Below are 55,359 nucleotides of genomic sequence, written 5' to 3'. Positions count from 1 at the left end.
CTGCGCCGGGTCCAGCCGGATGCGCTGGTGCTTGCCGCGCAGCTCGAAGTGCGCGCCGCGCATCAGCTCCTGCACCGCCACCCGGGCATGGTCGGGCAGGCCCCATTCCCACAGCGGCAGTTCGATATCGGCCTCGTGCGCGTGGCGCGGGTCCAGGTTGATTGCCACCAGCAGCACGTCGTCGCCGAACAGGTAGTCCGTGCCCGGCACGAAACGCGCGAACCACAGCACCGCATCACTGCCGGCGTGGTAGAAGCGCAGGCCGTTGTTCTGCAGCGCCGGGTGGCTGTTGCGGATCTCATTGAGGCGCGAGATCTCGGCGACGATATTGCCGGGCTGGTGCCAGTCGCGCGCGCGCAGCTGGTATTTCTCGGAATCGAGGTATTCCTCGCGCACCTTGCCGTCCAGCACGAAGGGTGCGCTCTCGCACAGCTCGAAGCCGCTGTACATGCCCCACAGCCCCGACAGCATGGTGGCCAGCGCCGCGCGGATCAGGAACGCGGGGCGGCCGCCGTGGTGCAGGAAGTAAGGGTTGATGTCGGGCGTGTTGACGAAGAAGTGCGGGTGGAAGAAGTCGCGCAGCGGGCCCTGGGTCAGTTCGTTCAGGTACTCGGTCAGCTCCCACTTGGTGTTGCGCCAGGTGAAGTAGGTGTACGACTGGCTGAAGCCGAGCTTGGCCAGGCGCGCCATCATCTTGGGCCGGGTGAAGGCCTCGGCCAGGAAGATGGTGTCGGGGTGGTGCGCGCGGATGTCGGCGATCATCCATTCCCAGAACGGCAGCGGCTTGGTGTGCGGGTTGTCCACGCGGAAGATGCGCACGCCATGGTCGGCCCAGAACATCACCACGTCGCGCAGCGCCTGCCACAGCGCGGCGCCGGCGGGCGGCGCGGCGTAGAAGTCGACATTGACGATGTCCTCGTACTTCTTGGGCGGGTTCTCGGCGTAGCGCAGCGAGCCGTCGGGGCGGTGCGCGAACCATTCCGGGTGGTCGCGCAGCCACGGATGGTCGGGCGAACACTGGATCGCGAAGTCCAGCGCCAGCTCCAGGCCATTGGCTGCCGCTGCATCGAGCAGGCGGCGGAAGTCGTCCAATGTGCCCAGCTCGGGATGCAGCGCGTCGTGGCCGCCTTCCTCGCCGCCGATGGCGTAGGGGCTGCCAGGATCCCCCGGTTGCGCACGCAGGCTGTTGTTGCGGCCCTTGCGGTGGGTGCGGCCGATCGGGTGGATCGGCGTGAAGTAGAGCACGTCGAAACCCATCGCGCGGATCGCGGGGAGTCGCCCGATCACGTCGTCGAAGGTGCCGTGGCGCTGCTCGTCGTTGCTTTGCGAGCGCGGGAACAGCTCATACCAGCTGGCGTAGCGTGCGGCAAGGCGGTCGGCCTCAACCGGCATGGCCACCGGGTGGCGCGAGACGAACTGGCGCCCGGCGGGCGTGGCCATCACCGCGTGCACGGCGGCGGCGGTGCGCCGCGACAGCAGTATCTCCAGGCGGCGTTCGTCATCGCCGGCGGCTTCGGTCAGTTCATCGACGATGGCGGATAGTTCGCTGTCCGCGGGGGACTTCCCGGCGTTCTTCCTGCCATTGCCTTTCTTGCCATTCTTGCCGGCGGGCCGCAGCAGCATATCGGCCACCAGCCGCGCGCCTTCTTCGATCTCCAGCGCCACGTTGAGGCCGGCCGCGCGCTTCTTGCTGATTTCGTCGAGCCAGCTGGCGTAGGCGTCGCGCCAGGCTTCGACGGTGAATTCATGCCGGCCCAGCGCCACCAGCGGGAAGCTGCCTTCCCAGCGGTCGTTGATCACGGGGTGCAGCGGCGCCTCGTGCCAATCGGACTCGCCGGGCGCACGCCACAGCACCGCCGCGGCGAGTTTGTCGTGGCCATCCATCCAGATATCGGCGCTGACCGTGACGCGCTCGCCGACGACGCGCCGCACCGCGAAGCGGCCGTCGTCGCAGGCGGGTTCGACGCGTTCGATGGCGATGCGCGGCGCTTCCATCGCCGCCACCACGCTGCCCAGGCCGGTGGCCGTCAGCGTTTCATGCCCGTGCGGCTCGCGCGCATCGCGGCGCGGCACGCCGGGGCGCGTCAGCGGCACCGGTGGCACTTCATAGAGGCGGATATCGGCTGGCGCGAGCGTGATGCTGGCGAGCGCATCGAGCCGGCTGGTGGCGTCGAGCGTGCCGCCCGGGCCGCCCGGCGAGGCTTCAAGGTGCGCGCTGGGATGCGGCAGCGCGCTCAGCACGCGGTCGGCGCCGAGCGTGCCGGGTGCCATCGGGTCCGGGTTGAGCACCACGGCCAGTGCCGCGGCGCCATTGGGCAAGCCCGGTGCGGTCTTGCCGTTGCCGGCACCCGGCATGCCGCAGGCGCCATTGGGTGCCGGCAGCCGGGCGAGTACCGTCAGCGGCGCGTCGGGGCCGCTCAGCAGCCGCACCGACAAGGCTGGCGCGGGGTTGCGGGCGGCCAGCCAGGAATTGGCTTCCAGCAGTTCGTGCGTGATGTCGTAGGGGGCGCCATCGTGCGCAGCCCCGTCGGGCGCCAGCGGATCGCGCGCGAGCGCACCGCCGGTTTCGAATCCCGCCGGCACCAGGATGCCGTCGCCGATGGCGGCGGCGGTCCATAGCGCACGCCGCGCGCTGAGCGCATCCTGGCGGGACGGCGTCAGCGCCGGCGCGGCCAGTACCCGGCCAAAGCGGCGCAGGCGCGCGATTTCCTCGGTCAACCACGTGCTGCGGAAATCCCACCACGGCAGCGAGCAGAAGGCGGCGTCGAAGCCGGCCGGTGCCAACTCATCCAGCTGGGCGGGGTTGAGCCCGGGCGTCCAGGCCAGGAAGCGCGGCGTACCGCGCGCCTGTTCCGGCTCGGCGTCGTCGCGCAGCGTCGCAGTCAGCGCGGCCCACCATCTGCCAGGCACGCGCGCCGGTGCGCGGCAGCAGAATCCCGCCGCACCCGCCGCCCACGCCATGCGCAGTTGCGCCGCCCACCACTGCACCAGCGCCTCGGCCACTTGCGGGTCGTGCCAGCGCAGACGCGCGCCGGGGATGTGGTTGTCGGTTTCGTGGGGGGCGAAGGCGGGCGCGCTGGTGTCGATCCAGCGCGGGTCGGCGGCACTGTCCGCGCCGTCGGAGGTGAAGCGATCCAGTGAGAGATCGAGCAACGGCGCCAGCCCATGCCGGGTGCACGCCGCGAGAGCGTCTTCGCCGGGTAGGCGCGGCCAGCCGCCGATCAGGACGTGGTCGAAGCCCAGCGCCGCCACGCGTTGCAGCGCGTGTTCATCGGCGTCGGGCGTTCCGGTCAGGTCGATCTGGCAGATCCGCACAAAGTCCTCCCGGGGTTTCGCTCCGCTGGAGCAACAATGCCCCGCCCGGCGCCTTGTGGCCAGCCGGCGGGATGGCACAGCCATGCGAAGTGCGTGCCAGCACGCCCGGGTTTGCCTCAGTCAGTGTCGACGCAAGACGGTTCAAGGGCAAGCCCTGGATCGAGTCATGTGCGCGATGCGCAACCGCTTGTAAAAAATGCCCGCGCCATTCTTGCCGATGGAAAGAACGCGCAAGCAGATTGACGCGCGGCGGCAGGGGGCGCACTGTCCGGTACGCTTCTTGCCCTTGTTCGTCGGAAGGTGCCAACGCAACCCACGGGCGCCGGCGTCAAGGCGGGTCGAAGCGAACCGATCAACACGGCATGGAGCGCATGCGCATGGACTGGTGGCTGGAGGCAACACAATGGCCGGCGATGGTGGTGACGGTGATCGCCACATGGCTGGTCGGATCGCGCTCGATCGCGCGGCGGCGCGCTGGTTTCTGGGTGTTCCTGGCGAGCAATGTGCTGTGGATTGCCTGGGGCTGGCATGGCAATGCGTACGCGCTGATCGTGCTGCAGCTGGCGCTGATCGCCATGAACCTGCGCGGCATGCGCGAGGCGCGCAAGGCGTGGGTGGCGGCCTCGCACCGCGCGTTTTCCGCAACTGGTGCCAGGCGGGACGGGCACCTATCCTAGTCTGACCCTGGCGTGCGGGGCGCGCGGCAAGGACCGGTAACAAGGGACAACCGCCGGCGGGCAGCCGGCCCTGATCGATGACTTCACGGGTCCGGCCACGGACCAGGGCAGGTGTGCCATGGCGAAGAAAAAGGTCCTGTTGCTCAATGCGCTGATCGCGGCCTCGCGCGAGGGCGAGCACGGTTGCCGCCGCGCGGCCATGGCCGCCGCCAATCCGCACCTGAAATCGCTCTTTACCAGCCGCGCCAATGCGTTTGCGCTGGCCGCGCAGGAGCTCCAGGCCTGCCTGCTGGACCTGGGGCAACAGCCGGAGGCTGTGGCCGTGCCGGCCGCTTCCGCAGCGTCGGCGGGGATCGGCAAGCGCAACTCGGATCGCGCCCTGCTGCAGGCCATCAGCAAGGGCGAGCACGCGGTGCAGCGCCGCTATGCGCGTGCGCTGCGCGCGCATGTGCTGGGCGCGCGCCTGCGCGCGGTGGTGCGGCGCCAGTACCGGGGCATGCAGGTCAGCCATGAGCTGTTCCGGGTGCTGCACGAACGATACCGCTCGCCGCGCACCACGCCTTGACGCGGGGCGCCCGCATTTCTTACAAAGATTCGAACGAATTGCACGCGCAGCGGGGTGGGATCCCAGCAGGGCATTGAACTTGCGGGATGGCCTCATCGCTTCCATGCCTTGCGCACCGACACCCGCGCGTGGGCGCGCGCCTGCGCCGGTGCCGCTACAGCAGCGCCCCGCCCCGCGCCGCGATGGCGTCCATCTTGCATGCCAACGGGCTACCAGCGTGTATGGAGACACAGTCATGCCCGAGCAGCCGCCCAAGCCGCAGCGCCACCCTGGCGACGCCACCGACGTCCGCAAGGGCCAGGTGACCATCCCGCTGCCGCGCGAGACCTTCCGCCAGCGCTTCCTCGCGCGCTTTACGGACCCGGCCTACCGGCAGGAGGATGCGACGCTGGACCGGCTCGAGCGCATCGGGGGACGCGTACGAGCAGGGCCGCAAGGCGCCGCGCAAGCACAGGGCCGGGCTATGCCGATCCCGCCTATGTATCGGCTATTACCAGCCTTACGCCCACCAGCCATGCCGAGCTGTACCGGGACAGCGGCGTACAGGGCGAAGTGGACAACGTGGCGCGGGCGCTGGCGTGCGCGGTGCGGCAGTTGCGCGCGGACGAACTGCGCAAGCCCGACCGCGGCCTGGTGCCGCCACGGTAGAAGTAATGCCAACTGCAGGGGAGACAGCAATGGACCGCAGGGACGAGCGACGAGACCACTGGCGCGACGAACCGTGGCATGAGAGTGCGGTGCCGGAAACCGACATGCGCAGCCACTACGTGGGGCCTTATGGGGTGTATGACTACGACAAGCCGGTGGATCCGGGCGAGTTCGACGCGGCCCGCGGCGCGCGGCGGCGGTGGCCGCGCGAGATGCCGCCGGAGCACCGCCGCGCGCCGCAGGGCGGGGCCGACCCATACCGGCAGTTCACCGGCTACAACGAGCGCATGGGCCTGTACCACGGCGGCCCGCAGCGCGCGCGGCCGGTCGGCCCGCGCAACTACCAGCGCCCGGACGAACGCATCCTGGAAGACCTGTGCGAGCAACTGACATGCAGCGCGCGGCTTGACCTGAACGACGTGGAGGTGAAGGTCGAGCAGGGCGTGGTGACGCTGCAGGGCAGCGTGCCGGATCGTCAGCAGAAGTACCGGATCGAGGATATCGCCGATGAAGTGTTCGGCGTGAAGGAAGTGGCCAACCACCTGCGCGTGCCACGGACCGGCACGCCGGTGTACTGAGCGAACGCACCCATGCAAGATCCATCGACCGGACCGGGCGACGCCGGCGGGGTGCAAGGCACGACGCAGGCCGATGCCGCGTTGCAGGCCACGTTGTGCGAGCGCTTGTGGGACGCAGGCCTGGACGTGAGCGAGGTATCTCTGCGCGTGGCGCAGGGCCGCGTGACGCTTGCAGGCGCCATCGGCACTGCGGCCGACCGCGCTGCGGTCGAAGCCTGCGTGCGCGGGTGCGCCGGGGTGGGCGAGATCGTCAACCACATCCACATCGCGCCGGACCGCACCGGCGGTTGATTGGCCAATGCGGGACGGCTGCAGGCGGCGCAGCGATATGACTATCCGGCTTCTGAGGGCAGGCGTTAGCCCGGTACGGCGGTTAGCCCGGTATGGCGCGCGGATCGCGCCCGAAGCTGTTGCGCGAACGGATCTGGCCGTCGCGGCCGTGGACCAGCAGTTCGACGTGTTCGCGCCGTGCTGCGGTCGTGCCGGCCGCGATCGCCTCTTCCTGGGTGGCATGGTGCGATTCCGCATAGCGGGCGCCTTCATGGATCACATCCCAGCCATCCTGGTGCGGCACGACGTGTAGGTTGGAGCCCATTTGCCGTCTCCTCGACTGTTAGTGCCTTTATTGTGGCCTATGTACCGGCGCTGTCTATCCGGCGGCGTCTGACAAGCTGGCAAGGGCAGCAAGCCCCACTTTATGACGGAAATTACTGGTTATTTGCCGGGCCTTTTGTAAGCTCCTCTTGTAAGCTGACTCGGACCGTAATAAGAGGAGCGGACCATGCGAGCGAGATTTGCCAGGGGACTGACCCAGTCGCCGGTGACCGTAGTGGCCCGGGCGTTCGACGGAGAAGCGGTGCAAGCCCCCCAGATTGGCGACCTGGTGACCGTTTATAGCCAGGACCAGGACACCGAATTCAATATCCGCCTGTGCGAGGCGGTCGAGCCTGGCCGCTGGCGCGGCGTGGTCTACGCCATCGGCCGCGGCCAGGATGTGCTGGTCACGGCCGAAGGGCTGGAGATCGACGATGTGGTCGAGGTGATGCGCGAGGAAATCGCCTCCGTCATCCCCTGCGGCCGTTCCCACTGAAAGTCGCGCCCCACGGGGGCGCGGACATCCCGCTTCTGAAGGCACCCGCGGCGCGGCTCAGGCCCGCGGCGCGGGGAGCCTTGGCACGCCCAGCCACATCGCCAGTCCGCTGGCCAGCAGCAGTGCGGCCAGCAGGTACAGCGCGTTGTCGAGACTGCCGGTCTGGGTCTTGATCTGGCCGATCACCCACGGACTGACGATGCCGCTGGTGATGCCGATGCTGCTGATAAAGGCGATGCCAGCAGCTGCGCCCGCGCCCGGCAGGTAGCTGGGCGGCAGCGACCAGAACACCGGCAGCGCGGCAAAGATCAGCACCGCGGCCACCGACAGGATCGCCAGCATCGCAGCCAGGCTGGACGGGTGCAGCGTCAGCGCGGCCAGCGCCAGCGCGCCGCCGGCCGTGCACAGCAGGAAGTGTCGATGGCGCTCGCCGGTGCGGTCCGAGTGGCGCGCGATCAGAATCAGGCCGACCGCGCCCACGGCATTGGGCACCACCGAATACAGGCTCACCGACATCACGTCGGTAATGCCGAAGTCCCGGATCATCAGCGGCATCCAGAAGCTCAGCGCGAGCGAGCCGCAGGTCAGCGAGAAATAGATAAAGGCGAACAGGTACACGCGCGGGTTGCGCAGCACCTGGCGCAACGCGTGCAGCGAATGGCCGCCGGCATGCGACTCGCTGGCGGTGGCGCGCGCCAGGTGCGCGCGTTCGCTGTCGCTGAGCCAGCTCGCTTGCTGCGGGCCATCTACCAGGCAGCGCGCCGCCACCAGCCCGAGCAGCACCGCGGGCGCGCCTTCGATCGCGAACATCCACTTCCAGCCCTGCAGGCCGAGCACGCCGGCCATGTCGCGCATGATCCAGCCCGACACCAGCCCGCCCAGCACGCCCGCCACCGCCACGCCGGCAAAGAAGATCGCCATCACCGCGGCACGGCGCCGCGCCGGGAACCAGTAGGTCAGGTAGAGCACGATGCCGGGGAAGAAGCCGGCCTCGAACACGCCCAGCAGGAAGCGCAGCGTGTAGAACTGCGTGGGCGTGGACACCGCCATCATCGCCACCGAGGCAATGCCCCACAGCACCATGATGCGGGTGAAGGTGCGCCGCGCGCCGAAGCGCGCCAGCAGCATGTTGCTGGGCACTTCGCACAGCACGTAGCCAACATAGAACACGGCGGCGCCCAGCCCGTACATGGCGTCGCTGAAGCCAAGATCCTGCTTCATCTGCAGCTGGGCGAAGCCGATGTTGATCCGGTCCAGGAACGACACTACGTAGCAGACGAACAGGAATGGGATGATGCGCAGCCAGACCTTGCGGTAGAGCGCGTCTTCATCGTGCGCGGCCAGTGTGGCGGGGGGCGATAGGGTGGATAGGGACGAAAGATCCCCTGAGACCGGATGGCTCATGAACGTTGTCTCCGTACGGTGATGGCTGCGGCGGCGGGCAGCCGTGGGGTTCCGCCAGCGGGCGGCGTCTGGCGCGCGTTGGCCCGGGTTGGTGCGAGGAAAAGAGCGGGGCGGGCGCGGCATGGCCGCGCCCGCGGCAGGTCAGGCGGGGGCGGTGGCCGGCATGTCGGCCACGCCTTCGCGCGCGGCCTGCAGCGCGGCCATCAGCACGTCGTGGTCGCCGATATGGTTGGCCAGCAGCAGGATCAATTGAGCGTTGGCGGCCTGGCTCTGTGCTTCGTCGAGGTCGCGGTGCATCTCGATCAGTGCTTCGTAGAAGTCGTCAGGACGCGCGAGGTTGGGCTGGGTGTTGAGGATGTTGGGCATGGTTGTCTCCGCTGTACTTCTGTCCGACGCGTCTCAGGCGGCCATCTGGCCCGGCGCCGCCCGCAGCCCGGCGCCGGTGGCGCGTGCCAGCGCGGCGCGGAGCGCGGCAGGGTCGGCGCGGCGCCAGCGTGCGCACACGTGCTGGTCCGGACGGACCAGGTAGCAGGTGCCCGGCGTGGCGCCGTAGCGGGCGGCGGCCAGGCCCTGGTCGTCGCGTAGCACGGTGGCGTTGGAGCAGGTCATCACTGGCTGCGCGGCATCGGTGATGTAGACCAGCCGCAGCGGCACGCCGGATTGCTTCAGCGCGGCCAGGTCGGCGAGGATGCCGGCATCGATCGCTTCGGGGTTGCCGAACAGCAGCACGGTAAAGTCCTCGCCCAGGTGCGACAACAGCCAGCCCTGGCCTTGCATACCGGACACCGGGGCATCACAACAGACAGCGCCGGGCACCATGTTGCCGCTGTAGCCTTCGGCATCGTCACCCGTATTCAGCGGCGAGCCACGCAGTACTGCGGGCACCGACAGCCGGCCGCTGTTGACCAGCCCGCGCGCAAACGCATGGCGCTTGGACAGCGTCAGCACGGCATCGCGGAACACACGGCTCACTGCGCTCTTGGGCGTGATGAAATCCGTGGCGCGGGTGGAGTTGAGGATGTTCTCGTCGGCGGCGTATTCGCGCTCGTTGGCATAGGTGTCCAGCAAGGTGTCGGCGGCATGGCCCTGCAGCACATAGGCCAGCTTCCACGCCAGGTTTTCGGCATCCTGCACGCCGCTGTTGGCGCCGCGCGCGCCGAACGGCGACACGCCATGCGCCGAATCGCCGGCGAAGAGGATATTGCCGTGGCGGAAGCTGTCCATGCGCAGGCACGAGAAGGTGTACACGCTGACCCACTCCAGTTCGAACTTCACGTCCTTGCCCAGCAGCGCCTGCACGCGCGGGATCACGCGTTCCGGTGTCTTCTCCAGCACGGGGTCGGCATCCCAGCCAAGCTGGAAGTCGATGCGCCAGACGTTGTCGGGCTGGCGGTGCAGCAGCACCGACTGGTTGGGGTGGAAGGGCGGGTCGAACCAGAACCAGCGCTCGGTGGGGAAGTCCGCTTCCATCTTCACGTCGGCGATCAGGAAGCGGTCGCGGAAGGTGCGACCCTTGCTGTCCAGTCCGAGGAGCTTGCGCATCGGGCTGCGCGAGCCGTCGGCGGCGACCACGTAGCGCGCGGCCAGCGGATAGCAGCCTTCGGGCGTTTCGATGGTCAGTACCACATTGGCGTCCGGCGTGCCTGGCTGGCGTTGTTCCAGCCCCACCACCTTGTTGTGCCAGCGGATCTCGATATTGGGCAGCGCCTGCGCGCGCTCCAGCAGGAAGCCTTCGACGTAGTACTGCTGCAGGTTGATAAACGCCGGGCGGCGGTGGCCGCTCTCGGGCAGCAGGTCGAAGCTGTACACCTGCTGGTCGCGCAGGAACACCTTGCCGACGTTCCAGCTCACGCCCTTGTCGACCATGCGATCGCCGCAGCCCAGCCGGTCGAAGATATCCAGCGTGCGCTTGGCAAAGCAGATCGCGCGCGAGCCGGTGGACAGCGTGCAGTCGTCATCGACCAGCACCACGCGCACGCCGCGCTGCGCCAGGTCGATGGCGGTGGCCAGGCCGATCGGCCCGGCGCCCACCACCACCACCGGGTGGATGGCCGGGTCGGCCCCTGCCGATTGTTCCGCGCAGGGCTGGTACTCGAACGACAGCCGCTGGTAGTCGATGCTGCTCATGCTTGTGTCTCCATCCACGTCTTTGTTTCTTTGTGTCCTGCTGTGGCTCAGTCCTGCAGCGCGGCCCACATTTCCTTGTCGCGCTGGGCGGTCCAGATGCGCGGGTGGCGAATGCCGCTGGCCTCGTCGTAGGCGCGCGAGACGTCAAAGGGCAGGCAGTGCTCGTAGATAAAGACGTGGCCGAACTTGGGATCCATCGCGCGGCGGGTGTGCGCCATCGCGGCCTTCAGGTCGAGCTTCTCGACCACGGCCTCCTTGCCGGACTGGAACAGCGTGGTGACGAAGTCCTTGGTATAGGCGATGCCCTTCTTCACTTCCTCCGGCGAGGTCAGCGCGGGGCCGCGGCCGGGCACCAGCTTTTCCGGGTTGAGCGCCTGCAGTGCGTCCAGCGTGGCCGGCCAGTCTTCCAACTGAGCGTCGCCGCAATAGCAGGCGGCGTCGTACTCGACCAGGTCGCCGGAGAACAGCACCTTCTGCTGCGGCAGCCAGACCACGGTGTCGCCCTTGGTGTGGCCCGAGCCCAGGTGGGCGATGCGCACTTCCAGCTTGCCCAGGAACAGCGTGATTTCCTTCTCGAATACCAGCGTCGGCCAGGTCAGGCCGGGTACGGTCTCGACGCCGGCGAACAGGCGCGGGAAGCGTTCGATCTCGGACTTCATGTCGGCTTCGCCGCGCTCGACGATCATTTCCCAGGTGCCGCGGCTGGCGATGATCTGCTGCGCGCCTTCGGCGAAGTAGGCCGACGCGCCCAGCACGCGCACCGCGTGGTAGTGCGACAGCACCACGTACTTGATCGGCTTGTCGGTGATGGTGCGGATGCGGGCGATCAGATCCTGCGCCATCGCCGGGGTGGCGGTGGTGTCGACGATCAGCACGCCGTCGTCGCCGATGATCACGCCCGAGTTGGGATCGCCTTCGGCGGTGTAGGCCCAGGCGTTCTCGGACAGCTGGGTAAAGGTGATCTGCTTTTCTTCCAGGTCGGCCTGGGATGCGAATGCCTTGGACATGGCGTCTTTCCTCTGTGTGGGGCGGCGAGACGGCGCACGGGCATGCGGTGATGCGCAGCGGGGCCGCGCGGGCTGTCTCGCCCCGTTTCTATGGATGTGTCACGACTGGTGCGACGGGGTAGTGCAATCTTAGGAAACCTTCGAAAATTAATCAATAGCGAAATGATTAGCCTATGGCAAATATTTGGCATGTGCAGAAACCGGCATGGAAGGGCACGTGACCGGCGCGGGTAAACCCCCCGGGCAAGCGCTCGCCAGAGGCGTTCGATTAATATCCGGGTTTTCCTATCACACAGGATGGCAATGGCCAGGCGCAAGGCGGGGGACGAAGGTACGCAGGCAGCCGACAAGGCGCAGCGAGGCATCCAGAGCGTGGAGGTGGGCGGGCGCCTGCTGGCCGCGCTGGCCGCCGCGCGCACGCCGATGCCGCTGGCCGCGCTGGCCGACGCCGCGCAGCTGGCGCCGGCGCAGGCGCATGCCTACCTGGTCAGCCTGACGCGGCTGGGCCTGATCAAGCGCGACCACCTGTCAGGCCGCTACGAGCCCGGGCCGCTGTCGCTGCAGCTGGGCCTGCTGCACCTGGAGCAGGACCCGGCCTACCGCGCGGCGCTGCCGCGGGTGGATGCGCTGGCGCAGGCGTCCGGCTTCAGCGTGGCGATCAGCATTGCCGGCCCGCAGGGGCCGACCATCGTGCGCTATGTGCCGGCCAGCGCGCCGCTGCATGTGAACCTGCACGTGGGCACGGTGATGGCGCTGGCTGCCACCGCCACCGGGCGCGTGTTCTGCGCCTTCCAGCCGCCGCCGCAATGGCAGCCGCTGTGGCGCGTGCAGCGGCCGGGCGCGACGGAGGCCGAGCTGGCCAGCTTCAGCGCAGTGCTGCAGGCCATCCGCGAGCGCGGCATCGAGCGCAGCATCGATACCCCCAGCCCCGCCGTCAGCAGCCTCAGCGTGCCGGTGCTGGACGCTGCCGGCGCGCTGCGACTGGTGCTGACCCTGGTCGGCTCGACCGGCGCCATCGACGTGGGCTGGCGCGGCGCGGCCGCGCAGGCGCTGCAGGCGGCGGCCGCGGACATCGGCGCCGCGCTGCGGCAGGAACAGGGACGTCCGGCATGACGCGTGCGAAAGATCCGATTGCAGTAGCCCCGCAAACATCCGACGCGGAGACCGAAGGCGGCAAGCCCCAACGCGGCATCCAGTCGCTCGACAGCACCGGGCAACTGCTGTCCGCGCTGGTCGCGGCGGGCCGTCCGCTGGCACTGCGCGACCTGGCGCTGGCGGCAGGCATGCCCGCGGCCAAGGCCTTCCCACACCTGGTGAGCCTGCAGAAGACCGGCCTGCTGGCGCGCGACAGTGCGGGCAACTACCTGTGCGGCCCGCTAGGTCTGGAACTGGGCCTGATCGCGCTGCAGCGGCTGTCGCCCACGCGCGAGGCCGAGCCGGAAGTGATCGAGCTGGCCGGCGCCACCGGCCTGAGCGTGGCGATGGCGGTGCTGGGGCCTCTGGGGCCGACCGTGGTCCGGCTGGAGGAGTCGGCACGCCCGCAGCATGTGAGCCTGCGCGTGGGCACGGTGCTGTCGCTGGTCCATACCGCGATCGGCCGCACGGTGGCGGCCTGCCTGCCGGAGAACGTGCTGGCGGGCCTGCTGGAATCCGACCACCTGCGCATGGCTGGCGCGGCGGCCACGGAAGGGCTCGCAGCCGGCGGCAAGCTGGCCCGGGACTATGTCGAACGGCTGGCGCGCGTGCGTGCCGCGCAGGTCGACAATGCGCTCAGCCACCCGGTGCCCGGCATCGACACGCTGGCTGCGCCGGTGTTCGACCATACCGGCAGCCTGGCGCTGGTGATCGCCGTGATGGGCTCGAGCGGCAGCTTCGACAGCAGCACCGAAGGCGCCACCGCCGCGCTGGTGCGGCAGGCGGCGCGGCGGCTGTCGTGGCGTTTCGGGGCGCTGAAGGCCCAGTGAAGCCGGCTTAGTTATCGAGCCGGATATTGGCGCCCTTGACGATGGCGTCCCATTTCTCGTACTGCGCGCGGATATAGCTGCCGAACTGCGCCGGCGTGGCCGGGAACGGTACCGTGCCCTGGCTTGCCAGCTTTGCCACCATTTCCGGCTGCTTCAGCGCGGCCACGATCTCGCCATTGAGGCGGTCGATCACCGCCTTGGGGGTGCCGGCCGGCGCGGCTACGCCGAACCAGGCGGTCAGCTCGTAGTTGGGCACGCCGGCCGCGGCCAGTGTGGGCACGCCGGGAAGCTGGTCGGAAGGCTTCTGCGTGGTGACCGCCAGCGCGCGCACGCGGTTGTCGCGGATATACGGCAGCGCGGTCGAGACGCTGTCGAACATCATGGTGATGCGCCCGCCGATCAGGTCGGTCATCGACGCTGCGCTGCCCTTGTAGGGGATGTGCGTGATGTTGACCCCAACCAGGTGCGTGAACAGCTCACCGGCCAGGTGTGACGACGAGCCGTTGCCAAACGAGCCATAGGTCAGCTTGCCCGGCTCCTTGCGCGCCAGCGCCAGCAGCTCCTGTACATTGCGCGCAGGCACGCTCGGGTGCACCACCAGCACGTTCGGCAGGTAGGCGACCGAGGCCACCGGGGCGAAGTCTTTCAGCGGGTCGTAGCCGGGCTTGTCATACAGGCTCTTGTTGACCGCCAGCGAACCGAAGGTGCCGAACAGCAGCGTGTAGCCGTCAGCCGGCGCGCGCGCCACGGCGATGGCCGCCAGGTTGCCGCCGGCGCCAGGCCGATTGTCGATCACGACCGGCTGGTGCAGGCGCACCGACAGCGCATTGCCAATCTCGCGCGCGAGCAGGTCGGTGGCGCCGCCCGGCGGGAACGGCACCACCAGCCGCACCGGCTTGTCCGGATAGTCCGCCAGCGCGGTCCCCGCCGCGGTGGCGGCGAACGCCAACAGCAGCCCCGTGGCTGCGCGCCTGATCCCAACCTTCCAACCCTGCATCGCTGTCTCCTTTCTGTGTCTTGTGCGATGGAACGGCTGTCAGTGTGTCGCAGCGCGAGCGGCCGCGGGTTTGGCATTGGCGAAGGTGGGGTTTGGCGCGTGGGACGCGTCACTCCGGATGCTGCAGCCGGGCAATGGTGCCGAACAGCGTTTCCAGCTCCACCGGCTTGACCAGGTGCGCGTCAAAGCCTGCCTTTTCGGTTTGCTTCCGGTCGGCCGGCTGGCCAAAGCCGGTCAGCGCCACGAAGCGGGTATGCTCGGTCCCGGCCGCGCCGCGCATGGCGCGCACCACCTCGAAGCCGTCCATGCCCGGCATGGCCAGGTCGATCAGCGCGATTTGCGGGCGGCAGCGCCTCGCCACGTGCAGCGCCTCGGCGCCGTCGTAGGCGATGGTCACTTCGTGGCCGCACATCTCCAGCAGCATGGCCAGGCTGTCGGCGGCGTCGCGGTTGTCGTCGACCAGCAGGATGCGTTGCGCCTGCAGCGCCTGCGCGGCGGGTTGGGACGGCTGCGGCGCAGAGCTGTCATGTTGGGCCGGCAGCGGCAGGCGCAGCGTGAAGGTGCTGCCCAGCCCCGGGCCGGCACTGCTGGCGGCAATGGTGCCACCGTGCAGCTCGACCAGCGAGCGGCACAGCGACAGGCCGATGCCCAGCCCGCCCTGCGTGTCTGTGCCCGGCCGGCTTTCCTGTACGAACAGGTTGAAGATGTCTTCGAGCGCCTCCGGTGCGATACCGCGGCCCTGGTCGATCACCTGCACCAGCAGCGTCCGCTTTTGCATGGTGGTGACGATCGCAATCGACGATCCCGGCGGCGAGAACTTCGATGCGTTGAGCACCAGGTTCTGCATCACCTGCACCAGCCGGGTCGTGTCGGCGTTCATCGGGATGGCGCTGGCATGAGTCTGCACGTCCACTCGCTGCGACTTGGCTTCCAGCGCCGGCAGCGCGGCCTCGATGCCGAGCGCGACGATCTCGTTGAATTCGACCGGCTCGGTGCGCAGCTCGATCCGCCCGGAGGTGATGCGGCCGATATCGAGCAGGTCGTCGACCAGTCGGCTCAGGTGGCCCACCTGCCGTTCGATCAGGCGCAGGCTCTTGTCGGCGACCGAGTCGTCGTCGGGGGCCAGGCGCATTGCGCCCAGCGCGCTACGCACCGGCGCCAGCGGGTTGCGCAACTCGTGCGAGAGCGTGGCGAGGAACTCGTTCATGCGCTGGCTGGAGCGCTCCAGCTCCTCGCGGCGACGGCGCTCGCTCATGTCGCGCGTGACCTTGGCAAAGCCGCGCAGCGAGCGCGATTCGTCGTAGACGGCGGTCAGCGTGACATTGGCCCAGAACAGCGAACCGTCCTTGCGCACGCGCCAGCCCTCGTCTTCCATGCGCCCGCCGCGCCGGGCCCGTTCCAGGTGCCGGGCCGGCTTGCCGGCGGCGACGTCCTCGGGCGGGTAGAACAATGAGAAATGGCGGCCGATGATCTCGTCGCGGCGGTAGCCCTTGATGTACGACGCGCCGGCGTTCCAGCTGATGACATGGCCGCCGGGGTCGAGCATGAAGATCGCGTAGTCCTTCACGCCTTCGACCAGCAGGCGCAGCGTCTCTTCGCTCTGGCGCAGCGCCTCGGCATTGCGGCGCTGCTCGGTCATGTCGCGCGTGACCTTGCCGAAGCCGATCAGGCGGCCGTCGGCGTCCCTCAACGCGGTGATCACCACGTTGGCCCAGAAGCGGGTGCCGTCCTTGCGCACGCGCCAGCCTTCGTCCTCGAAGCGGCCCATTTCCGCGGCGGCCTTCAGTTCGGCCTGGGGCCAGCGCCGCGCGATCGCGTCCGGCGTGTAGAACTGCGAGAAGTGCTTGCCCAGGATCTCTTTGCGGGTGTAGCCCTTGATGCGTGCCGCGCCCTTGTTCCAGCTGGACACGTGGCCGTCGACGTCGAGCGTGAAGATGGCGTAGTCCTGGATGGATTCCACCAGGGTCCGATAGGACGCATCGGCGGACAGATCCGGTTGCGCATTGTGCGGCGCGTCGGCCGGGATCTCCGCCGACACCGAGCCGGTGGCTTGACCCCGGGCGGTTCCGGCAAGGTCCTGCGGGTCGGCGGGGGCTTTTTTCATGGCATGTCCTGAACGGCGTTTTCCCGACATGTGTTCGCGGGAGGGCGCCCGGTGCGCGATCCTCGTCGTGCTGCAAGCATACGCCAGCCGAAACCCGGCAGGGCTAGCGCTGCGCCCTGGTGACTGCAGTGACGCAGCATGATTCGCGCCAGGTGTCCCCGGCGTTTGCCGCGCGGGGCGGGATTCGCGGCCTCCGCGCAAAGTCGGACGATTCCGAATGGAGATTGGGAATGTACAGATTGTTCCGAATTCCTCCGTCCGCAAGAATGCGTCACAGGTTTTTTACGCTGTCAATATTTGTCACGGAATGATGCATCCGATCCCGCACCCTGTCAGAAACATGTCATTTATCCGCCCTCCGGGCGCTTGCAAGAGGCGCCAATGACCCAGCTCCGCGAACGCCCCCTGCTGCGCAAGCGCCAGTCGCTGTACCTGCTCGGCGACCCCGTTAGCGCGCTGTACGCGATCCGTGTCGGTACGGTGAAGACGCATGTCACGACCGAGGACGGGCGCACCCAGGTGGTCGGCTTCCACTTCCCCGGCGATATGGTGGGCATGGATAGCCTGGCCCGTCCGCAATACGCGTCTTATGCAACAGCGCTGGAAGACACCAAGTTGTGCCGGATCCCGGTGGCGGTGCTGCGCGCCGCTACCGCGCACACGCCCGCCCTGGGCAACCAGCTGTTCCTGGTGCTCGACCGCCAGGCGCAGCGTGCGCGGGCGCTGCAGACCATGCTGGCACTGATGACGGCCGAGGAGCGGCTGGTGACCTTCCTGCTGTGGCTGGCCGACGGCTTCGCGGCGCGGGGCTTCTCGTCGACGGCGTTCCTGCTGCGCATGAGCCGGGAGGAGATCGGCAGTTATATCGGGCTGACGCTCGAGACCGTCAGCCGCCAGTTCTCTCGGCTGGCTGACGGCGGGCTGGTGCGGGTGCGCCACCGCAGCGTCGAGCTGCTCGACAAGCACGCGTTGCGGGCCATCGCCGAGCGCCCGACGATCTCGGCGCGTACGCTTGCGCCGGGGCACGGGGCCGCCGCCCTGCCATCGGGGCCCGTCGCGTGTGCCGGCAACGGATCGCGCCTCGAATGACGGCGCCGGTCAGCCAGAGCGGGGCGATGGGTATCGCCATGGAGCCCGGGCCAGGCGCCAGCGGGATCGTCAGCGAAATCAAGGCGCTGAACCTGTCCTACCTGATGCTGGTGCAGCGGCTGATGCGCGAGAACGAGGCCGAAGCCCTGTTCCGGCTCGGTCTCGGGCGGGAGATGGGCTGCGCGCTGGCGGCGCTGACGCCGGCGCAGATGGTGGCGCTGGCGCGCTCGAACCTGGTGCTGTGCCGCTTCCGGCTGGATGACAGCCGGCTGCTGGCGGGCCTGACCGGGACCGGATCGCCGCACGCCCTGCAGAACATGCATGCGGCGATCGTGACGACGTCGCAAGACAGCGGCGATCACGCATGACGCCGCTGCCGTCGGCAGGCGTGCTGGTCAACATCGGAACATCGCCCGGCAGGCCGGGCACAGGACTCGACTTCGGAGGGCTATATGACGGGCAATGCGATCACCCATGTCGGGATGAACCTGCATGCAGCCTTGGCGGGCCGGTGCGGGCGCGGAGGCGCCTTCATGCCCGCGGCGATCCGTACGGAAATCGTCGGCCCGCTGCAGGCCGAGGACATCGTGCAGGCGCTGTGCGGCGAGGGCGACGCCCACGCCCACGGCTGCGCCGACGCCGCGCTGGCAGTGCTGGCCACGGCCAGGCGCCTGCCCGCGCGTACCGTGGTGTCGAAGGGGCAGGGCCAGCCGGCGTTGCTGGAGTTCTACGTCGACGCGGACGTGCCCACCTGCTGCGAACTCGACGGTGCGCTGCAGCGGGCCATCGCCAGCCACTACAGCAGCGTGCTGCCGCCGGGGCTGGCGGCCTCGGTGCGGCCGCTGGCCGCTTATGCCGCTTCTGCGCAGGAAACCGTCAGCGGCGGCGAGCCGTATGCGGCCGAGCACTTTCGCGCGTGCGCGCAGCAGTTGCTGCGGCTCGGCGGAGAGATGAACCAGCGGTTGTCGGCCGTGTGCGCCTACCTGTCGGCACTGCATGACGCGCTGGAAACGGCCGAACGGCTTGGCTACCTCGACCAGAGCCTGCTGGGACCGGGCCAGGAGTCCTTGTCGTGGCGGCTGCGCCGGCACCGCAGCGTGGAAGGGCGCGCACTGGCGCAAGCGCTGGAAGCGCTGTCGCGCGGCGCCGATGACGCGCTGCACGGGTTCGGCACGCGCTACAGCTTCGAGCGGGCCAGCTACCAGTTCGAGCAGATGCAGCGCTTCCACGACCAGGTCGCGCGCTTACGCGGCGACAGCCGGCCCGGGCCGGTCGGCAGCGCTGCCGGTCCGCGCGCCGCGCGCTGAGGGCAGGCGCGGCGCGGCGGCGGCCTCAGATCCCCGCCATGCAGGTGTACTTGATGACCAGGTAGTCGTCGATGCCGTAGTGCGAGCCCTCGCGCCCCACGCCCGATTGCTTGACGCCGCCGAACGGCGCCACCTCGGTGGAGATCAGCCCGGTGTTCACGCCGACGATGCCGTATTCCAGCCGTTCGGACACGCGCCAGACACGGCCCAGGTCGCGCGCGTAGAAATAGCTGGCCAGGCCGAACTCGGTATCGTTGGCCATGGCCACGACCTCGTCCTCGGTGTCGAAGCGGAACAGCGGCGCCAGCGGACCGAAGGTTTCCTCGCGCGCCACCAGCATGCCGGGGGCCACGTCCGCCAGCACGGTGGGCTGGAAGAACGAATGGCCGAGCGCGTGGCGTTGCCCGCCCTGCAGCACGCGCGCGCCCTTGCCGATGGCATCGGCAATATGCTCCTCCACCTTGGCCACGGCCTTGTCGTCGATCAGCGGGCCGATGCGCACGCCGTCCTCCATGCCGTTGCCGACCTTGAGCGCCGCCACTGCGGCCACAAGCTTCTGCGCGAAGGCCTCGTACACGCCGGACTGCACGTAGATGCGGTTGGCGCAGACGCAGGTCTGGCCGGCGTTGCGGTACTTCGAAACGATCGCGCCTTCCACGGCGGCGTCGAGATCGGCATCGTCGAACACGATGAAGGGCGCGTTGCCGCCCAGCTCCATCGACACCTTCTTGATCGTCGAGGCGGTCTGCGTCATCAGCACGCGGCCGACCTCGGTCGAGCCGGTAAAGGTCAGCTTGCGCACCAGCGGGTTGCTGCTCATCTCGCCGCCGATGGCGCCGGCCGAACCGGTCACCACCGACAGCACGCCGGCCGGAATGCCGGCGCGCTCGGCCAGCGCCACCAGCGCCAGCGCGGACAGCGGCGTCTGCGAGGCGGGCTTGAGCACCATGGTGCAGCCCACCGCCAGCGCGGGGCCCGCCTTGCGCGTGATCATCGCCGCGGGGAAGTTCCAGGGCGTGATGGCCGCGCACACGCCCACCGGCTCCTTGGTAACGACGATGCGCTGGCTGTTGACCGGTGCGGGGATGGTGTCGCCGTAGACGCGCTTGCCTTCCTCGGCAAACCATTCGATGAACGAGGCCGCGTAGGCGATCTCGCCGCGCGCCTCGGCGATGGGCTTGCCCTGTTCCGCCGTCATGATGCGCGCCAGGTCTTCCTGGTTGGCCATGATCAGCTCGAACCATTTGCGCAGCAGCGCCGAGCGTTCCTTGGCGGTGCGCGCGCGCCAGGCCGGCTGCGCGCGGTTGGCGGCCTCGATGGCCTGGCGGGTTTCTTCCGCGCCCAGTTGCGGCACCTGGCCCACGCGCTCGCCGGTGGCGGGGTTGGTCACGTCGATGCGGCGCTCGCCATCGATCCAGCGGCCGTCGATATAGCACTGCTGCCGCAGCAGTGAAGCATCTGTGAGGTTCAGCATGGTCGTCTCGGTGGATCCCCGGTGCGTATGCCCGGTGTCTCGGTGAAAAGGTGTGAAGAGGATTGTAGTCCTCCTGTGCGTTGTAGTTCTTTCTGCGACCCGCGTGTAAAACCTCAGGGCCGGCCACGCGCCGGCACGCATGTGAGCTTGCCGCGCCTGCGGCGGCGCATTGGAACAGAGCTTGCGTCAGCCCGCATCATTGGCACGGCCACCGGCTGCGAGCCCGGACTACGCAAGGAATCCCAATGAAAGCACTCTGCTGGCATGGCAAGCACGACATCCGCTGCGACACGGTTCCCGACCCCGTCATCGAGCATCCGCGTGATGCCATCGTCAAGGTATCGAGCTGTGCCATCTGCGGCTCAGACCTGCACCTGTACAACGGCTTCGTGCCGGGCATGGAAAAGGGCGACATCCTGGGCCACGAGTTCATGGGCCAAGTGGTCGAGGTCGGGCCGGAGAACCGGCGCCTGCGCGTGGGTGACCGCGTGGTGGTGCCCTTCACGATCTGCTGCGGCGAATGCGACCAGTGCCGCCGCGGCAACTTCTCGGTGTGCGAGCGCACCAACCGCAACAAGGCGAGCGCGGAGAAGGTGTTTGGCCACAGCACCGCCGGCCTGTTCGGCTACACCCACCTGACCGGCGGCTATGCCGGCGGCCAGGCGGAATATGTTCGCGTGCCCTATGCCGACGTCGCGCCGGTGAAGATACCGGACGGGCTTTCGGACGAATCGGTGCTGTTCCTGGGCGATATCCTGCCCACCGGCTGGCAGGCTGCGGCGCAGTGCGATATCCAGCCCGAGGACATTGTCGCGGTGTGGGGCGCGGGCCCGGTGGGGCAGTTCTGCATCCTGAGCGCGTTGCTGCAGGGTGCGCGGCGCGTGATCGCGATCGACCGAGTGCCCGAGCGGCTGGCCATGGCCGAGGAGCTGGGCGCGACGCCGCTGAACTTTGAGCAGGTCAGCATCCCGGAAGCCCTCAACGAGCAGACCAAGGGCAAGGGCCCGGACAAGTGCATCGACGCGGTCGGGCTGGAGGCGCATGCCACCGGCTCGCTCGATTCGGCCTATGACCGGGTCAAGCAGGCCGTGATGATGGAGTACGACCGGCCCCATGTGCTGCGCGAGATGATCTACGTCTGCCGCCCCGCCGGCGTGTTATCGGTGCCGGGCGTCTATGGCGGGTTGATCGACAAGGTCCCGATGGGCGCGCTGATGAACAAGGGCCTGACCGTGCGCACCGGGCAGACCCACGTCAACCGCTGGACCGACGACCTGCTGCGGCGCATCCAGCGTGGCGAGTTCGATCCATCGTTTGTGATCAGCCATCGCGTGACGCTGGAGGAGGGCCCGGGCATGTACCAGATCTTCCGCGAAAAGCAGGACGGCTGCGTCAAGGTGGTGATGCGCGTCGGCTAGCAGCTAGCGGCACCAGGCCGGCGGCCGGGGCTCAGGCGCCGGTGCTGGTCTTGGCCGGGGCCTCGATGCCCCAGTCGCCGAATTCCAGCCAGTCCTCGCCGAGCAGTTCGATGGGATGCTGCGTGCGGCTGGAGCCGTTGCCGCATCCCATGGCGTCGGTGGGGCAGTACTTGTCGCAGCCCCAGCAGACGCGCTCGGGGTGGCTGGGATGCAGGGGGAATTTCTTGGCCATGGCGTGTGGTGGGCGGCCGGTGGATGGTCGCTGGGGCCATTATGTCCAAGCGCGCGCGACGGGGTCTTGCGCGCCGTCAAGGCGGCCCGCAAGGCCCACCCTCCTGGGCGCTCGTCAATTCCATCCATCCGCGTCCAGACGCGTCCAGCGGTCGGGTGCTACGCCATCTTCCGACGCCAGCAGCAAGGTCTGGCCGCAGTGATCGCACCGGTACACGAACGCGTTCTGGCCGCTGGCGGTGCTCAGCGTCGCGGATATTGCCAGGTTCGGATGGGGCGGCACATGGCCCGGCCGGTCCAGTTGCGACAGGCAAAGGTCGCACAAAGACATATTGGTTTCCTCCAGCGCGAATTCCACAGCAAGAAATGCTGTGGTGCAGCATTCACGATTCCAGTATAGGTGCGGCGAGCGCGGGGGACAGGCCGATAGGGGAGCGACTAAAGGGCAAGGGCTATTCGCCAAGGAACTCCGCCACCATTTCCAGCCCTTCGATGTGATCGGCAACCACCTTGACGATGGTGATCAGCGGGATCGCGAGCAGCATGCCCCACACACCCCATAGCCAGGTGAACAGAAGGAGTGCGACGAAGACCGCGACGGCGTTCATCTTGGCCATGCGCCCCGTCATCCACGTGGTGATGACCGAACCGATCAGCGTCGCAATCAGCAAGGAGCCGCCCGCCGCCGCGGCGGCCATGCCCAGCGTGCCGAACTGCATGAAGGTCACCACGCCCAGGCACACCGCGATCGCCATCGCCCCGAAGTAAGGCACCAGGTGCAGCGCCGCCGCCGCGATCGACCAGCTGCCGGCGTTGTCCACGCCCAGCCATTTGAGCAACAGCCAGGTGCAGAAGCCCAGGCCGACATTGGTCGCCAGCAGCATGCCCATGTAGCGGCGGATCGACAGGTTGACCTCATCCAGCATATGCACGCTGATTTTCTTCTCCGAGATGGTGCCGCCCACCATCTTGATGAACTTGCGCTTGAAGGTGTCGCCGGCCAGCAGCAGGAAGTACAGCAGAAACACCACCACCACCGCCTGTCCGGCCATGGTGAAGACGCTGACTGAGCCGGCCAGCAGCATGTTGTTGATCTGGTCCGGATGCTCCACCACCACACGCGCGCCGCGTGCCGGCGGCTGCCCGGTGCCGCTGAGCACGGTGGCGGCGCGCCTTATCTTCTGCCACATCGAGTCGTCGCCGCTGAGCAGCGCGCCGACCGAGCGCGAGATCTTGCTGGCCGCCTCCGGCAGGCTGTTGACGATGGACTCCACCTGCCCCTGCAGCAGGTAGGCGCCGCTGAGCAGCGCGCACAGCAAGGCCAGCACCACCACGGTGCCGGCCAGCACGCGCGGCAGGCCCAGCCGCTGCAGCGCGCATACCAGCGGATCGAGCAGGTAGGCCATTACGATGGCGATGACCACCGGCACCAGGAAGTCGCGCGCAATGTGCAGCGCATACAGCGAGAACAGGCAGGCCAGCACCACCAGCGCCGTGCTGGCGCGGTGCAGCGCCGCGCTGACCGCGTCGGAGGGGGCCACCACCACCGCCGGCGTTTCGACCGGAAGCCCGGCGGTGCCTTCCGCGTCATCTGCGGCCGCTTCCGCAACGGCGGCGGCCGCATCATCGCCGTTGCCGGCTACGCGCACGCGCAGGGCGTTATCGGCTGACATGGGTTCCGTTGGCGGGGCGGGCGGCAGCGGGGAGGGATTGGGATCGGGAATGCTCGACATAGCCAGGCGCCGGCAAAAGGCCTGGCGCTGTCTATGAAGCTTAGCTGGCCCGCAGCCGCCGGCTGTCGGACGCCGCCGCCAGCTGGTGTCAGACAAGTGCGGCAGGTGTCCGCCCATGGCCCGCCGGGTAATTCCGCAAACCGGTGCAGCCATTGCCTGGCATGCCATTTTCGCGTGAAGTATTTAATAAAAATCAACGCCAGGGAATATGGCAGGATTCTCCATTTCTGTTGTATTTCCGAAAACTATGAAAATGTTCCATTTAATGTCCCATTGAGGCCAACGGAAATCCTGCGATATCGTTCGGGCTACTTCGGACCTTGCCCCGTAGGCGCCGCCGTCCCAACGGACAATTCTTACAGATCAAGGCGTTGCAATCAGGTTTCATCCGGACGACCATGGCGAAATCCAGTTCTCCTGTGCCACGTTATCACCAGATCTACCTCATACTGCGCCAGCAAATTGCCAGCGGCATTTTCGACCAGACCGGTCTGCCCCCTGAATTAAAGCTGGTGGACCAATATAAAGTGGCGCGGGTAACCATGCGGCGCGCGCTTTCCGAACTGGTCAAGGAAGGGCTGGTATATCGGCGCGCCGACCACGGAACCTTCGTCAACAAGGACCATGGCAGCCGCGCGCCTGGCCTGGCGCGGACCTGGCGGCTGGCGGACAACATGGTGGAGGACAACGGCGAAACCGCGATCCGGCTGATCGAGTACGGCATGCTGCCTTGCCCGGCCGAAGTGGCGCCCCTGCTGGATGTGCCGCCACAGCAGGCGGTGTTGCGCATCGTGCGCGTGCGCAGCCGGGAAGGGCGCCCGGTTTCGTGCGTGACCATGTACACCCCGCCGGAACTGGCGTCCCTGCGAACGCCGCAGGCGATTACCCAGACCTCGGTGCTGGCCTTGCTCGAGCGCGGCGGCGTGCGCATCAGCCAGGCGGACCAGAGCATCTCCAGGGGGCCGACGCGCACGTGGCGCCGCTGCTGGAAGAGCCCATGGGCGCCGCACTGCTGTCGGTGATGCGGCTGGTGCGCGACGGCGACGGGCGTCCGGTGCAGTGGCTGCGCGGCGTGTACCCGCCGCACTACTACGACCACCACATGGTGCTGGCCCGTGCCGGCGAAGACAGTGCGCGCATCTGGATCCCGCGCGACATCACGACCTCCGTGCGCTGAGGCGTGACCATGCTGGCACTGCTTGCCGCCCATGGCGTTTCCCTGCGCTTCGGCGGCTTGCCGCGGTGCAGGACATCAGCCTGCAAGTGGTGCCCGCCAGCATCACCGCGCTGGTCGGATGACAGCCGGGGGCAACGAGAAATCGCCCGGCCGGCAGCAGGGTGCTGCCTGGCCGGGGGGCGGCTGCGACGACAGTGATTTCTGCCCGCCGGTCAGCCGGTCACCGTCTTGGTCTCAAGGAACTCGGCAATGCCTTCCGGGCCGAACTCGCGCCCGTTGCCGGAGGTCTTGTAGCCGCCGAACGGGGCGGTGATATCCAGCATCGCGCCATTGATGCGCACGCAGCCGGCGCGCAGTTGCGCGGCCAGCCTGCGCGTGCGCGCCGGGTCGGACGAGGCGATGTAGGCCGCCAGCCCGTACTCGGTGTCGTTGGCGATCGCCACGGCCTCTTCCTCGGTGTCGTACGGCAGCATGCACAGCACCGGCCCGAAGATTTCCTCGCGCGCGATGGTCATGTCGCTGCGTACGTCGGCAAAGATGGTGGGGCGGGCATAGAAGCCGCGCTCCAGCCCCTTGGGGCGGCCCGGGCCACCCGCCGCCACGCGCGCCCCTTCTTCGATGCCCACGCCGATCAGGCGCTGCACCTTGTCGTACTGGCCGCGGTTGGAGATCGGACCCATCTTGGTCTCCGGATCGGAGGGATCGCCGACCTTGACCGCATTGGCGACGGCGGCCGCGATCTGCACGGCCTGCTCGTACTGCGCGCGCGGCACCAGCATGCGCGTCGGCGCGATGCAGGTCTGTCCAGTGTTGGACATGACCTGCGCCACGCCGCTGGTCACCGCGGCCCGCAGGTCGGCATCGTCCAGGATGATCAGCGGCGACTTGCCGCCGAGTTCCTGCGCCACGCGCTTGACCGTGGGCGCGGCGCTGATCGCAACTTCCACGCCGGCGCGGGTCGAGCCGGTGATCGACACCATGTCGACGTCGCGGTGCGCCGACAGCGCGGCGCCGACCACGCGGCCCTCGCCGAAGACCATGTTGAACACGCCCGGCGGCGTGCCGGCCGCGTCCATGATCTCGGCAAAGATCTGCGCATCCAGCGGCGCGATCTCGGACGGCTTGAGCACTACGGTGCAGCCCGCCGCCAGCGCCGGCGCGACCTTGGCGGTGATCTGGTTCAGCGGCCAGTTCCAGGGCGTGATCAGCACCGCCACGCCGATGGCCTCGCGCAGGAGGTAGCTCTTGCCGCGCGCGGTCTCGAACTCGAACTCGCGCAGCGCCTGCAGCGTGCCCTGCAGCTGCGCCAGGCCGATTGCGGCCTGCACGTTGGTGGCCAGCGTGACCGGCGCGCCGATCTCCTCGCGCACCGCCACGGCCAGGTCGGGCAGGCGCGCCTGGTAGGCGGCGATGATGCGCTCGAGCAGCGCGATGCGGTCTTCGCGGCTCGACGCGGACCATGCCGGGAAGGCCGCGTGCGCGGCGGCCACGGCGTGGTCCACGTCCGCGGCGGTGCCCATGGCGAGTTTGCCGGCGACGGCTTCGGTGGTCGGGTCGATGATGTCGGCCTGGGTCGCCCCCGCTGCGGGCTGCACCCAGCGGCCGTTGATGTAGAACTTGTCGACGATTTTCATGTGCGTTATGTCAAGGGTCGGTGGATTGGCGCGGCTCATACCGGGCGGTCGCCGATGATGGTGGCGCGGTTCATGTGGCGTACTGCCGGGAAGTAGTCCTGCACGGCGTAGTGCTGCGTGGAACGGTTGTCCCACAACGCGATCGTGTCCGGCTGCCAGCGCAGGCGCACCTGGTATTCCGGCGCGGCGGCCTGGCGATACAGGTACTGCAGCAGGTCGAGCTCGGCCGGGCGGTAGTCCGAGCCGATGCGATACGGCTCCTCCTTGGCGAAGTTGGCGAAATGCGTGGTGAAGCCCTCGTTGACGAAGAGTATCTTCTCGCCGGTCTCTGGATGGGTGCGCACCACCGGATGCACCATCGGCGGGTACTTGGCACGCATTTCCGCGTACTTTCCCTCGCTCAGCTTGCTGCCGAAGGTCGGCATCGCGTCATGCACCGCCTTCAGGCTGGCGATACGGGCCTTCACGTGCTCCGGCAGGTTCTCGTAGGCCGCGGCCATGTTGATCCAGATGGTGTCGCCACCCACCTCGGGACACGTCACGCAGCGCAGCATCGAGCCCATCGACGGGATCTCGCGCCAGCTCACGTCAGAGTGATACAGGTTCTCGCGACCGCGCTGCTCGCCGTCGCGGCCGAAGACCACCAGTTCCGGGTGCTCAGGATGGCTGGCGAGCATCGGGTGTACTTCCAGTTCGCCGAAGCGGCGTGCCGCGGCCACGTGCTGCGCCGGCGAGATCGCCTGCTTGCGGAAGAACAGCACCTTGTACTTCAGCAGCGCGGCGCGCAGCGCCAGGTAGGTGTCGTCATCCAGCGGCTCGCGGAAGTCGATGCCGTCGACTTCCGCGCCGATGGCCGGGGTGCAGCGGCGCACGGAGAACGGCCAGGATTCCCGAGCCTGCGCGCGGAATGCTTCCGGGCTGAGGGTGAGGGCGGTGGCTTGCATGTGTTGTCTCCTTGGTTGGTGTCTGGCGATGCAGGAATGCCGCCCGTGCCCCGGGCGGCGGAGGGCGACTCAGCGCAGCGAGGCCTTGATCAGGTCCGCCGCCTTCTCGCCGATCATGATGGCGGGCGCGTTGGTGTTGCCGCCGACCAGCGTCGGCATGATCGAGGCATCCGCTACGCGCAGGCCTTGCACGCCGTGCACGCGCAGCTCCGGATCGACCACCGCCATGCTGTCGACGCCCATCTTGCAGGTGCCGGCCGGCTGGTAGACCGTGTCCGCATGCGTGCGCACGAAATGGCGGATGGCGTCTTCATTGCCGCTGTCGGGGCCGAACGCGTCGGTCAGCACTTCGCGCCCGCCGTACTGCGCCAGCGCTGGCTGGGCAAAGATGCGCCGGATCGCGCGCACGCCCTCGACCATGCCCGCCATGTCTTCCTCGGCGGACAGGAAGCGCGGGTCGATCAGCGGCGCCTCGCGCATGTCGGCGCTGCGCAGGCGCACATGGCTGTGGCTCTTGGGGCGCAGCACGCAGGCGTGGCAGGAATAGCCGTGGCCGAGGTTGCCCAGGTTTCGGTTGCCGAGCAGCGCCACCGCGAAGTGCAGCTGCACGTCGGGAATCTCCAGGTCCGGGCGGCTGCGCAGGAACGCGCCGGCCTCGGCGATGTTGGATGACTCCATGCCCGTGCGCGTGCGGCGGTAGCGCATCACCTCGCGCGCCAGGCGCAGCATGCCGCGTGGGGTCTTGCCGAACAGCTCGGTGGTCTGCAGTTGCTTGTTGACGATGATGTCGAGATGGTCCTGCAGGTTCTCGCCGACGCCAGGCAGGTCATGGACCACGTCGATGCCGAGGCTGCGCAGTTGCGTGGCCGGGCCGATGCCAGATGCGAGCAGCAACTGTGGCGAGTTGAAGGCGCCGCCGCTGACCACGATCTCGCGGCGGGCGCGCAGCACTTGCATCGTGCCGTCGCGCACCACCTGCACGCCGACCGCGCGCTTGCCCTCGAACACAATGCGCAGCGCCTGCGTGTCCGTCAGCACCGCCAGTCCGGAGCGGCCGCCGTTCAGCGCCTTGTCGGCCGCGTTGCCGCTGTGCAGGAAGGCGCGCGCGGTGTTCCAGCGTTCGCCGTTGCGCTGCGTCACCTGGAACATCCCGACGCCTTCCTGGCTGTGGCCGTTGAAGTCGTCGTTGCGCGGCAGTCCGGCCTGGATCGCGGCCTCGATGAAGCGCTGCGAGAACGGATTGGGCGAGCGCAGGTCGCTCACGTGCAGCGGCCCGTCGTTGCCGTGCAGGGTGGTGTCGGTGCCGGCAAGGCGCGCGTTGCGCTCGCTGCGGCGGAAGTAGGGCAGCACGTCGTCGAAACCCCAGCCGCGGCAGCCCAGCGCGGCCCAGTCATCGTAGTCGCGGCGATGGCCGCGAATATAGACCATGCCGTTGATCGAGGAGCTGCCGCCCAGCCCGCGCCCGCGCGGCTGGTACGAGCGGCGGCCGTTCAGGCCGTCCTGCGGCTCGGTGTAGTAGGCATAGTTGCGGGGGCCGGCCTTCGGCACGACCGCGGCAATGCCCACCGGCGCCCAGATCGAGAAGTGATGGTCATGCGGCCCCGCCTCGAGCAGCACCACCGTTGCGTTTGGTTCCTCCTCCAGCCGCCCTGCTACGGCGCATCCCGCCGACCCTGCGCCGATCACGATGTAGTCGAACTCCGCCTGTTGGCTGGTGATGCCTTGTGATGCCTTTTTGCTCACTTTCCGAGTCTCCTGTGTAGCTCGCATGCAGTGGTCGTCGGGGGCGCGCGCATGCGATGACGTCGGATACTGCCATTACCTGTTATAACAGGTCAATGGATTCGCTCGGCAACCTGTCATGATAGGTATAATCCCGAATCCCCCGCATCGGAGCCGCCGCCAGGCGGAAAGCAACGTGGCGCTGCCCAGGTTCAAAGAGATCGAGAACGAGATCCGTCAGCGGATCGTCAGCAATACCCTGGGCCCCGGCGCCAAGCTGCCGTCCGAGGCGGAGCTGATGACGGAGTTTTCCGTCAGCCGCATCACCGTGCGCCAGGCCCTGGCGGGGCTGCACAACGCGGGGCTGATCGAGAAGGTCAACGGTAAGGGCAGTTTCGTCACGCGGCCCACCGATACGCCCAGCCTGGGCGCGCTCGCCGGCTTCTACGAGACCGCGCGCGCCCGCGGCAAGCTTGCCTACGGCAAGCTGGTTGCGGTGCGGCTGGTGCGCGCGCCGGCCTTCGTGGCGGCGGCGCTGGACCTGGATGCCTCAGAAAAGGTGCTGAGCGTTGCCACAGTGCGCTACTGGGACGATGCGCCGGTGGCCTACTTCAACCTGATGGGACGCGAGCCGCTGATGCGGCGCCTGGCCCAGGAGGACCTGGAAACCAACGACGCGATGTCGTTGTTCGAAAGCCGGCTGGGCTACCGCTTCAAGGAAGTGACGATGGAATCCAGCGCCGTGGCCGCGCCCGCCGAAGTGGCGCGGCGCCTCGGCGTTGCCGAGGGCGATCCGTTGCTGCGCCTGCGCAGCACGCCGTATGACATCGAGGGCGCGCCGCTGTTCTGCGGGGAACTGCTGTTCCGTCCGGACCGCTATGCCTACAAGTGGACCCTGAGGCGCTAGGCGGAGGGCGCGCACGTCGCAACGCCAGCGTGCCTGCCGGCGCTTTCAGCACGCATTGAACATCGCTGCCGGTGCCGGGAGCCGCTACCAGCACCACCACCCGAGCGGCACCTCCAGCGGTTCCACTGGCTCCAGCAGCGGCGCCGCGGGCAGCCGCTGATATCGTTGCGGCCGCCCACGCAGTGGCGTGGCGGCCGCGCACCCGTGCTATCGATCGCGGCCCATATTGATGCGTTCCACCCGGAGCGCGGGCACGACGCCCTCATCGGTCAGCCGCTGGTGCAGGTTGTTGTGGGGCACGTGGGCAAAGTCCTTGTCGATTTCCTTGGTGACAGTGTCGCTTACGGCGCTGGGCAGGGTCTTGCGCAGCAGGCCCAGGAAGCGCGGCGCAGCGATCAGCACCAGCTCCTCGTAACGTTGCTTGTTGCGCGCATCGGAAAGGTAGTCCGACACGCGGTGCGCAAACAACTGCGCCTCCTGGTGCAGTTCATCCTCGCCCGCGGATGAGGTGACCGTGGACGGCCCGCTCTGGTGAGTGCCGGGGCGGCCTGCGCCGCCCTGCATGGATGCATGCCCGCGGCGGCCATAGGCATCGCGGCGCAGGTCGGCACGGTCTGCGTGCGCGGCGGCATCGGTGATTTCCTCGACCACCGCCAGCGGCGCGCCGTCGCCATGCGAGGCAAGAATGCGGGCGACGGATTCGTCCGCCACAAGAATCCAGATGTTCTTCATGATCGCTCCGGTTGCGGGCCCGAATGCCGGGCCTTGTTGACCACGTTGTAAGGCGTACGCCATCGCCACACGCATCGCCGGACTGGTTGCCCGCGCCACCGCCGCGTCACCCGCGTGGCGCATGCGCCATGCGGTTGCAGTATCGACAGGCACGCTGTGCAACTTTTTCAGGCAGATGTATCGGGCGCAGGCGGGCGCCACAAGGTGGATTTTCCGAACACGCTTTCAATCAAGTCTACTGCGAGGTGCGCAGTCTGGTTGCGCACATCGCAGGCCGGATTGAGTTCCATCACGTCGAGCGAAGCCAGGCGGCCGGTGTCGGCGATCATCTCCATGCACAACTGGGTTTCACGGTAGGTAGGCCCGCCCGGCACAGTGGTGCCAACGCCGGGTGCGATCGCGCAGTCGAGGAAGTCCACGTCGAAGCTGACGTGCAGGTGTGTATTGGCGTCGATGCCGGCCAGCGCCTGCTGCATGGTGTGGCGCATGCCGTTCTCGTCGATGTAGCGCATGTCGAAAACGGCCAGCTGCAGTTCGTGCAGGCGGCGCTTCTCCTCGGCGTCGACGCTGCGGATGCCGATCTGCCGGATCGCGCTGGGCGGCACCGCCGGCGCCTCGCCCGCCAGTGTGGTCAGCGATTGCGGGCCGTGGCCGCACAGGCAGGCCACCGGCATGCCGTGCAGATTGCCGGTCGGGGTGGTGGTGCCGATATTGGCATCGGCGTGCGCATCGAGCCACAGCACCATCAAAGTCTTGCCGGTGGCCCGGCAATGCCGCGCCACCGCGCTGATCGAGCCGATCGCCAGGCAGTGGTCGCCGCCCAGCAGCAGCGGCACGCGCCCCGCCTGCAGCACACGCAGGCTGGCATCATGGACGGCGTGGTTCCATGCCACCACTTCGTCCAGGTGGCGCAGGCCGTCGCGCGGCGGTTGCCAGGGGTTGTCGGGGCCGGCGAGGTTGCCGCCGTCTTCGACGTCCAGGCCGGTGCGCACCAGCGCCGGCACGAGGCCGGCTACGCGCAGGGCCTCCGGCCCCATCGAACAACCGCGCGTGCCGGCCCCGACGTCGGTGGGGGCGCCAATCAGCGTGACAGGTTTCATGGCGGGTTATCGTGAGTACGGACGTAATCTCTTTGCAGGTTCCGTACCCGACGGGTTCGCCACACCTTCACCACACGCCGAAGAACACGCCTGCCTGCTTGTACACGTTGGTCTTGGCCGCGACTTCCGCATTGGTCACGGTCACGCGCGGCTTGAGCGTGCAGAACCAGTCCAGCAGCCGCAGGCGCATGGCGCTGCGCACAGCCTCGTGGCCGGGATCGCTGCCCAGGTCGAAGTACTCGTCCGGGTCGTTCCGCAGATCGAAGAGCTGCGGCCGGAAGCCCTGCCAATGCACGTACTTCCAGCGTGTATCGCGCACCATCCATGCGCGGCATTCGCCGGGATGGCGGCCCAGCGCCACGCGCGCGCCGCGGTAGGCGTAGTCCAGCTCCGATACGACAAAATCCCGCCAGCCATTGCCTCGCCCGCGCGTCAGGTCGAGCAGCGAGCGGCCCTCGATGCGGTGGTCCGCCGGCGGCAGCTCCAGCGCGTCAAGCACGGTCGGCACCACGTCGACCGCCGAAACCATGTCCGCCTGCGCGGTGCCACGCGTCGCATCGGCCTCGGGCGAAGGGTCGTAGACGATCAGCGGGATGTTCTGCACGGTGTCGTAGAACTGCTCCTTCTCGCCCAGCCAGTGGTCGCCGAGAAAGTCGCCATGGTCGGCGGTAAAGACGATCAGCGTGTCCTGCCAGCGGCCCAGGCGCTCCAGTTGCTCCCACAGCAGGCCGAGCCGGTCGTCGATCTGCTGGATCAGGCCCTGGTAGGCGGGGCGCACGGTGTCGGACACCTCCTGCCGCATGAAGTTGGCGCATTCCTCCTGCGTGCGGTAGGCCGACAGCACCGGGTGCGGGTCTTCCAGCTCGGCCTCGTGGCGGCGCAGCGGCAGGCAGTCGTCGAGCTTGTAGGCAGCGTGGTAGGGCGCGGGCGCCAAGTAGGGCCAGTGTGGCTTGACCAGCGACAGGTGCAGCACCCACGGCTCGTCGCCGCGCGCGCCGATGTACTGCATCGCCTGGTCGACGGTGTAGGCGGTCTCGGAATGTGGCTCGTCCACGCGTGCGGGCAGGCCGGCGTTGCGCATCTGCCAGCCGGAGACGATCTCGCCGCGCTCGTTCTCGGCGCTGATCACGTAGTCAGTCCACGGGTCGGCGCTGTCGTAGCCTTGCCGGCGCAGCCACTCGGCATAGGCGCTGCGCGGCTCGGCGTGGTGGCCGTCATGGCGGTCGACCTCGCTGAAATGCCCGCTGCGCAGCAGCATTTCCAGTTCGGTGCCGCCGTCCAGGTGCAGGCGCTTCAGGTTGGCGTTGTCGGGCATCACATGGGTCTTGCCCGCCAGCGCCAGTGCGTGGCCGCTGTCCTTCAGGTATTCGCCCAGCGTGACTTCGTCCACCGACAGCGGCACGCGGTTCCAGGTGGCGCCGTGGCTGCTGACGTAGCGGCCGGTGTAGAAGCTCATGCGGCTGGGGCCGCAGACACCGGAGGTGACGAAGGCGCGGTCGAAGCGCACGCCACGTGCGGCGAGTGCGTCGATATTGCGCGTGCGCAGCGTGGGGTGCCCGTAGCAACCGAGGTGGTCGCGACGCAACTGGTCGCACATGATGAAGAGGGTATTGCGGATCGCCATGGTCGGTCGCCGGCCCGGTTGCTGATCAATCGCCGGTATAGCCGGAGGCCTTGACTACCGGCGCCCACCGGGCCGCATCCGCTTTCAGCACGCCTGCGAAAGCTTCGGCCGGGCCGGTGGCGGGTTCCAGCCCCAGCTTCAGGAACTTGTCGCGCACCTCGGGCGACTGCACCGCCTTGACGATGGCGGCGTTGAGCTTGTCCAGCACCGCGCGTGGCGCGCCCGCCGGCGCGAGCAGGCCGTAGCGGCCTTCGCCCTCGATGCCCTTGTAGCCCAGTTCGGTAAACGTCGGCACGTCCGGCAGCGCCACCGAGCGGTGCGTGCCCGAGGTTGCCAGTACGCGCACCTTGCCGGCGCGGTGCATCTCGGTCAGGTCGGCCAGCGTGTCGACCGAGGCCGGCACCTGCCCGCCGACCAGCGCGCTCATCAGCGGCGCCGAGCCGTTGAACGGCACGTGCAGCATCTCCACGCCGACCTGTTTGCCGATCATCAGTCCGAAGAAATGCGGGATGCTGCCGAGCGCTGGCGAGGCATAGGAGTTGTTCTGCGGACCGGCCTTCAGCCACGCCACGTAGTCCTTCAGCGTACGCGCCGGGCTGCCCGGACCGGTGGCCAGCGCCAGCTGGAAGTTGGCCGCCTGCGCCACCGGCGCGAAATCGCGCTGGATGTCGTAGTTCAGCTTGCGGTAGACCAGCGGCGCGATGGTCATCACCGCCGAATTGGCCACCACCAGCGTATTGCCGTCGGCCGGCTGCGTGCGCGCGTAATCCATCACCAGCCTGCCGCCCGCGCCGGGCTTGTTCTCGATCACCACAGTCTGGTTCAGCGTCTCGCGCAGCTTGTCGCCGACCAGGCGCGCGGCCAGGTCGGCGGTGCCGCCGGCGGGGTAGCCGACCAGGATGCGCAGCGGACGCTCGGACTGGGCGCCGACGGGGGCGGCCCAGGCAGCGGCCGCGGCCACCAGGCAGGCAAGCAGGCGGGGAAGGAAGGGGCGAGGGCTCACGATGTCTCCTGTTTATGTGCCGGCGGCCGGCATGGATGGCAAGCTAACACCCGTCGATATAATTAACAAAATCAACTAATTCGTGGGCGTGGCATGGCGCAAGGACAAACGCAGGGCAAGGCAACCGACGGCGGCGTGCGGCTGCAGCGGCCGAGGCGGCTGGCCGACTTCATCAACTACCGGGTCTATCACCTGAACCGCGTCGCGCTGGGCGCGGCGGGGCTGCACCTGCGCGCCACCGCGGGCGTCACCCGACGCGAATGGCGCATGATCGCCTTCCTTGGCGAGCAGCCGGGCACCCGGCTGACCGAGCTGGCCGCCAGCGCCGGCCTGGACAAGGTGCTGGCCAGCCGCGCTGTGCATGCGCTGGTCGAACGCGGGCTGGTGCGCCGCGACACACGCGCACAGGACCGGCGCGCGGCCGCCTTCACGCTCACGGAGGAAGGCGAAGCGGTCTACCGCACCGCCTTCAGGCAAGCCAGGGGCTTCAATACCAGGCTGGCCGCATGCCTGACGGCGGAAGAAGCGCGCGTGCTGTCGCGCTGCCTGGACAAGCTGCAGGCGCAAGCGCAGGCGATGCTGGCCGAAGCGCAGGCGCTGCCGCAGCCGCAAGACGCTGCGCCGGCGTGGGATCCGCTGCAGGTGTGGCGAGGAAGCCGGGCGTAGCGCGGCGCTGAGCCGCCGGCTGGGACAGGTGTCCGCATCACGTGGCGTGCGCGCCAGATCCTGGTCGGTTTGCCGGCACACCTACATTCATCCGTTTCAGTGGGGTAGGTCACAGAGCCGCGGTGGCGTGCGTGTATCTTCAATGCAGCGCCCGGCGCGGGTTTTTCCCGCGTGACCGGAGACGCCTGAGCGCCCGGAGGCATCGCGCCGCCGGGGCCGACGCGTTCCTGCAAGGTTCACACATGTCCGACGATCTGCGCAGTACATACAACAAGGCGTACGTCCCCTTCAACGCCAGCGAATACCTGCAAAGCCTCGACGATGAACGCGAGGTCTGGATCTATGGCGAACGCGTGAAAAACGTGGCCGAGCACCCGGCGTTCCGAAACGCGGCGCGGATGATCGCGCGGATGTACGAGGCGCTGCACGATCCCGTGCGCCAGCCGGTGCTGACCATGCCGACCGAGTGGGGCGGCTTTACCCAGCGCTTCTTCCGCGCCCCCCGCGACGTGGCCGAGCAGGTGGCGCAGCGCGATGCCATCGCCGACTGGCAGCAGTGCGCCTGGGGCTGGATGGGCCGCTCGCCCGACTACAAGGGCTCGTTCCTGGGCACGCTCGGTGCCAATGCGGAGTTCTACAAGGGCTACGAGGACAATGCCCGCTACTGGTACCGCAAGGCGCAGGAGAAGACCTGGTACATGGGCCACGCGGTGGTCAACCCGCCGGTGGACCGCGAACTGCCGCCCTCGGCCACCTCGGACGTGTTCGTGCGCGTGGCGCGCGAGACCGATGCCGGCATCTACGTCAGCGGCGCCAAGGTGGTGGCCACCGGGTCGGCGCTGACGCATTACACCTACGTGGCGCATGTCGACACCGTGCCCGCGCGCGGGCCCAAGTTCATCGTGGCCACCAATGCGCCGGGTGTGAAGCTGTTGTGCCGGGTCTCCAACGAGTACCGCGCGGCGGTGCTGGGCAGCCCGTTCGACTATCCGCTGTCGTCGCGCCTGGACGAGAACGACGCCATCCTGGTGATGGACAACGTGTTCGTGCCGTGGGAGAACGTGTTCATGCACGGCGAGGTGGAGCTCGGCGAGAACGCGCAGAGCGGCTCGGGCTACCTGGAGCGCGCCTCGTTGCACGGTTGCACCCGGGTGGCGGTCAAGCTGGACTTTATCGTCGGCCTGCTGGCGCGCGCGCTGGAAATCACCGGCAGCAAGAGCTTCTACGGTGTGCAGGTGCAACTGGGCGAGGTCATCGCCTGGCGCAACGCCTTCTGGGCCTTGTCCGACGCCATGGCCAAGAGCGATGTGCCGTGGCACGGCAATGTCCGCCCCGATTCGCATTTTGCCGGCGCTTACCGCGTGCTGAACCAGGAAGCGCTGCCGCGCGTGCGCAATATCATCGAGCAGGTGGTGGCCAGCGGCCTGATCTACCTGAACTCGCACGCGTGCGACTTCAACGTGCCGGAGATCCGCGCCTACCTGGACAAGTATGTGCGCGGCTCCGGCGGCGCCAGTGCCGAAGAGCGCGTCAAGGTGATGAAGATGCTGTGGGACGCCATCGGCACTGAATTCGGCGCGCGCCATGAGCTGTACGAGATCAACTACATCGGCAGCAACGATGCCACGCGGCTGACCAACCTGTCGGCGGCGCAGTCCAGCGGCAACCTGGAGCGGATGAAGGCGTTCGCGCGCTCGGCCATGGACGAGTACGACCTGAACGGCTGGACCGTACCCGACCTGGTAAATCCGGACGATGTCAGCGTGCTGCGCCGCGGCGGCCCCCTGCGCTAGTTGCGCGTCAGCACCCGGACCGGCCCCTGCCGGTCCAGCACGTCTACCACCGCACACTCGCCGATGCCGCGCGCATGAAGTATCTTTTACAAAGGCGAGGCGCGCCTGCCGCAGGAAAGGCCGGCGGGACTTGTGCGGGCGCCGTGGATCGGTTCTTGCATGGCAGCCAGTGCCGCAGCCGTGACAGGAGCGCGCTATGTCCGACGCACTACGATCCTCGCTATGCCGATTCTTCATCGCCTGTTGCCTGGGCGTCGCAGCCTGCGGTGGGGGCGGGGGAGACGGGGGCAGTGACGGCGCCAGCGGCACGGGCACGCTGACGCTCTCCATCTCCGGCCTGCCGTCCGGGACGTCGGCGGCCGTCACGGTATTGGGGCCCGGCCAGTTCCGCCAGACCGTGACCCAGTCGACCACGCTGTCCAACCTGCCTGCCGGCAGCTATACGGTCAGTGCCGCCAGCGTGCTGACGAGCACCGCGCTCTTCGAGCCGCAGCCGCCCTCGCAGACCGTGGCGGTGAGCGCGGGCGCCGGTGCTTTGGCCAGCGTGGCCTACGGTGCGCCGGAGACGTTGCAGTTGTCGCTGACGCAGGTTGCCGGCGGGTTGTCCGCACCGATCTTCCTGACCGCGCCCGCCGGCGATTCGCGCCTGTTCGTGGTCGAGCGCGCCGGTCGCATCCGGATCGTGCGCAACGGCGCGCTGGTCGCCACGCCGTTCCTCGATATCGCTGCGCTGACGACGACCGATGGCGAGCGCGGGCTGCTGTCGATGGCGTTCGATCCCGGCTATGGGACCAACCGCCGCTTCTACGTCTATTACACCGACGCCAACGGTGCCATCACCATCGCCCGCTACAACGTGTCGGCCGCGAACCCGGATATCGCCGAGGCATCGGGCACCGTGCTGCTGTCGATCCCGCACGGCACCTTCTCCAACCATAACGGCGGCCAGCTCGCGTTCGGCCCGGACGGCATGCTCTATATCGGCACGGGCGACGGCGGCGGCGGTGGCGATCCGGCGGGCAACGCCCAGAACCCGGGAACGCTGCTCGGCAAGATGCTGCGGATCGACGTCAGTGGTGCGTCCGGCTACGGCTTGCCTGCCGGCAATCCGTTCGTCGGCCAGTCCGGCCGTCGCGGTGAAATCTGGGCCCTCGGCATGCGCAACCCGTGGCGGTTCTCGTTCGACGCCGGGTTGTTGTATATCGCCGATGTCGGCCAGGACCAGCGCGAGGAAGTCGACGTGGCGCCGGCCACCAGCGCGGGCCTGAACTACGGCTGGAACCGGACCGAGGGCACCGCCTGCGTGGGTGCGGCCACGTGCGACAAGACCGCGCTGACCATGCCGGTCTTCGAATACGGCCGTGACGCGGGCGGCTGTGCCATTGTTGGCGGCTATGTGTACCGGGGCAGTGCCAATCCGGCGCTGCATGGCCGGTATTTCTATTCCGACCTTTGCACGGGCAAGCTGTTGAGCTTCGTGTACCGCGATGGCGTTGCCGCCGAACAGGTCGACTGGAACGTGACCATTCCTGGCAGTGTGTTTTCCTTTGGCGTGGATGACGGGCAGGCGCTGTACGTGCTGGCCGATCCAGGCACGTCGGCGACGAGCGGGCGGGTGTATCGGATCGATGCGTCGGGCGCCACGCCGTGAAGCCATCCGGCCAGTCGACCAAGGCCATCGCGCCGCAATCTGAATCAAAACCTGTTGATTCGTGAGAGCGTCCGGCGAAACTGGCGGCAATTGCAAGGTTGTGCGACTGCCGCGCCAAAGCGCTGCCGGCAGCTTGATGCATGGCCGGCAAGACCGTAGCCTGTCCCACTCCCAAAGTTGGCATTGACACCGTTCTCCCCGTGAACGATCTATAAGAGGGGGAGGGCGAAATGAACCAAAGACACCGGGCCTGGCATCGGGCTTTCTGGGACTTCGTTCGCACCGGCAGAGCGTTCCTGGTCGGGTTGCTGCTGGCGCTCGCCGTTCCGGCGAGCATGGCGCAGGTCTACAGGTGGCGTGCCGAGATTCCTGCCGGGCTGCCAGACCCCGAAGTCGCGACTGTCGCGAAGCTCACGGCGCGCTTCGGCACGCGCCCCTCGCGTGCGCTCCGGATAACGCCAGCCACCGCTTCCACGGTCCCTCCCCAGCAACTGATGGAGCTGGTGAAGCGCGGTGACGTACAGCTGGCGGTGATCCCGATCGATGTGTTGGCCGCGCAAGTGCCTGACTTTGCCATCTTCGATTCGCTTTTCCTGTTCAAGAGCCTGGAGGCGGTGGAGCAATACGAGCGCAGCATGGATGGCCTGCACCTGCTGTCGCAGCTTGGGGCTCAGGGCTTGACCGGGCTCGGATACCTGCATGGCGGGATGCTGCAGATCGTGTCGAGCAAGCCCATACAGGCGCCAGCCAACCTGAAAGGACTAAGACTGGGTACCCGCAGGGCAGGCGACATGGCGCAGCAGTGGTCCCGGTTTGGTGTGTTTCCCGTCCCACTGTCGAAGGAGGCGTTCCCGTCTGCCTTGCGGCAAGGCATGGTCGATGCCGCTGAGGCACCGTGGTCAGAACTGATGAATGTGCCCGGCGGCGGGTGGACCATCACGGAAAGCAACCATCGGTATCGCGGCTATGTACTGGTCGTCAACCGCGCGGCACTCGATGCGCTTCCGGGCCTGGTGAAGCAAGGCTTGCTGGGTGACGCCCGTACGATCATCGACCGGCACAATGCCGGCGTCAGGTCCGCGCATGCCTTGGCGCGCAACAACGCACTCGGTGCCAGCCCGCGGCCAAATACGCTGTCGCGATCCGACTATGACCAGTACGTCGGTCGCCTGAAGGGCTATGTCAAGGACAGCCAACCCGATCGATCCCGGGTGGTGGCCAGGGCCCTTTCGGTGAGTAGCCTGCAGCTTGCCCAGAAGTACTTTCCTGATGATGCACCGGTGCTCGCGCTGGAGCCACTCAATCTCGTCTCGGTGGCGGTCGCGGCCACCAGCGTCCCGAATCCCACGCAGCCGCCTGCGGCGGGTGCATCGTCGCCGGGTCCTCCAACCCCTGTTTCCTACAACGCCAGCTTGTCGCCGCTGTCACCAAAGAACAGTGCCTATCCGCAGCGGCAATCACTGCAGTCGCGTCGGCTTGCCACGCTTCGATTTCATCTCGGACCCTACGACCCCGCATCGATCCTCGCCGCCAAGCCTGCGGCGGAGGATATCCTGCGCAGCAAGGTGGATGTCCCGCTGAGCGTGGTGCTGGACTGTTCATTCTGCGAGCCGCGTGCCGAGTCGCTCAAGCGCATCATCTATAAGCCCGGGGAACGCCGGTCGACGGAAGCCAGCTTCGCCTTCACGCCGGCACAGGATCCCGATGGAAAAACCTATGTCGGCACGCTGCAGATCCTGGTGCTCAATGACGCGACGGGAACGGTGCAAGATCGCATCCCGGTCGATGTCGTCATTGATGCGGCTGACGCCATGCCTGCAGCCGCACCACAGCCTGCGCGGCCCATCAAGGCGATCGAGCCATCGGTGGAATCAGCGTGGAAGCCGGATATCCTCTTGTATGCCAGCGAGGAACTGGGACGCGATGTCAGTATCGAGTTCGAGCCGGTGAGTGCGGAGATGAAGGCTATGATCGGCAAGCTGGCCTTCGACGAACAAGGCAGGCGCAGGAAATTCCGCTCAGGGATCGAGGACAAGGCACTCGTAGAAGCCATGACCAGATCCGCCTACGGCGTGATGTCGGCGGTGAGCCTGCAAGGACCATTCCTCAAGCGATTGAGCGCCACGGGAACGGACGCTGCCGTCTCCAAGGCTTCGCAGGCGAGCCTCAGCCTGACGGATGCTGAAGCCGCAGCAGTCGCGGAGACGATTGGCGAGATCGGCATGCAGTTGTATCGGAACCTGTTCATTTCCTCAACAGAGGCGGACTTGCGCACCATCATCCGTAAGCTGGAAGATGCTGCCGATGCGCCGCGGACCGTTCCGTTGCGACTGAAGGTCGTGACGGACCGGATCTCGTTGCCATGGCAGTACCTCCACCACCTCGGCCAGGAAACCGACCCGAGGAAATTCTGGGGCATGCGCTTCAGCCTGAGCGTGTCGCGGGCAAGCAGCGGCGGGCCGGGCAGGGCGGCTCAGCCTGAGCAGATGCTGCCGCGCAAAGTGGTCTTTGCCCGCTATGGGAGCAACGCGGACCCAACCGTGCCGTTGGCCCGCGAGCAGATGCTGCAACTGCGCCAGATCCCGGTTCCGAACCTGATGGAGGTCGATTCAGGGCGGACGTTGCTGAACCAGGTGCTCACGCAGGACAGAAAGCGCATTTCGGCCATTGTTGCCTTTCTGCACGCGTCGACTGGCGAAGCCCAGCCCGGTGATCCCTATAGCGCCGGCCCGCAACTGAAGTTCAATGAGGGCGACCTGGTGACAAGCAACAAGCTCGAAATGCTGCTGAACAAGCAGTCTGAGGAGGAGCTGGTTGCGCGCCTCCCCTACCTGACGAGCGCCCCGCTGGTCATTCTCAACGCCTGCGAGACCGGGCCTTCTGCCCATCTTCCCCATGTCAGCCTGGGGGACGTCATCGTCCGGCTCGGCGCCCAGGGCGTGGTCGTCACGGAGGTCTCGATATGGATCCCTCTTGGACATGAGGTGGCGAAACGCCTGATCGGCAGGCTCGGCAAGGGCGAGGCGGTCAGTGACGCCCTGACGGCGATTCGTCGCGAGCTCTATGCCGAGAAGAAGAACCCGCTGGGCCTGCTGTATACCTACTACGGGGATCCGGCCGCCACGCTTCGCTACTGATTGCGCCACCACCGAGGATCACAATCATGCCGCTGAATCGCCGGAGCTTCCTGGCAACACTTGCCGCCGCCTTGTCCCCGCTTCCGTCAGGCGCGGATCCGCTGTGCCCGGGAGATCCGGCGATCTCTGACCGCAATGCGCCACTGACCATCGACGTGCATGCCCACATCTTCAACGGGCGCGACTTGCAGATCCGCGCGTTCCTGGCGAAGACGACGGTCGGCGAGGACTCCGAACTGTACCCGCTCGTCAACGGCGCGGGCGCGCTCTTGCAGGCGCTGGGCTGGCATTTCGCGCCAGACGCCCAGAGCGAACGCAGGGCCATTCAACGCTACGCGGCGCAGCTCATCCGGTGCAAGGATGCCGGGCAGATGCGAAGCCTGGCCGCGCCGGCATTCGAGGAGGGCTATGCCGTCGGCCGGCGTGAGCTGAAAGCTGCGTCGGACGCGGTCTACCAGACGCCGGAAGGGGCCGCCGTCCTCGGGCCGAGGGACGCAGGCGCGGTCGGGATGGGCGCTGCCATCGAAGCCTTGCCGCCTACCTACGATGAGTTCGAGCGACAGCAGTCCGATACGGCGAGCATCCTTGGCAGCCATCCCACCTTTCGCGGGTACATCCGGTTCATCCTGCACAACTTCAACCATCGCCATGTCAACGCGATCGACTACCTGACGACCTATTCCAGCAACCCGGTGCGCAAGGTGGACCTGGTCGTCGCCAGCATGGTGGACTATGACTGGTGGCTGGCGCAGGGTGCGCAAACGCCGACCACGCTGCTGGAGCAGGTGGAGCTGATGGGACAGATATCGGTGCTGATGGGCGGGCGAGTCCATGGTTTCGTGCCGTTCTGCCCGTTCCGGGAGTCCGTGACAAAGGGCGCCGACGGAAGCGGTGCGTCGCTGCGCCTGGTCAGGTACGCGATCGAAAAGCAAGGATTCCTGGGGGTCAAGCTCTATCCCCCGATGGGCTTTGCGGCATGGGGCAATGCCGGCAAGACAGTCTGGCAGGGCAAGGTGGGTTTACCGGCTGCCGCGTCGGATCCCCGTTTCGGAGCCCGGCTTGATGCCGCCATGGGTGCGCTGTTCCGCTATTGCCTGAAGAACGACGTGCCGATCATGGCGCACACGAATCACTCCAACGGACCATACGAAGAATTCCGGGAACTGGCAGGGAGCGAGTATTGGTTTCGGGCACTGCGCAGATTCCCGGGCCTGCGTGTTAGCTTTGGCCACTTCGGCGACACCGACCCGGAAGACCATCACGGCGACAAGTCGCGCAAGTTCCTCAACCTGATTACTGCCGCGAAGGGCTCTGCCGGCGCGAATACCTTCGCGGACAGCGGCTATTTTGCCGGCGTGCTGCTTAATCAGCCAAGGATGACTGAGCTGCTGCGGACGCTGTACGCTGCCTCGGACAATGAGATCCTGCGTGAACGGCTGATGTACGGCACCGACTGGACCATGATCCTGCCTCAGCACAACGTGGAGCGATACCTGTCGGATTTCATGGATGTGATGGCACGGGTCGAGGCGGCAGAGCCGGGTGTCGCCGTGCGCCAGACGTCCTTGTCGAACGCCTTCTTCGGCCAGAACGCGGCCAGCTTCCTCGGACTGCGACCGGGCATGCGGAACCGCAAGCGGCTTGAAGCCTTCTACGCGGCGAGGCAGGTTCCGCAGCCGGACTGGATGCACAAGCTGGGGTAGCCCTGGTTTCCGGCGAGCTTTCATCCCGGCCGCCGGCGTGGCGGCCAGTGAGTCAGGTCTTGTACGACGGATCGCGGCGGTCGAGATAGCGCCGCATCGCCGGCCACTCCATTTCGCCGAAGGGCCGCCTGACATGCGGCAGGTAGAGGTTGTAGGTCTTCTCGATGACCTCGGGCGGGGGCATGGTCAACTCGGCCCCCGTGCCCATGGCATCGAGCTGGATCTTGCAGGCCATTTCCAGCCAGTACATTAGGTTGAACGCCTGGGCGATACTCGCGCCGGCCGTCAGCAGGCCGTGGTTCCGGAGAATCAGCGCTTCATGGTTGCCCAGGTCGCGCACCAGGCGTTCGCGTTCGTCCAGCTCCAGCGCCACGCTCTCGTAGTCGTGATAGGCAATGTGCGCAAAGCGCATGGACGTCTGCGTAAGGGGCAGCAGCCCGCACTTCATCGCGGAAACCGCGGAGCCCGCGCGCGTATGCGTGTGCAGCACGCATTGCACGTCGTGGCGAGCGGCATGGACGGCACTGTGGATGACATAGCCTGCCTGGTTGACGCTGAACCGTCCGTCGCCGCCATCGTGCACGTTGCCGTCCAGGTCGATCTTGATCAGGCTGGAGGCGGTGATTTCCTCGTACATCATCCCGTACGGATTGATCAGCAGATGGTCGGGCGTTCCGGGGATGCGCGCGGTGATGTGGTTGTAGATGAGGTCGCTCATGCCGTACAGCGCCACGAGGCGGTAGCAGGCAGCCAGGTCGACGCGCGCCTGCCATTCGGCCGCGTCGAAGTCGCTCGGACGCCTGGCGCCGGCATTGATCTTGGGGGCGCTCATTTTTGGGTCACCTTCTGGGGTTCGCGCAGGGAATCTGCGATGGGTTGAAGTTCTTTCCGGTTGCCGGCCAGCGCTGCCGTCCAGGCGGCGCCGGACAGGTAGGCGAGCACTGGTGCGTCATTGCGGGCGGCCGCGATGAACTCGGGGTCGCGCAGGCTCTCTTCGATGGCCTTCTCAAGCCGTTGCGCGATGCCCGCGGGCAGGCGCGCCGGCGCGGCAACACCGCGTTCCGAACTCATGACGATGGGCACGCCGGCCTCGCCCGCGGTGGGCACGGTGTCGATGGGCTTCAGGCGTGCCTTGCTCATCTGTGCGACGCCCTTGAACGGGCCGCCCGCGAGGCTGAGTTCGCGCATCTCGCCCGCGCTGACATAGGTGAAGTCGACATGCCCGCCCATCAGCGCCGTCTTCGCCTCGGCTGCGCCCTTGAACGGGATGCTGTTCGCCTGCACACCGGCGATCCGCTGCAGTTGCTCCAGCGCCAGGTGGCCATTGGTGCCCACCCCGCTGTGACCGAAGGAGAGCGAGCCCGGCTGCTTCCTGAGCGCCTGGACCACGCTCCGCAGGTCGGTGTACTTGCTGTCTTTGCGCGCAATCAGCACCGTCGGGTCGTCGACGAGCCGGGCAATCAGGCGCAGGTCCTCGGCCTTGTACTGCGCATCCTTGTACATCGGCAGGAAGATAAAGCCGGGGACATTGACGATGCCGATGGTGTAGCCGTCGGGTTTGGCGCGGGCGACGTGGGCCACGGCCAGTTCGCCGGCCGCACCGGGCTTGTTGGTGACGACGATGCGGGCGTTGGCGCCGAGGCGCTTGGACACGAAGGGCGCGAGGACGCGGGCCATCTGGTCGGTGCCGCCGCCGGCGGCAAAGCCCACCACCAGCTCGATGGGGCGGTCGTCCGGCCAGGCGGCGAGCGCCGGGCCGCAAGCGACCATGGCAACGGAAAGCGCCAGTCGGCGCAGAAGGGGCATCTGCATTGCTGTCTCCATGGGTTGTAGTTGTGGGCCCCGGCCTGATCGGCGTCCTTATGTACTCCGCGCATGAAACCTTGGGAAGATCCGGCTGGTGCAGCGGGGCCGCCCTGAACGGTGAGGGCTATACTGTGTCGACATTTTGCGAGCTAGGCGGGGCGCTCACAAGCGACTATTTGTTGCCCTGTTGATGAGTTTTTGGAATGAATCCACGACGCCTTACCCCCTCGATGTCGTCCCTGCTGGCGTTCGAAGCCTCCGCCCGCACCGAGAGCTTTACCCGGGCCGCACAGCAACTGTCCCTGACCCAGAGCGCGGTCAGCCGGCAGGTGCAGACGCTGGAAGAACTGCTGGGCGTGGCGCTTTTCCAGCGGATTGGCCGGCGGGTGGTGTTGACCGATGTCGGCCGCATGTATCTGCGCGAGCTGACGGGGCCGCTGGAGCGAATCCGCAGCGCGACCATGCAGGCGATCGCGTTCCAGGCTGGCGGCGGTACGCTGCACCTGTCCGTGTTGCCGACCTTCGGGTCCAAATGGCTGATGCCCCGGCTGCCGGGTTTCTATGCCAGGCACCCCGAGGTGCTGATCCACATTCATTCGCGCACCTATCTCGACCTGGACCTGTCCGGCATGGACGCTGCCATCGTGGTGGGAGACGGGCAGTGGCCAGGGGCCGTGGCGTACCAGCTCGTCGCGGAAGAACTGGTCCCGATCATCGGTCCCAGGCAGGCAAAGCGGGACAAGATCAAGGGGATCGAGGAGTTGCTGCGGTATCCGCTGCTGCAGGTCGTCACGCGGCCGACGGCGTGGCGGGACTGGTTTGCCAGGCACGGCTATGCCGGCGATGCGCTCAAGCTGGGCCCCCAGTTTGAAATGACCTCCCACCTGATCCAGGCGGTGTCTGCGGGGATGGGCATCGGCCTGGTGCCCAGGGTGCTGGTCGAGGACGAACTCCGGGCCGGCACGCTGGCGGTGCCGGTCAAGGTCGGCAGTGATGCGAGTGGCAATGCCTACTACCTCGTCGTCGCAGCCAATCGCGAATCGTATCCGCCCTTTACGCTGTTCAGGGACTGGTTGCTTGGCGTGGCCGGCGATGCGCCATGAATGGCGCCCGCCGTTTGTGATTCTGTATGGGGGATGCCGCCGTACGTTGGCAGGTGCCAGCGCACGGCGGGAGTCGCATTACCGCAGCGTCGCCACGGCTCGCATCAGGCGCTCGCAGCCTTCTTCGATCACCTCCAGCGAGGTGGCGAAGGAGAACCGCAGATAGGGCGAGAGGCCATATGCCGTGCCGTCGAGCACCGCCACGCCGGCCTTGTTCAGGAAGAACATCACCACGTCCAGATCGGTCTCCAGGAACTTGCCCGTATCCGTCTGCTTGCCGAGCAGGCCCTTGACGGACGCGTAGAGATAGAAGGCGCCTGCCGACGGCGTGCAGGCAATGCCGGGGATCTCGTTCAATAGCGCCGCCATGCGATTGCGCCGATGCTCGAAGATGCCGACCATCTCGCCCACGCACGCCTGGTCGCCCTCCAGCGCCGCCACGGCGGCGGCCTGGGACACGGAGCTGGTGCACGTCGAGCTTTGCGACAGGATGGTGCTGATGGCCTTGACCAGTTCCCGCGGGCCGGCACCATAGCCGACGCGCCAGCCGGTCATGGCATAGGCCTTGGACATGCCGTTGATCAGCAACGAGCGCTGCTTCAGCGCCGGCATCAGCGTCAGCGGGGAAACGGCGGTGCCGCCGTCATACACATAGGGCTCGTAGATCTCGTCGCTCATCAGCCAGACGTGCGGATGGCGCTCCAGAACCGCGCACAGGTCGCGCAGTTCCGCGGCCGTGTAGACCGCGCCGGTCGGATTGTTGGGGCTGTTCAGGATCAGCCAGCGGGTGCGCGGCGTGAGGGCGGCTTCCAGCGCGGCCGCGGTCAGCTTGAAGGCGACGTCGGCATCGCACCTGACGATGACGGGCGTGCCGCCGTTCATCGTGACCATGTCGGGATAGGAGACCCAGTACGGCGCGCTGATGATGACCTCGTCGCCGTCTTCCAGCGATGCGGTCAGCGCGCTGAAGATCACCTGCTTGGCGCCGCAGCCCACCACGATCTCGTCCGCGCCGTAGTCCAGGCCGAGGGTGCGGCCGAGTTTGGCGGCGATGGCGCGCCGTAGCACGGGGGTGCCCAGCGTGCTGGTGTACCTGGTCTCGCCGCGGGCGATGGCGGCGTTGGCCGCGGCGCCGATATGCGCGGGCGTCGGCAGGTCGGGCTCGCCGATGGTGAAGTCGAGCACGTTCTGGCCCTGGGCGCGCAGATCGTCCACCAGTGCCTTGGCGGCGATGCTGGGCGACGGCTTGATCAGGCCCATGCGGCTGCTGATGATGGATTGATGCATTTGTGAGGGTCCTTGCGTTGGCGGTTGATCGAGGGCTTCAGGCGAGGCCATGGCGCCTGAGCGTTTCCTGCAGGCCCAGCAGTTCGACCATGGTCGCGCCGCTCTCCAGGCGCTCGCGGATGGCGGCTTCCTTGCGCTCGCGCTCTTCGCTGGCCGCGATCACTTGTTCGACCTCTTCATGTGCCACGGCAACGACGCCGTCGCGGTCGCCCATGATGATGTCGCCGGGACGCACGACCACGCCGCCGACGGTGACCGGCACATTGACCTTGCCCGGCTGGAACTTGTTGGTGCCCTTGATGCAAAGGCCGCGGCAGAACACGGGGAAGCCCATGTCGACAATCGCGCTGGCATCGCGTACCGCGCCGTCGATCACCAGCCCGGCGATGCCGATCTTCTGCGCCGCCAGCGTCAGCAGGTCGCCCCAGGGGCCGGCATCGACAAAGCCCTTGGCGTCGATGACCAGCACGTCGCCGCGCTTAGCCCTGGTCAGGGCATAGTGGATCATCAGGTTGTCGCTGGGCCGGATATCGATGGTCAGGGCAGGGCCGGCCACGCGCATCGACGGATCCAGCGGGGCGATGCGGGGATCGACGGCGCCGCGCTGGCCCTGGGCCTCGTGGATGGTGGCGGCGCCCAGGCGATTGAGCGTGTCGAGTTGCGATTGGGTGATTTCGGTCATGGTTGTCTCCGGGTGGTCGAGTGCGACCCTCCTGCGGGAGGGCGAGGCAGGTTTAATCGTCAGTGAGCGTTCAGTGAAAGCGTTCGAGCCGAAACGCCGAGAGTTCCAGCGGCGGCGGCATGTCGCGGACCAGGCTCGACATACACCGTGCGGTAATCGCCGAGGTCGTGAGGCCGCTATGGGCATGGCCGAAGGCATAGAACACGGACGGGGCGTGGCCGACGCGGCCGATCGCGGGCATGCCGTCCGGAAAGGACGGGCGCACGCCCATCCACGGCCTGGCGACGGTGCCGCGAATGCCGGGGAGGTATGCGCGGGCAAGCCGGAGCAGCATTGTGGCGCGACGCATATCCGGCTTTGCGTCGGCATGAGCGAATTCGGCAGTGCCGGCCAGCCTCAGTCCTTCGTCCATCGGCGTTGCAGCGAAGTAGGGTTCGCCGAAAACGACCGGGCGGCGCAGCGAGATGCCCGCGTCCGGCAGCATCAGGTGATAGCCGCGCTCCGCCGCCAGCGGTACCCGATAGCCGAGCTCGGCCAGCAAAGGTCCCGACCGGTAGCCCGCTGCCACCACGACGCTCGCGGCGGAATGGGTTCCGTGTGCGGTGACCACTTCCGCACGACCCGGAGCCGCCTGGCGGACAGCGCGCACTTCATCGCGCAGGATCGCGCCGCCCAGCTCAACCAGCCGCCGGGCGTAGTGCTCGCCCAGGGCGCGCGGGTTCCTGCAGCGCCCGGCGTTCGGGTAGAAGATCCCGCCTGCGATGTCCTGGCACAGCGCTGGCTCAAGCTCCCGAACGCTGGCAGCCGACACGCGTTCCGCAGCGAGGCCATAGCTGTTCCACACGGGCAGGGCGCGGCATTTCGCATCCAGGGCAGCTTCGCTTCGGAACGCGACCAGTCCGCCGTCACGGCTGACAAGATGCTGCGCCGATGCCTCCCGCGTCAGTTCGTCGAAAGCCGCGATGGCCTGGCCCGTGAGCGCTGCCATGTTCGACAGCACGGCCTGGTACGGTTGCGGCCGCAGCGCTGCCACGGCGCGCCACGCCCACGGCAACAGCCGCAGCGCATAACGCGGCTGCACGACCAGCGGACCGTCCTTGTCGAGCAGCAGCCGTGGCAGCCTGCGCAGCAGGTCCGGTGTCGCCGGCGGAAAGATGTTCGCTTCCGACAGATAGCCGGCGTTGCCGGACGAGACTCCGGACATCGGCGCGTTGTTATCGATGACCGTGACCGGATGCCCATCCATGCGCAGCCGCAAGGCGATGGAGAGTCCGACGATCCCGGCGCCGACCACGATGGCGGAGCCCGGCGCATTATTGTGTTCCATGATCCGGTGCGTCCTCAATGCGAGCGCAGGTCAGAGAGGAAGGCGCGCGCCCGCGGATGCTGGGGCGAGGCAAAGAAGTCAACCGGCGACGCTTCCTCCAGGATCGCGCCCTTGTCCATGAACCAGACGCGATCGGCGACTTCCCGCGCGAAGTTCATCTCGTGCGTGACGCAGACCATGGTCATGCCGTCCTTGGCCAGCCCCTTCATCACGTTCAGCACTTCGCCGACCATTTCAGGGTCGAGCGCGCTGGTCGGCTCGTCGAACAGCATCACCGGCGGGTCCATCGCCAGCGCCCGCGCAATCGCAACGCGCTGTTGCTGGCCTCCGGAGAGCTGCTGTGGGTAGGCCTCCGCCTTGTGTGCCAGGCCGACGCGCTCAAGCAGCGACATGGCCTTGCTTTTTGCCTCGCTCTTGCTCTTCGCCGCGACTTTGACCGGCGCCAGGCAGACGTTGTCGAGCGCGGACAGGTGCGGAAACAGGTTGAACTGCTGGAACACGAACCCAACGTGGCTGCGGAACTTGTTCAGGTTCAGCGCCGGCGAGTGGATGTCCTGGTTGTCGAGCCGGATGGTGCCGTTCTGGATGTCTTCCAGGCGGTTTACCGTGCGGATCAGCGTCGACTTGCCCGACCCCGAGGGGCCGCACACCACCACGACCTGGCCGCGGCCGACTTCAGCGGTCACGTCCACGAGGGCGTGATAGTCGCCATACCACTTATTGACTTTGGAGAACTGAATCATTTTGAATGCTCCGTGCGGGGGCGGTCTTGCCGCTGGTCTTTCCACTCCTTCTGCGTGTGACGCGACGCTCCAGGGCGTGCGCCAGCTGGGTCAGGCAGAAGCAGACTGCGAAATAGGTCAGGGCCAGGATCAGGAAGACTTCGAACGGCCGCGTCAGCAGGTTGGTGTTCACTTGGTTGGCGGAGAAGGTCAGCTCCTGCACGCTGATGACATAGCCGAGCGAGGTCTCCTTGATGGTCGACACGAACTGGCTGACGATGCTCGGGATCATGTTGTAGAGCGCCTGCGGCAGGATCACCTTCGTCATCGTTTGGGCATGGCTCAGCCCGAGCGCGCGGGCCGCTTCGGTCTGGCCGCGCGGCAGCGCCTCGATGCCGGCGCGGATCACTTCGGAGAGATAGGCTGCCTCGTAGATCACCAGCGTGCACAGCAGCGTGGTGAAGCCCGTCACGCTGTGGCCGAGCAGCAGTGGCACCAGGAAGTAGCTCCAGAAGATCAGCATGACCAGCGGCACGCCGCGGACGATGTAGACCAGTACCGTGGCGGGCACCCGGAACACCTTCCAGGGCGAGACCCGCGCCACCGCCAGCAGGAGGCTGATCGGGAACGAGAGCACCAGTCCCAGCACCGACAGCAACAGCGTCAGGGCCAGGCCGCCGAGCGGTCCGTTGGGGTATTGGCCGAGCAGCAGCAGGTGCCAGTTGTCGCGAAGAATATCGATCATGGTTTATCTCGCCGGAATGCGCGTGCGTTGGGCCATCGCCGCGCCGATCGCCATCAGGCCGAGGGACACCGCCAGGTAGAACGCGGTGGCCAGCATGTAGGCCTCGAACGTGCGGAAGGTGTGGTTCTCGACTTCGCGCACGGCATAGGTCATCTCCGCCGCGCCCACCGCCATCGCCAGGCTGGTGTTCTTGAACAGCAGCACGGTGTGGTTGATAAAGGGCGGCAGCGCGATGCGGAAGGCCTGCGGCAGGATCACGTGGCGCATCGAGCCCAGGTAGCTCAGGCCGAGCGAACGCGAGGCCTCGTGCTGCCCGAACGGGATGGAACGCAGCCCGCTGCGAATGTCCTCGGAGAAGTAGGCGGCCATGCACAGGCCGATGGCGATGCTGGCGAAGATCATCTCGCCGCCGTTGGCGTTGGCCCAGTTCTGGGCCGCTTCGGGCAGCAGCGTCGGGATGCCGAAGTACCACAGCAGGATATGGACCAGCATCGGCACGTTCTGGTGGTAGGCGACGTAGCCGGCCACGAAGCGTTCGGCGACGGGGTTGCCGGAGACGCGGACGGTGGCGAGCACGGTGCCCAGCACGAAGGCAAGCGTCCAGCTCGAGATGGTGAGCCACGCGGTCAGCTGCAGGCCCTTGAGCAACTGCTCGCCGTATGGCGCGGCCAGGATCGCGGTGAAGTTGAAGTGGGAAAACATGGCTTGCTCCTGGAGCGGGGCCCATATCAGCCGATACGGCCCCGCCTTTGTGTTCTCAGCCCTTGATCGGCTGGATGCGGAACTCCCGCTTCATCTGGAACAAGGTCTTGGGTCCCAGCCACTTGTCGAAGATCTGCTGCGCTTCGCCGGACTTCTCCATATCGGCCAGTGCGGTGTTGACGGCCTTTTCCAGGGCCGGCTCGCCCTTCTTGAGGCCCAGGCCCCAGGCTTCCTGCCCCAGGGCGGGGGTGATCACCTGGATATTTCCGGACGGTCCCAGCTTGGCGATGAAGCGGCGCAGCATCGACTCCGACAGGCCGAAGCCATCGACCTTGCCTTGCACCAGTGCCATGAACGCGGACGGAGCGTCGTCGTAGCTGACGAGCTGGGCCGACGGCAGTACCTTTTGTACGAAGTTCTGCGTGCTCGATCCCTTGATCGTGCTGATCCGCTTGCCGGCGAGGTCATCGCGCTGCTTGAACGCGCCACTGGCCTTGACCGCCAGCTTCTGCTCGCTGACGAAGTAGCTGTCGGAGAAGGCAATCTGCTCGGCGCGCGCCGGCGTATAGCCGAGCACCGCGGCCAGCAGGTCCACGCGACCCTGGCTTAGCTCGGGGATGCGCGCTTCGAGCGATATCACTTTCAGCTCGGGCTTCACGCCCAGCGATTTGGCGATGGCCTTGCAGAAGTCGACGTCGTAGCCGGCCAGTTCGCGGGTGGACGGGTCCTGGAAGCCGAACGGCTCCAGGTTGCTGAGCACGCCGCAGACCAGCGTGCCCCGGGATTTGATGTCGGCCAACTGGTCGGCGTGGGCAGGTGCGGCCATGGCCGCGGCACAGGCCAGTACGGCAAAGCTCGCTTTGATGATGGACTTCATGGTTTCTCCAGGGGCAGTGTCTGTGGGTCTTCGTCGTCAGGTGCGCAGGTCCGGTTGCGCAACGTGAAAACGATTCTTGCAGATGGATATAATTAGTTAAAGCGACATTTTCAGGCGCTATCTCATTCAAAATTGTGACGGAACGATGGGGTTACCCCTAAGGCCATGACGACGCTCAAGCAACTGGAGGCCCTGGCTGCGATTGCGGACACGGGTTCGGTGGAGGCGGCCGCACGGCGCCTCGGTGTGGTCCATTCGGCGGTGTCCCGGCACATCCGCGACTTCGAAGAGGATTTCGGCTATCCGCTGCTGGACCGCGCCGGACGCACGGTGCGGCTCACGGTGGAAGGCGTGGAGGTGCTCAACCGGGCCAAGGCCGTGCTGATGCAGCGCGACCTGCTGCTGGAGCGGATCGCCAGCAAGGAGGTGCTGACCCGCAAGCTACGCCTCGGCGTGACCGAGCTGACGGCGCTGACCTGGCTGCCGAGGTTGCTGGAGGCCATCCAGGCGGCATATCCGCGCGTCACGATCGAGCCGGAAGTCGACTACAGCGTGCATTTGCGCGAGCGGCTGCAGGCCGGGCAACTTGACCTCGCTATCCTCCCGGACGCGTTTGCTACCACGGGCTATGTGAAGGATAAGCTGGCCGAGGTACAGAACGAGTGGTTCTGTACGCCGGGCTTGCGACCTGGTATGGGCCGCATGTCCTTGTCCCGTATGAGCGAATACACGTTGCTTACGCAGGGCAACCTGTCGGGCTCCGGCATCCTGATCGGCGAATGGCTGCGACGGCACGGCGTGGTGCCGCGCAATACCATCTCAAGCAACAGCCTGGTCGCGCTGGTCGGCATTGCCGCCTCGGGGCTCGGCGTGGCGTACCTGCCCCGCTCGGTGATCGGGAACCTGCTGGAGTCAGGGCAGCTGGTGGAGCTGAACGTCACGCCGAAGCTGCCGCGCGTGCGCTACGTGACGTTGATTCGCTCCGATGTGGCGATGCCATTCCTGCGCAGCGTGGTCGAACTCGCGCGCAGCACTTGCGACTTCGAGCATTCCTATCACGCACCCGTCAGGGACATCGAACGGTGAGAGAGGCTGCTGCATGATCACCATCAAGCAAGTGGAAGCGTTCTACTGGGTCGCGAAGCTGGGAACCGTGCAACGGGCGGCGTCCAAGCTGCACGTGACGCAATCGGCGGCAACCAAGCGCCTGCAGGAACTGGAGCGGATCTCGGCGGCGCCATTGTTCGACAGCTCAGGCAGGAAAGCCGCGCTGACACCGAAAGGGCAGGAACTGCTCGAGCTGTGCGAGAACTTCCTTGCGGCAACCGCGCGCCTGGAGGAGGTCAAGGCGTCCGCGAAGCACGTCGCTCGCGTCCTGCACATCGGCATTACGGAACTCGTCGCGCTGACGTGGTTCCCGGGCCTGGTGCGAAGGCTCAACGGCGTGTATCCGCAGGTCACGCTGCAGCCGGACGTCGACCTGTCCGCCTCGCTGCGCGACAAGGTGCTGGATGGACGACTGGATCTGGCGGTGCTGCCAGAAGCCTATATCGTGCCGGCCATGGCGTCGGTCAGGCTGCAATCCGTGCCGTTCGGGTGGATTTGTCCGAGCGGCGCTTTCGATGGCAATGCGGTCATCTCGCTGCAGGACCTCGCGGCACTGCCGCTGATCGAGCAGGACGCGGGCTCCGGCCTTACGGCGCTTTGCGAGACCTTGTTTGCGCAGGCTGGTATCCAGCCCCATCGCGTGTCAGGCAGCAACAGCCTGGTCGCGCTCGCCGGTCTCGTGGAAGCCGGCATGGGGGTGAGCTGCGTGCCTCTGCACTTGTTCGAACAGGAGATCAGGCAGAAGCGCCTCCAGCACGTGCGCACCGACCCGCCTGCGCCGGGCATTACCTACTTTGCAGTGTTCCTGAAGCAACACCAGGCGGCACTCGGCTATGCCGTTGCGGACATTGCCCGGCAGTGCTGCGATTTTGGTGCGAGGCACAGGCAGACAAGGCGCCGGGGCGCGCCGTAGTGCGGACCGAAGCGGAGGCCGGCGCCGAAGCGGTGTTCGGAACGCTGGCGGACACTGGCCTTGACTTTATCCACGTGACTGAATTCGAAGCGTGGCGGCCGGCTTTCGAAGGAGAGAGCCTGGTGCGGCTCGCCCGCAAGCATGCGCCCGGGGTGATCAAGGCCTCGGAACTCGCCGCGTGATCGCGCGCTAGACGTCAGCCGTATGAAAGCTGGCAGGACTTCCGCCGCCACCTCATTGCGTGCTTATGAGAGACTTTCTCCAGCCTTGAGCACGCCTGCTGCCTGCAGCGATGCGTCCAGCCACGATGGGCGTAGCGCCTTGCCGGAGCGGATGCCGTCGATGCGGTTGCGTTCCGCGGCAACCTTGTCGGATGCCTTGGCGAGCAGGGCAGCTACGTGCTCGCGTTGGACCACGACGACGCCATCCGCATCGCCGATAACAAGATCGCCCGGATGGACCGTTACGCCCCCGCATTGGATCGGGTGGTTCACCCGGCCTGGCACGAGCTTGGTCGGTCCGTTCGGATTGGTGCCCACCGAATACATCGGGAACCCTAGTTTGCGG

The 55,359-nt window shown here is 67.3% G+C and carries 52 protein-coding genes (2 of these 52 only partly in view); 23 read left to right on the top strand and 29 right to left on the bottom strand.

What is annotated here, in order from left to right:
* Positions 1–3,315, bottom strand: the 5' portion of a protein-coding gene (locus AC10V3_RS29575) for a maltotransferase domain-containing protein (RefSeq protein WP_490923844.1). It extends 93 nt beyond the left edge of the window; the window shows 3,315 of its 3,408 coding nt (coding positions 1–3,315); its start codon is at positions 3,313–3,315; its stop codon lies off the left edge, out of view.
* A 377-nt stretch (positions 3,316–3,692) separates the two neighbouring features.
* Here AC10V3_RS29575 and AC10V3_RS29570 point away from each other — a divergent pair, with 377 nt between their 5' ends.
* From AC10V3_RS29570 to AC10V3_RS29555, 4 genes are all read left to right on the top strand, one after another.
* Positions 3,693–3,992 (top strand): hypothetical protein, encoded by a 300-nt coding sequence (locus AC10V3_RS29570; protein WP_051370027.1) that lies wholly within the window; start codon positions 3,693–3,695, stop codon positions 3,990–3,992.
* A gap of 118 nt (positions 3,993–4,110) precedes the next feature.
* Positions 4,111–4,557, top strand: coding sequence for a PA2169 family four-helix-bundle protein (locus AC10V3_RS29565; protein ID WP_022538923.1), 447 nt, complete (start codon positions 4,111–4,113; stop codon positions 4,555–4,557).
* Positions 4,558–5,234: 677 nt separating this feature from the next.
* Positions 5,235–5,783, top strand: coding sequence for a BON domain-containing protein (locus AC10V3_RS29560; RefSeq protein ID WP_022538921.1), 549 nt, complete (start codon positions 5,235–5,237; stop codon positions 5,781–5,783).
* A gap of 12 nt (positions 5,784–5,795) precedes the next feature.
* Complete coding sequence (locus AC10V3_RS29555) at positions 5,796–6,074, top strand: BON domain-containing protein (protein ID WP_022538920.1); 279 nt, start codon at positions 5,796–5,798, stop codon at positions 6,072–6,074.
* Positions 6,075–6,156: 82 nt separating this feature from the next.
* Here the strand turns inward: AC10V3_RS29555 and AC10V3_RS29550 are convergent, their stop codons facing one another.
* On the bottom strand, positions 6,157–6,378 hold the full coding sequence (locus AC10V3_RS29550) for a DUF2188 domain-containing protein (protein ID WP_022538919.1): 222 nt from the start codon (positions 6,376–6,378) through the stop codon (positions 6,157–6,159).
* 186 nt (positions 6,379–6,564) lie between these two features.
* Here AC10V3_RS29550 and AC10V3_RS29545 point away from each other — a divergent pair, with 186 nt between their 5' ends.
* The gene (locus AC10V3_RS29545; protein WP_022538918.1) at positions 6,565–6,873 is read left to right on the top strand and encodes a hypothetical protein; all 309 of its coding nucleotides are present in this window, start codon (positions 6,565–6,567) and stop codon (positions 6,871–6,873) included.
* Positions 6,874–6,930: 57 nt separating this feature from the next.
* Here AC10V3_RS29545 and AC10V3_RS29540 read toward each other — a convergent pair whose 3' ends face one another.
* The 4 genes from AC10V3_RS29540 to AC10V3_RS29525 all read right to left on the bottom strand — a co-directional run bounded on the left by AC10V3_RS29540 (position 6,931) and on the right by AC10V3_RS29525 (position 11,411).
* Positions 6,931–8,277 (bottom strand): MFS transporter, encoded by a 1,347-nt coding sequence (locus AC10V3_RS29540; protein ID WP_022538917.1) that lies wholly within the window; start codon positions 8,275–8,277, stop codon positions 6,931–6,933.
* A 141-nt stretch (positions 8,278–8,418) separates the two neighbouring features.
* Positions 8,419–8,643: a DUF2783 domain-containing protein gene (locus AC10V3_RS29535; protein ID WP_022538916.1), complete on the bottom strand. Its 225-nt coding sequence runs from the start codon at positions 8,641–8,643 to the stop codon at positions 8,419–8,421.
* A gap of 33 nt (positions 8,644–8,676) precedes the next feature.
* Positions 8,677–10,404, bottom strand: a complete 1,728-nt coding sequence (locus AC10V3_RS29530; protein WP_041681810.1) for an FAD-dependent oxidoreductase — start codon at positions 10,402–10,404, stop codon at positions 8,677–8,679.
* 47 nt (positions 10,405–10,451) lie between these two features.
* Entirely contained in the window at positions 10,452–11,411 is a 960-nt protein-coding gene (locus tag AC10V3_RS29525) for an MBL fold metallo-hydrolase (protein ID WP_022538914.1), read from the bottom strand.
* Between the two features lie 303 nt (positions 11,412–11,714).
* Between AC10V3_RS29525 and AC10V3_RS29520 the strand changes: the two genes are divergently transcribed.
* Positions 11,715–12,524 carry an IclR family transcriptional regulator gene (locus AC10V3_RS29520; protein WP_041682125.1) on the top strand — a complete coding sequence of 270 codons (810 nt, stop codon included), beginning with the start codon at positions 11,715–11,717 and terminating at the stop codon, positions 12,522–12,524.
* Positions 12,521–13,375, top strand: coding sequence for an IclR family transcriptional regulator (locus AC10V3_RS29515; RefSeq protein WP_022538912.1), 855 nt, complete (start codon positions 12,521–12,523; stop codon positions 13,373–13,375). Before AC10V3_RS29520 ends, AC10V3_RS29515 begins: the two co-directional genes overlap by 4 nt.
* Positions 13,376–13,382: 7 nt before the next feature.
* On the opposite strand, the gene AC10V3_RS29510 is transcribed toward AC10V3_RS29515, so the two are convergent.
* Positions 13,383–14,372, bottom strand: a complete 990-nt coding sequence (locus AC10V3_RS29510; protein WP_022538911.1) for a Bug family tripartite tricarboxylate transporter substrate binding protein — start codon at positions 14,370–14,372, stop codon at positions 13,383–13,385.
* A 109-nt stretch (positions 14,373–14,481) separates the two neighbouring features.
* A complete protein-coding gene (locus AC10V3_RS29505) occupies positions 14,482–16,476 on the bottom strand; it encodes a PAS domain-containing hybrid sensor histidine kinase/response regulator (protein ID WP_349607038.1) in 1,995 nt (664 codons plus the stop codon).
* 381 nt (positions 16,477–16,857) lie between these two features.
* Between AC10V3_RS29505 and AC10V3_RS29500 the strand changes: the two genes are divergently transcribed.
* The 3 genes from AC10V3_RS29500 (at position 16,858) to AC10V3_RS29490 (ending at position 18,872) form a co-directional block, all read left to right on the top strand.
* Entirely contained in the window at positions 16,858–17,565 is a 708-nt protein-coding gene (locus tag AC10V3_RS29500) for a helix-turn-helix domain-containing protein (RefSeq protein ID WP_349607039.1), read from the top strand.
* Between the two features lie 38 nt (positions 17,566–17,603).
* Positions 17,604–17,933, top strand: a complete 330-nt coding sequence (gene flhD / locus AC10V3_RS29495; protein ID WP_041682123.1) for a flagellar transcriptional regulator FlhD — start codon at positions 17,604–17,606, stop codon at positions 17,931–17,933.
* 165 nt (positions 17,934–18,098) lie between these two features.
* The gene (locus AC10V3_RS29490) at positions 18,099–18,872 is read left to right on the top strand and encodes a hypothetical protein (RefSeq protein ID WP_349607040.1); all 774 of its coding nucleotides are present in this window, start codon (positions 18,099–18,101) and stop codon (positions 18,870–18,872) included.
* A 25-nt stretch (positions 18,873–18,897) separates the two neighbouring features.
* Here AC10V3_RS29490 and gabD read toward each other — a convergent pair whose 3' ends face one another.
* Entirely contained in the window at positions 18,898–20,346 is a 1,449-nt protein-coding gene (gabD, locus tag AC10V3_RS29485; RefSeq protein WP_022538906.1) for an NADP-dependent succinate-semialdehyde dehydrogenase, read from the bottom strand.
* A 245-nt stretch (positions 20,347–20,591) separates the two neighbouring features.
* Here gabD and AC10V3_RS29480 point away from each other — a divergent pair, with 245 nt between their 5' ends.
* Positions 20,592–21,764 carry a zinc-dependent alcohol dehydrogenase gene (locus AC10V3_RS29480; protein ID WP_022538905.1) on the top strand — a complete coding sequence of 391 codons (1,173 nt, stop codon included), beginning with the start codon at positions 20,592–20,594 and terminating at the stop codon, positions 21,762–21,764.
* Between the two features lie 31 nt (positions 21,765–21,795).
* On the opposite strand, the gene AC10V3_RS29475 is transcribed toward AC10V3_RS29480, so the two are convergent.
* The 3 genes from AC10V3_RS29475 to AC10V3_RS29465 all read right to left on the bottom strand — a co-directional run bounded on the left by AC10V3_RS29475 (position 21,796) and on the right by AC10V3_RS29465 (position 23,728).
* Positions 21,796–21,996, bottom strand: a complete 201-nt coding sequence (locus tag AC10V3_RS29475; RefSeq protein ID WP_022538904.1) for a DUF3079 domain-containing protein — start codon at positions 21,994–21,996, stop codon at positions 21,796–21,798.
* A gap of 114 nt (positions 21,997–22,110) precedes the next feature.
* Entirely contained in the window at positions 22,111–22,326 is a 216-nt protein-coding gene (locus AC10V3_RS29470) for a hypothetical protein (protein ID WP_022538903.1), read from the bottom strand.
* A gap of 121 nt (positions 22,327–22,447) precedes the next feature.
* A complete protein-coding gene (locus tag AC10V3_RS29465) occupies positions 22,448–23,728 on the bottom strand; it encodes an AI-2E family transporter (protein ID WP_041681809.1) in 1,281 nt (426 codons plus the stop codon).
* A gap of 398 nt (positions 23,729–24,126) precedes the next feature.
* Here AC10V3_RS29465 and AC10V3_RS29460 point away from each other — a divergent pair, with 398 nt between their 5' ends.
* Both AC10V3_RS29460 and AC10V3_RS29455 read left to right on the top strand, forming a co-directional pair.
* On the top strand, positions 24,127–24,750 hold the full coding sequence (locus tag AC10V3_RS29460; protein WP_349607042.1) for a GntR family transcriptional regulator: 624 nt from the start codon (positions 24,127–24,129) through the stop codon (positions 24,748–24,750).
* Positions 24,726–24,905, top strand: a complete 180-nt coding sequence (locus AC10V3_RS29455; protein WP_349607043.1) for a hypothetical protein — start codon at positions 24,726–24,728, stop codon at positions 24,903–24,905. The genes AC10V3_RS29460 and AC10V3_RS29455 overlap by 25 nt, the downstream gene beginning before the upstream one ends.
* A 212-nt stretch (positions 24,906–25,117) precedes the next feature.
* Here the strand turns inward: AC10V3_RS29455 and AC10V3_RS29450 are convergent, their stop codons facing one another.
* From AC10V3_RS29450 to AC10V3_RS29440, 3 genes are all read right to left on the bottom strand, one after another.
* Entirely contained in the window at positions 25,118–26,539 is a 1,422-nt protein-coding gene (locus tag AC10V3_RS29450) for an aldehyde dehydrogenase family protein (RefSeq protein WP_490923843.1), read from the bottom strand.
* 35 nt (positions 26,540–26,574) lie between these two features.
* A complete protein-coding gene (locus tag AC10V3_RS29445) occupies positions 26,575–27,483 on the bottom strand; it encodes a TauD/TfdA dioxygenase family protein (protein WP_490923842.1) in 909 nt (302 codons plus the stop codon).
* Between the two features lie 69 nt (positions 27,484–27,552).
* A complete protein-coding gene (locus AC10V3_RS29440) occupies positions 27,553–29,253 on the bottom strand; it encodes a GMC family oxidoreductase (protein ID WP_022538899.1) in 1,701 nt (566 codons plus the stop codon).
* Between the two features lie 148 nt (positions 29,254–29,401).
* Here AC10V3_RS29440 and AC10V3_RS29435 point away from each other — a divergent pair, with 148 nt between their 5' ends.
* Entirely contained in the window at positions 29,402–30,112 is a 711-nt protein-coding gene (locus AC10V3_RS29435) for a GntR family transcriptional regulator (protein ID WP_041681807.1), read from the top strand.
* 207 nt (positions 30,113–30,319) lie between these two features.
* On the opposite strand, the gene AC10V3_RS29430 is transcribed toward AC10V3_RS29435, so the two are convergent.
* From AC10V3_RS29430 to AC10V3_RS29415, 4 genes are all read right to left on the bottom strand, one after another.
* Positions 30,320–30,844, bottom strand: a complete 525-nt coding sequence (locus tag AC10V3_RS29430) for a host attachment protein (RefSeq protein ID WP_041681806.1) — start codon at positions 30,842–30,844, stop codon at positions 30,320–30,322.
* A gap of 167 nt (positions 30,845–31,011) precedes the next feature.
* A complete protein-coding gene (rocF, locus tag AC10V3_RS29425) occupies positions 31,012–31,944 on the bottom strand; it encodes an arginase (protein ID WP_022538896.1) in 933 nt (310 codons plus the stop codon).
* Positions 31,945–32,011: 67 nt separating this feature from the next.
* Positions 32,012–33,568, bottom strand: a complete 1,557-nt coding sequence (locus AC10V3_RS29420; protein ID WP_490923841.1) for a sulfatase-like hydrolase/transferase — start codon at positions 33,566–33,568, stop codon at positions 32,012–32,014.
* A 25-nt stretch (positions 33,569–33,593) separates the two neighbouring features.
* Complete coding sequence (locus tag AC10V3_RS29415) at positions 33,594–34,571, bottom strand: Bug family tripartite tricarboxylate transporter substrate binding protein (RefSeq protein ID WP_022538894.1); 978 nt, start codon at positions 34,569–34,571, stop codon at positions 33,594–33,596.
* Between the two features lie 93 nt (positions 34,572–34,664).
* Here AC10V3_RS29415 and AC10V3_RS29410 point away from each other — a divergent pair, with 93 nt between their 5' ends.
* The 5 genes from AC10V3_RS29410 (at position 34,665) to AC10V3_RS29390 (ending at position 43,521) form a co-directional block, all read left to right on the top strand.
* The gene (locus AC10V3_RS29410; protein WP_022538893.1) at positions 34,665–35,237 is read left to right on the top strand and encodes a MarR family winged helix-turn-helix transcriptional regulator; all 573 of its coding nucleotides are present in this window, start codon (positions 34,665–34,667) and stop codon (positions 35,235–35,237) included.
* 242 nt (positions 35,238–35,479) lie between these two features.
* Positions 35,480–37,030 (top strand): 4-hydroxyphenylacetate 3-hydroxylase N-terminal domain-containing protein, encoded by a 1,551-nt coding sequence (locus AC10V3_RS29405; RefSeq protein ID WP_041681805.1) that lies wholly within the window; start codon positions 35,480–35,482, stop codon positions 37,028–37,030.
* 196 nt (positions 37,031–37,226) lie between these two features.
* The gene (locus AC10V3_RS29400) at positions 37,227–38,681 is read left to right on the top strand and encodes a PQQ-dependent sugar dehydrogenase (protein WP_490923840.1); all 1,455 of its coding nucleotides are present in this window, start codon (positions 37,227–37,229) and stop codon (positions 38,679–38,681) included.
* Between the two features lie 230 nt (positions 38,682–38,911).
* Positions 38,912–41,818, top strand: coding sequence for a TRAP transporter substrate-binding protein DctP (dctP, locus tag AC10V3_RS29395; protein ID WP_490923839.1), 2,907 nt, complete (start codon positions 38,912–38,914; stop codon positions 41,816–41,818).
* Between the two features lie 26 nt (positions 41,819–41,844).
* Entirely contained in the window at positions 41,845–43,521 is a 1,677-nt protein-coding gene (locus AC10V3_RS29390) for an amidohydrolase family protein (protein WP_022538889.1), read from the top strand.
* Between the two features lie 52 nt (positions 43,522–43,573).
* On the opposite strand, the gene AC10V3_RS29385 is transcribed toward AC10V3_RS29390, so the two are convergent.
* Complete coding sequence (locus AC10V3_RS29385) at positions 43,574–44,353, bottom strand: class II aldolase/adducin family protein (RefSeq protein ID WP_022538888.1); 780 nt, start codon at positions 44,351–44,353, stop codon at positions 43,574–43,576.
* Entirely contained in the window at positions 44,350–45,333 is a 984-nt protein-coding gene (locus AC10V3_RS29380) for a tripartite tricarboxylate transporter substrate binding protein (protein ID WP_022538887.1), read from the bottom strand. The genes AC10V3_RS29385 and AC10V3_RS29380 overlap by 4 nt, the downstream gene beginning before the upstream one ends.
* A 197-nt stretch (positions 45,334–45,530) precedes the next feature.
* On the opposite strand from AC10V3_RS29380, the gene AC10V3_RS29375 reads away from it, so the two are divergent.
* Positions 45,531–46,430: a LysR substrate-binding domain-containing protein gene (locus tag AC10V3_RS29375; protein WP_022538886.1), complete on the top strand. Its 900-nt coding sequence runs from the start codon at positions 45,531–45,533 to the stop codon at positions 46,428–46,430.
* Positions 46,431–46,508: 78 nt separating this feature from the next.
* Here AC10V3_RS29375 and AC10V3_RS29370 read toward each other — a convergent pair whose 3' ends face one another.
* From AC10V3_RS29370 to AC10V3_RS29340, 7 genes are all read right to left on the bottom strand, one after another.
* Positions 46,509–47,717 (bottom strand): aminotransferase class I/II-fold pyridoxal phosphate-dependent enzyme, encoded by a 1,209-nt coding sequence (locus AC10V3_RS29370; protein ID WP_022538885.1) that lies wholly within the window; start codon positions 47,715–47,717, stop codon positions 46,509–46,511.
* Between the two features lie 37 nt (positions 47,718–47,754).
* Positions 47,755–48,399: a 4-carboxy-4-hydroxy-2-oxoadipate aldolase/oxaloacetate decarboxylase gene (locus tag AC10V3_RS29365; RefSeq protein ID WP_022538884.1), complete on the bottom strand. Its 645-nt coding sequence runs from the start codon at positions 48,397–48,399 to the stop codon at positions 47,755–47,757.
* A 70-nt stretch (positions 48,400–48,469) separates the two neighbouring features.
* Positions 48,470–49,726, bottom strand: a complete 1,257-nt coding sequence (locus tag AC10V3_RS29360) for an NAD(P)/FAD-dependent oxidoreductase (RefSeq protein WP_490923838.1) — start codon at positions 49,724–49,726, stop codon at positions 48,470–48,472.
* A 14-nt stretch (positions 49,727–49,740) separates the two neighbouring features.
* Positions 49,741–50,469, bottom strand: coding sequence for an amino acid ABC transporter ATP-binding protein (locus AC10V3_RS29355; RefSeq protein WP_041681803.1), 729 nt, complete (start codon positions 50,467–50,469; stop codon positions 49,741–49,743).
* Positions 50,444–51,193, bottom strand: a complete 750-nt coding sequence (locus AC10V3_RS29350; RefSeq protein ID WP_022538881.1) for an amino acid ABC transporter permease — start codon at positions 51,191–51,193, stop codon at positions 50,444–50,446. Before AC10V3_RS29350 ends, AC10V3_RS29355 begins: the two co-directional genes overlap by 26 nt.
* A 3-nt stretch (positions 51,194–51,196) precedes the next feature.
* Complete coding sequence (locus AC10V3_RS29345) at positions 51,197–51,895, bottom strand: amino acid ABC transporter permease (RefSeq protein ID WP_022538880.1); 699 nt, start codon at positions 51,893–51,895, stop codon at positions 51,197–51,199.
* Positions 51,896–51,950: 55 nt separating this feature from the next.
* Positions 51,951–52,772 (bottom strand): ABC transporter substrate-binding protein, encoded by an 822-nt coding sequence (locus AC10V3_RS29340; protein WP_022538879.1) that lies wholly within the window; start codon positions 52,770–52,772, stop codon positions 51,951–51,953.
* A gap of 165 nt (positions 52,773–52,937) precedes the next feature.
* Here AC10V3_RS29340 and AC10V3_RS29335 point away from each other — a divergent pair, with 165 nt between their 5' ends.
* Genes AC10V3_RS29335 through AC10V3_RS29325 form a run of 3 tightly spaced genes read left to right on the top strand, consistent with a single transcriptional unit; the run spans position 52,938 to position 54,974 of the window.
* Entirely contained in the window at positions 52,938–53,858 is a 921-nt protein-coding gene (locus tag AC10V3_RS29335; protein WP_022538878.1) for a LysR family transcriptional regulator, read from the top strand.
* A 13-nt stretch (positions 53,859–53,871) separates the two neighbouring features.
* Entirely contained in the window at positions 53,872–54,792 is a 921-nt protein-coding gene (locus tag AC10V3_RS29330; RefSeq protein WP_022538877.1) for a LysR family transcriptional regulator, read from the top strand.
* On the top strand, positions 54,792–54,974 hold the full coding sequence (locus AC10V3_RS29325; RefSeq protein WP_022538876.1) for a hypothetical protein: 183 nt from the start codon (positions 54,792–54,794) through the stop codon (positions 54,972–54,974). Before AC10V3_RS29330 ends, AC10V3_RS29325 begins: the two co-directional genes overlap by 1 nt.
* A gap of 63 nt (positions 54,975–55,037) precedes the next feature.
* On the opposite strand, the gene AC10V3_RS29320 is transcribed toward AC10V3_RS29325, so the two are convergent.
* Positions 55,038–55,359, bottom strand: partial view of an RraA family protein gene (locus tag AC10V3_RS29320; protein WP_022538875.1) — the end only. 380 nt of this gene lie beyond the right edge of the window; 322 of the gene's 702 nt are visible here — the last part of the coding sequence; its start codon lies off the right edge, out of view; the stop codon is at positions 55,038–55,040.

It is taken from the genome of Cupriavidus sp. PB-02 (assembly GCF_058252315.1).
This window is presented reverse-complemented; position numbering and strand designations above follow the sequence as displayed.

What these genes read in the sequence shown, in the direction of transcription:
- AC10V3_RS29420 (WP_490923841.1), bottom strand. Translation starts at nt 33,568, where the DNA reads ATGGCGATCCGCAATACCCTCTTCATCATGTGCGACCAGTTGCGTCGC.
- AC10V3_RS29470 (WP_022538903.1), bottom strand. Translation starts at nt 22,326, where the DNA reads ATGTCTTTGTGCGACCTTTGCCTGTCGCAACTGGACCGGCCGGGCCAT.
- AC10V3_RS29375 (WP_022538886.1), top strand. Translation starts at nt 45,531, where the DNA reads ATGAATCCACGACGCCTTACCCCCTCGATGTCGTCCCTGCTGGCGTTC.
- AC10V3_RS29530 (WP_041681810.1), bottom strand. Translation starts at nt 10,404, where the DNA reads ATGAGCAGCATCGACTACCAGCGGCTGTCGTTCGAGTACCAGCCCTGC.
- AC10V3_RS29500 (WP_349607039.1), top strand. Translation starts at nt 16,858, where the DNA reads ATGACCCAGCTCCGCGAACGCCCCCTGCTGCGCAAGCGCCAGTCGCTG.
- AC10V3_RS29465 (WP_041681809.1), bottom strand. Translation starts at nt 23,728, where the DNA reads ATGTCGAGCATTCCCGATCCCAATCCCTCCCCGCTGCCGCCCGCCCCG.
- AC10V3_RS29515 (WP_022538912.1), top strand. Translation starts at nt 12,521, where the DNA reads ATGACGCGTGCGAAAGATCCGATTGCAGTAGCCCCGCAAACATCCGAC.
- AC10V3_RS29385 (WP_022538888.1), bottom strand. Translation starts at nt 44,353, where the DNA reads ATGAGCGCCCCCAAGATCAATGCCGGCGCCAGGCGTCCGAGCGACTTC.
- AC10V3_RS29335 (WP_022538878.1), top strand. Translation starts at nt 52,938, where the DNA reads ATGACGACGCTCAAGCAACTGGAGGCCCTGGCTGCGATTGCGGACACG.
- AC10V3_RS29540 (WP_022538917.1), bottom strand. Translation starts at nt 8,277, where the DNA reads ATGAGCCATCCGGTCTCAGGGGATCTTTCGTCCCTATCCACCCTATCG.
- AC10V3_RS29370 (WP_022538885.1), bottom strand. Translation starts at nt 47,717, where the DNA reads ATGCATCAATCCATCATCAGCAGCCGCATGGGCCTGATCAAGCCGTCG.
- AC10V3_RS29380 (WP_022538887.1), bottom strand. Translation starts at nt 45,333, where the DNA reads ATGCAGATGCCCCTTCTGCGCCGACTGGCGCTTTCCGTTGCCATGGTC.
- AC10V3_RS29390 (WP_022538889.1), top strand. Translation starts at nt 41,845, where the DNA reads ATGCCGCTGAATCGCCGGAGCTTCCTGGCAACACTTGCCGCCGCCTTG.
- AC10V3_RS29410 (WP_022538893.1), top strand. Translation starts at nt 34,665, where the DNA reads ATGGCGCAAGGACAAACGCAGGGCAAGGCAACCGACGGCGGCGTGCGG.
- AC10V3_RS29430 (WP_041681806.1), bottom strand. Translation starts at nt 30,844, where the DNA reads ATGAAGAACATCTGGATTCTTGTGGCGGACGAATCCGTCGCCCGCATT.
- AC10V3_RS29545 (WP_022538918.1), top strand. Translation starts at nt 6,565, where the DNA reads ATGCGAGCGAGATTTGCCAGGGGACTGACCCAGTCGCCGGTGACCGTA.
- AC10V3_RS29450 (WP_490923843.1), bottom strand. Translation starts at nt 26,539, where the DNA reads ATGAAAATCGTCGACAAGTTCTACATCAACGGCCGCTGGGTGCAGCCC.
- AC10V3_RS29455 (WP_349607043.1), top strand. Translation starts at nt 24,726, where the DNA reads ATGGGCGCCGCACTGCTGTCGGTGATGCGGCTGGTGCGCGACGGCGAC.
- gabD (WP_022538906.1), bottom strand. Translation starts at nt 20,346, where the DNA reads ATGCTGAACCTCACAGATGCTTCACTGCTGCGGCAGCAGTGCTATATC.
- AC10V3_RS29330 (WP_022538877.1), top strand. Translation starts at nt 53,872, where the DNA reads ATGATCACCATCAAGCAAGTGGAAGCGTTCTACTGGGTCGCGAAGCTG.
- AC10V3_RS29510 (WP_022538911.1), bottom strand. Translation starts at nt 14,372, where the DNA reads ATGCAGGGTTGGAAGGTTGGGATCAGGCGCGCAGCCACGGGGCTGCTG.
- dctP (WP_490923839.1), top strand. Translation starts at nt 38,912, where the DNA reads ATGAACCAAAGACACCGGGCCTGGCATCGGGCTTTCTGGGACTTCGTT.
- AC10V3_RS29505 (WP_349607038.1), bottom strand. Translation starts at nt 16,476, where the DNA reads ATGAAAAAAGCCCCCGCCGACCCGCAGGACCTTGCCGGAACCGCCCGG.
- AC10V3_RS29520 (WP_041682125.1), top strand. Translation starts at nt 11,715, where the DNA reads ATGGCCAGGCGCAAGGCGGGGGACGAAGGTACGCAGGCAGCCGACAAG.
- flhD (WP_041682123.1), top strand. Translation starts at nt 17,604, where the DNA reads ATGGAGCCCGGGCCAGGCGCCAGCGGGATCGTCAGCGAAATCAAGGCG.
- AC10V3_RS29355 (WP_041681803.1), bottom strand. Translation starts at nt 50,469, where the DNA reads ATGATTCAGTTCTCCAAAGTCAATAAGTGGTATGGCGACTATCACGCC.
- AC10V3_RS29440 (WP_022538899.1), bottom strand. Translation starts at nt 29,253, where the DNA reads ATGCGAGCTACACAGGAGACTCGGAAAGTGAGCAAAAAGGCATCACAA.
- AC10V3_RS29405 (WP_041681805.1), top strand. Translation starts at nt 35,480, where the DNA reads ATGTCCGACGATCTGCGCAGTACATACAACAAGGCGTACGTCCCCTTC.
- AC10V3_RS29490 (WP_349607040.1), top strand. Translation starts at nt 18,099, where the DNA reads ATGCCCGCGGCGATCCGTACGGAAATCGTCGGCCCGCTGCAGGCCGAG.
- AC10V3_RS29550 (WP_022538919.1), bottom strand. Translation starts at nt 6,378, where the DNA reads ATGGGCTCCAACCTACACGTCGTGCCGCACCAGGATGGCTGGGATGTG.
- AC10V3_RS29400 (WP_490923840.1), top strand. Translation starts at nt 37,227, where the DNA reads ATGTCCGACGCACTACGATCCTCGCTATGCCGATTCTTCATCGCCTGT.
- AC10V3_RS29350 (WP_022538881.1), bottom strand. Translation starts at nt 51,193, where the DNA reads ATGATCGATATTCTTCGCGACAACTGGCACCTGCTGCTGCTCGGCCAA.
- rocF (WP_022538896.1), bottom strand. Translation starts at nt 31,944, where the DNA reads ATGAAACCTGTCACGCTGATTGGCGCCCCCACCGACGTCGGGGCCGGC.
- AC10V3_RS29570 (WP_051370027.1), top strand. Translation starts at nt 3,693, where the DNA reads ATGGACTGGTGGCTGGAGGCAACACAATGGCCGGCGATGGTGGTGACG.
- AC10V3_RS29525 (WP_022538914.1), bottom strand. Translation starts at nt 11,411, where the DNA reads ATGTCCAAGGCATTCGCATCCCAGGCCGACCTGGAAGAAAAGCAGATC.
- AC10V3_RS29480 (WP_022538905.1), top strand. Translation starts at nt 20,592, where the DNA reads ATGAAAGCACTCTGCTGGCATGGCAAGCACGACATCCGCTGCGACACG.
- AC10V3_RS29345 (WP_022538880.1), bottom strand. Translation starts at nt 51,895, where the DNA reads ATGTTTTCCCACTTCAACTTCACCGCGATCCTGGCCGCGCCATACGGC.
- AC10V3_RS29475 (WP_022538904.1), bottom strand. Translation starts at nt 21,996, where the DNA reads ATGGCCAAGAAATTCCCCCTGCATCCCAGCCACCCCGAGCGCGTCTGC.
- AC10V3_RS29555 (WP_022538920.1), top strand. Translation starts at nt 5,796, where the DNA reads ATGCAAGATCCATCGACCGGACCGGGCGACGCCGGCGGGGTGCAAGGC.
- AC10V3_RS29360 (WP_490923838.1), bottom strand. Translation starts at nt 49,726, where the DNA reads ATGGAACACAATAATGCGCCGGGCTCCGCCATCGTGGTCGGCGCCGGG.
- AC10V3_RS29365 (WP_022538884.1), bottom strand. Translation starts at nt 48,399, where the DNA reads ATGACCGAAATCACCCAATCGCAACTCGACACGCTCAATCGCCTGGGC.
- AC10V3_RS29340 (WP_022538879.1), bottom strand. Translation starts at nt 52,772, where the DNA reads ATGAAGTCCATCATCAAAGCGAGCTTTGCCGTACTGGCCTGTGCCGCG.
- AC10V3_RS29535 (WP_022538916.1), bottom strand. Translation starts at nt 8,643, where the DNA reads ATGCCCAACATCCTCAACACCCAGCCCAACCTCGCGCGTCCTGACGAC.
- AC10V3_RS29560 (WP_022538921.1), top strand. Translation starts at nt 5,235, where the DNA reads ATGGACCGCAGGGACGAGCGACGAGACCACTGGCGCGACGAACCGTGG.
- AC10V3_RS29460 (WP_349607042.1), top strand. Translation starts at nt 24,127, where the DNA reads ATGGCGAAATCCAGTTCTCCTGTGCCACGTTATCACCAGATCTACCTC.
- AC10V3_RS29565 (WP_022538923.1), top strand. Translation starts at nt 4,111, where the DNA reads ATGGCGAAGAAAAAGGTCCTGTTGCTCAATGCGCTGATCGCGGCCTCG.
- AC10V3_RS29445 (WP_490923842.1), bottom strand. Translation starts at nt 27,483, where the DNA reads ATGCAAGCCACCGCCCTCACCCTCAGCCCGGAAGCATTCCGCGCGCAG.